This is a genomic window from Kribbella sp. NPDC050459 (assembly GCF_040655315.1).
Taxonomy (GTDB): Bacteria; Actinomycetota; Actinomycetes; order Propionibacteriales; family Kribbellaceae; genus Kribbella.
The window spans coordinates 947536-1003196 of sequence record NZ_JBFAJQ010000002.1 but is presented as its reverse complement, the minus strand read 5'-3'; the positions used below and the strand labels follow the sequence as shown (position 1 = coordinate 1003196).

The following is a 55661-nucleotide window of genomic DNA, read 5'->3' as shown; positions in this document are numbered from 1 at the left end:
CTGTCCGGGTGTCGACTTCGTCCGGCGCCCGGCCGGAGCGACGGATCTGGTGCTGCTCGCCCACGGCGGGTCGGAGCACTCGCACGCCGACCCGCATCTGTGGCGGCCCGCGCTGTTGCGGATGTGGCCGTTCGCGGTGGCCGCGCGCGCGGCGGCGCCGGACGCTGCGATCGGGTTCCTGCGGTACCGCTTCCGCGGCTGGAACGACGCCGGCGACGCGGCCGCCGATCTGCGGACCGTCCTGGACGAGCTGCCGCCGGCGCTCTCGCGGGTGTTCCTGATCGGGCACTCGATGGGCGGTCGGGCGGTTGTCACCGCGGGCGATCATCCACGGGTGGCGGGCGTGCTCGGGCTGGCCCCGTGGTTGCCGCCCGGCGAACCGCTCGCCGCACTACGCCCGCCGGTCACCTTCGTGCACGGCACCGACGACAGGATGACCGACCCTGCGGGTACGACGGCGTACGCGGCGCGGCTGCGGGCGGCCGGAGTGGCGGTGACGACGTACTCGATCCGCGGCGAGGCGCACGCGATGCTGCGGCGTCCGAAGGAGTGGGACCGTCTGGTCGCGGACTTCGTCCGATCGGCCCGCGCCGGGACGGGCGCCGGCGGCGGCAGCGAGGAGCTGGCGGACGGCGAGCGGTCCTCGGTCCCCGCGGCGATCGCGAACATCGCGGTGGCGCGGCTCCGGATGCCGGTGAAACACCGGCTGCGGGTGCCGTGAGACGGCGCGACATCGTAGGGAAACAGACCTTGGTGGCGGGCCTCCGGGGAGAGCGGCAGCGGACGCAGCACCTCGCCCGCCGGCAGGTCCCCGGAGACCCGCTCGCGAGATCGATCATATGTTCGAATACAGGTCGAGCGCAAGTCAGGACTGTTCGGCCCGATGCCGGCCGGGGGTGGTGCCGACGATCGCCGCGAAGGCCGCGATGAAGCCGCTCGGGTTCGCCCAGCCGCACGCGTGCGCGACGTACGTGGTGTCGTGGCCGGCGGCGAGCAGCACGAGGGCATGGTAAATCCGGAGCTGCGTGCGCCATTCGTAGAAGGTCATGCCGAGTTCGTCGCGGAGCAGCCGGCTGAGCGTCCGGGAGCCGGCGCCGGCCGCGCGGCCGAGCTCGGCCAGCGGGGTGTTGTCGGCCGGGTTCTCGTGCAGCAGTTTCGCGATGGTGCGCAGGCGGTCGTCGCGCGGCTCGGGGAGTTGCAGCGGTTGCTCGGCGGCTTCGTGGAGTTCGCCGACGAGGACGTGTTCCAGGCGGCGCCGGGCTCCGGTGTCGAGTTGGCGGCTGGTCAGGGCGAGGAGTACCTCGCGGGCGAGGCCGGAGGCAAGGAAGACGGCCGGGCGGTCGGGGATGCGCCGTGCCAGTCCGGCGGTCAGGAACACGATCCGCATGTCGGTCTCGCCGTGCGCGCGGTGGTGGTGCGTCGAGTGCGCCGGCGTCCAGGCGACGCGGTTGGCGGGCACGATCGAGGTGCCGTGATCCGTGTGGACGGAGATGACGCCGCGGGCGGCGTACACCAGGTGCCCCTGGTCGTGGGTGTGCACCGCGCTGGTGCCCCCGGAAACCCATCGGTGTGCGCCCGCCGACGGCAACAGTTTCGACTCGAGCGGTCGGCCGTCGGGCATGGCGTTATCGGCCATCGGCCACTCTGCGGCACGAGTAAGCGACGGCGTCCCGGTCGATCCGCGTGATGATCAGCGTCGCCGACGCCGCACCCTTCGGAGCAAGCTTCTTGCGCAGCTGCGCCGGATCGAGATCCACCCCGCGCTTCTTGATCTCCAGAGTGCCGATGCCGTTGCTGCGAACCCAGGCGCGCAACGCCTTCTCCTTGTAGGGCAGCTCTTCCAGTACCTCGTACGCCGAGGCGAGCGGCGTCGGCACGTGCTGCGCCGCCGTGACGTAAGCGATGCGCGGATCGAGAAGCCATCCACCCACGGCTGCCGCGACCGCCGTCACCAGACCGGCCCGGACGACGGCGCCGTCCGGCTCGTAGATGTACCGCCCGACCGGCCCGACCTCGGCATCCGGCGCTTCGGCGACACTCGCCTGGCTCGGCAGCAGCGTCGCCCGGCGGGACGTACCGCCGTACAACTTTCCCGACCACAGTGCGGCTTCCTTCACCTCACCGGCGTCACTGATCCACTCGGCCTCCACGCCGTCGGGAATCGCGTCGTGCGGAATGCCGGGCGCCACCTTCACGCACGCGGTCCGCTCCAGGAGCGAGGTGACGAACGACCACGGCGGCGAGTAGGCGTTGTGGTCGAACACGCGCCGCCCGTCGGCCCGCCGCGCAGGATCGGCGAACACCATGTCGTACGGGGTGAGGTCCGTTGTCTGTGCATCGCCTACCAGGACATCGCCGGGCAGGTCGAACGTGGCCAGGTTTGCCCGGGCGACGGCTGCTGTCTCGGGGTCTCGCTCCACGCCGGTGACCCGCAGGCCGGCGCGGGCCATCGTGATCAGGTCGCCGCCGATGCCGCACCCCAGGTCGACCACGGTGTCGATCTGGGTGGCTGCGATCCGTACGGCGCGGTGGGTGCTCACTGTGGTGCGGGTGGACTGCTCCAGGCCGTCCGGGGTGAAGTACATGCGCTCCGCGTCCGGACCGAACTTGGCGGTCGCACGGTGGCGCAGTGCGGCCTGGGTCACCGCAGTCGTGACCAGTGTCGCGTCGTACGAGCGTCTGAGCTTCTCGATGAGCTGGAGCTCTCTGCCGGGGCGGTACTCGGCACAAGCAGCCGCCAGCACCTCAGCGCCTGGTCCGTCGAGCAACGCCGTGACAGTCACCCGGTAAGCCTAGAGCGGGCTGGAACAGCTCCTGCTCCAGCTGCGGGTAGCCATCGAGTACAGGCGCCAGTTCATCGCGGAGCGGGTCTTCGGGCCGTAGATGCCGTCCACCACCAGGTGGTGCTTGCGCTGCACCATCTTGATGACAGTGCGGGTGTTGGTGCCGTAGATGCCGTCGACGGCGAGCTTGGTGCCGTAACAGAAGTTCAGGTTGCGCTGGAGGACCTGGATCGCGGTCTCCGGATCACCTGTCCGGCTGGAGCCGCGGAACGGGTCGTCGCCGTACATGAGGTTGCAGGTCGTGCTCGTGCTGCCCAGGATCGACGGCATCGGGATGCCCCAGCTGCGGTTCACCGGCACGAGCCGGGCAGACCTGCACTGCGGCAGCGCGGCCGCTGCCTTGAGCTCGGCCGCCGTCGCGTCGTTGGACACCGCTTCGTCGACCTTGGGTGCGTCTGCTGCCGGGGCCGCGACGGGCGGGCCGCCGGCCGGTGGCGACTCTTTCGACGCGTTGGCCGCGACGGCGCCGACGCCGACCGCGGCGACGGCGGTCAGGAGCGCGATCGTCCGGCCGGACAGCTTCGGCAACGCGGGCAGCTTGAACGCCATGGGCCCCTCCTGTGATCGCTCTGAGAGAACGGTCGCATGCGGACCCGGGTCCGGCCCAGCGTTCGGCCACATTCCGTACCCGGACGATTACCCGGCCGCCGACAATTCGTCTGGCACTCGAGTTGACCGAGTGCTAATCGCGGCCTAGATTCGGTGTTGGCACTCTCCACACGAGGGTGCCAGCGGTCCGGCCTCTGACCCCCGCGACGGCAGGGGAGCGCGACCACATGCCACAGACAAGCGAATTCGACCGTGGAGGTCAGCAAGTGTCGGTCACGATCAAGCCGCTCGAGGACCGCGTCCTCGTCGCGCCGCTCGAAGCCGAGCAGACCACGAAGTCCGGCCTGGTGATCCCGGACACCGCCAAGGAGAAGCCGCAGGAGGGCGAGATCCTCGCCGTCGGCCCGGGCCGGATCGACGACAACGGCAACCGCGTCCCGCTGGACGTCGCCGTCGGCGACAAGGTCATCTACTCCAAGTACGGCGGCACCGAGGTCAAGTACGACGGCCAGGACTACCTGATCCTGGGCGCCCGCGACATCCTCGCAGTCGTCAGCAAGTGACGATCGCTCGCTGTTCCTGACTGACACCGCCCTGGTGCCCTGACCGGCGCCGGGGCGGAGTCGGTCTGGGACCAGCGAGTCCGTACTGCTTACGAAGAGCGAATTTCAGAGAGGGACTGGATTTTTCATGCCGAAGATCCTCGAGTTCGACGAGAACGCGCGGCGCGCGCTGGAGCGCGGCGTCGACAAGCTCGCGAACACGGTGAAGGTGACGCTCGGCCCGAAGGGCCGTTACGTCGTCCTGGACAAGAAGTGGGGCGCCCCGACCATCACCAACGACGGTGTCACCGTCGCCCGTGAGGTCGAGCTGGACGACCCGTTCGAGAACCTTGGTGCGCAGCTGACCAAGGAGGTCGCCACCAAGACCAACGACATCGCCGGTGACGGCACCACCACCGCGACGGTGCTGGCGCAGGCGCTGGTGCACGAGGGCCTCCGGGCGGTCGCCGCCGGCGCCAACCCGATGGGCCTCAAGCGCGGTATCGAGGCGGCCGTCGAGGCCGTGTCGGCCAAGCTGGTGGACACCGCGAAGCCGGTCGACGACAAGGGCGACATGGCCCACGTCGCGACCATCTCCGCCCGCGACGCCGAGATCGGCGCGCTGATCGCGGACGCGTTCGACAAGGTCGGCAAGGACGGTGTGATCACCGTCGAGGAGTCGAACACCTTCGGGACCGAGCTCGAGTTCACCGAGGGTATGCAGTTCGACAAGGGCTACATCTCGCCGTACTTCATCACCGACGCCGAGGCCGGCGAAGCGGTGCTGGAGGACCCGTACATCCTGATCCACCAGGGCAAGATCTCCGCGATCGCGGACCTGCTGCCGCTGCTGGAGAAGGTCGTGCAGTCCGGCAAGACGCTGCTGATCATCGCCGAGGACGTCGAGGCCGAGGCGCTGTCCACCCTCGTGGTGAACAAGATCCGCGGCAACTTCACCTCGGTCGCCGTCAAGGCGCCGGGCTTCGGCGACCGCCGCAAGGCGATGCTGGAGGACCTGGCCGCGCTCACCGGCGCGCAGGTCGTCGCCCCCGAGGTCGGGCTGAAGCTCGACCAGGTCGGCCTCGAGGTGCTCGGTTCGGCCCGCCGGATCGTGGTCTCGAAGGACAACACGACCGTCGTCGAGGGTTCCGGCAAGGCCGAGGACATCGAGGGCCGGGTCAGCCAGATCAAGTCCGAGATCGAGCGCACCGACTCCGACTGGGACCGCGAGAAGCTGCAGGAGCGGCTGGCCAAGCTGGCCGGCGGCGTCTGCGTGATCAAGGTCGGCGCGGCCACCGAGGTCGAGCTGAAGGAGAAGAAGCACCGGATCGAGGACGCGGTGTCCGCGACCCGGGCCGCGATCGAGGAGGGCATCGTCGCCGGCGGCGGCTCCGCTCTCGTGCACGCGGCGACCGTCCTGGACGGCGGCCTCGACCTCGAAGGTGACGAGGCGACCGGTGTCCGGATCGTCCGCAAGTCGATCGTCGAGCCGCTGCGCTGGATCGCCGAGAACGGCGGCTACGAGGGCTACGTCGTGACGTCGAAGGTGGCCGAGCTCGAGTCCGGCAGCGGCTTCAACGCCGCCACCGGTGAGTACGGCGACCTGCTGGCCCAGGGCGTGCTGGACCCGGTCAAGGTGACCCGGTCCGCGCTCGCCAACGCCGGCTCGATCGCCGCGCTGCTGCTGACGACCGAGACGCTGGTCGTCGACAAGCCCGAGGAAGAGGAGCCCGCCGCGGCCGGTCACGGCCACGGGCACGGTCACTGACCTCAGGCAGTAGTGAAGCCGTAGTCAGGCAGTAGTTCGACAGCACAGCACACAGAGCACCGCCCGGCAGGAAACTGCCGGGCGGTGCTCTGTTCTGATAGGAGCTGTGTCGATTCGCGAGCGTCGTTCCGAGGACCTGCAGGTCTGCGTCGAGTTGTTGCGGGTGGTGCACGAGCAGGCCGGCTATCCGATCAACTGGCCCGCCGACCCGGAGCTGTGGCTGACGCCGGAGGCGGCGCTCGGCTGCTGGGTGGCCGTGACCGGAGCCGGCGCCGGAGCTGGTGAGCGGGTTGTCGGGCATGTGGTGCTGACGGGAGTGGGCGGCGGCGCCGAGGTGGAGCGGTTGTTCGTGGATCCAACGGCGACGCGTCAGGGGATTGGTCGCCAGTTGCTCGACCATTGCGTGCAGACAGCGGCGGAGCTCGGGCGGCCGCTGTCGCTCGAGGTGGTCGGGAACCGCGGCGCGGCAGAGCGCCTGTACCGCCGGGCCGGCTGGCTGGAGACCGGCCGCACGCCGATCGACTGGGGCGGCGGTCACGCCACCGAACTCATCCGGTTCAGCGCGCCGCGGCGAACCGAACCGGCCAGTAGTGACAGATCGTGACCAAAACCCGGGGTTGACCACGAATTGCCACTATGCAAGGAGAGTTGAGCGCCGTACCATCTTTCGAGCTGACCGGTCCGAACACGAGGGGGCGAGGGGTGACAGAGGTCCGAGTACCTGACACCCACGACCGGGTCGAGCTCAGGGATCTTGCCGCGCTGGCCGGCGACGGGGACCGTACAGCTCTCAACGACCTGCTCACCAGGGTGCGCGCTGTGGCGCACCGCTACGTACGGTCCCGTCTGTGGACCTATCCCGGCGGCGCCGACATGGTCGACGACGTCGCGCAAGAAGTTTGTGTCGCGGTCTTCGGCGCGCTCGGCCGCTATCGCGACGAGGGGAGGCCTTTCGAGGCTTTCGTCTACGGCATCGCGGCCCGCAAGGTCGCCGATGCCCAGCGTGCGTTCGCGGTGGCCGACGTCTCGACGCCGGACCTGCCGGACGGCGCGGACGAGTCACCGACGCCGGAGGAGCACGCGGTACGGCACTCAGAGGTCCAGCACATCATGGGGCTGCTGGACAAGCTGCCGGAGAAACTGCGCGAGATCCTGCGCCTTCGCGTCGTTGCGGGGATGTCAGCCGAGGAGACCGGCCGGGCACTGGGGATGACACCGGGGGCGGTGAGGGTCGCACAGCATCGGGCGTTGAACACGCTCAGGGGGTTCGTGGGGCATGAAACACAGCTGGAACGAGGAAGAGCAGGGGAGGGGCATCATGGCTGACCGATTCGACCTGGACGCGATCGAGGCCGATGACGCACTGCTCGATCTGCTTGCCGCCGGTGGGGAGTCCGCCCGCTCGGCGGGCGAGCACGACCCGGCCGTCGCACTGCTGGCCGATCTACGGCTCGCGGTGGAGGTCGAGGACGAGCTCCCGGTGGAGACCATCGACGATCCGGAGAGCTTCCTGGCGCGCTGCGCCGCGCTCAACCCGATGACCGACCCGTTCGCCCGCAAGATGGCGACCCGCGGTCTGGCCTTCGGTGTCGCCGCGGTGGCCGCGCTGTCGGTCTCCGGGGTGGCGGCTGCGGTCACCGGCGATCCGTTGTCGCCGTACGAGAAGGTCATCGAGAAGATGGTCGACGCGGTCCGCCCGCAGACCAGCTTCCCGAAGGAGGACGTCGACGGCTCGCCGGTCGTGGACCGGAGCAAGATCGTCAAGGTCAGCAAGGACTTCAAGGCCAAGGCCGGCGCCGAGCACGCCACCCAGTCCGGCAAGGACGGCGCGGCGGGCGACGACGATCCGCAGGCGCAGGACCTCAAGGGCACGCCGGAGGTCGTCCAGCCGGAGGACAAGCCGGTCGCGAGCCGCGAGTGGCCGTACCCGCTGCTCCCGACCGACGAGCAGAAGACGCAGGAGCCGGTCAAGCCGACGACCGAGGTGACGGCGACGCCGAAGCCGACCGACGACAAGACGGACGAGCCGACCGGCACCAAGACCGACGAGCCGACCGACACCAAGACCGAGAACCCGCCGGACACGCCGCCGTCGACGCCGACCGAAGAGCCGACCGAGCCGGCGACCCCGACCCCGACGCCGACGGACACGGCCACCGCGACTCCGCCGCCGACGAACGGCGAGACCAACACGGGCGACGGCGGGACCGGGACCGGCGACAACACGGTGAGCGACCCGACCGGTACGCCGAGCGCGGGGTCCGGCGACGGTCAGACCGGTGGCGAGGAGACCACGCCGCCGGGTTCGGACAGCACCACGCCCGCCGGCACCGACAGCACCGGTACCAGTGACACCTCCGGCGACGACACGAAGCCGAGCAGCCCGGTCACGCAGGTCCCGGAGCAGACCGAGCAGGTCCAGCAGCAAGTGGAGCAACTGGTCGAGAAGATCCAGGAGGTCCTGCCGACGCCGAGCGGCCTGCCGGTCACCAACGAGAGCGCCGAGCAGTTCTTCGGCGTTCCCGACGCGACCGCGAAGTCGATCGACACCCGCAGCTCGGCCAAGAGCACGAAGTCGACCAAGAGCGGGAAGCACTCGAGCGGGAAGGTCAGCACGGGCTCGGTCCGCAAGACCTACCCGACCGGCAAGCACTCCACCGGTCACTACCCGGAGGGCAAGCACGCCGCCATCGAGCGGACCCACGGATCCACGACCGACACGAGCCTGCTGCAGATCCTCGAGGTCGTCAACAAGCCGATCCGGTAACCGTCCGGCCACGCACCGCCCGTCGCCCAGCGGCGGGCGGTTGCCTGTGGACGGCGGATTCGGGGCCTGGCGGCGGCGCGGATAGGATGGGGTCCCGTTGCCGCCGTACAAAAGGTGCTCGTTTTCCCCATGGACATCACCCCCACTGGAGTTCCCGACAAGTTCGCCGTCCTCGGTCTCACCTTCGACGACGTGCTGCTGCAGCCGAACGAGTCCGACGTCATCCCGTCCGAGGCCGTCACCCGGTCTCGCCTGAGTCGTAACGTCGAGGTCAACATCCCGCTGGTGTCCAGCGCGATGGACACCGTCACCGAGGCCCGGATGGCGATCGCCATGGCGCGCCAGGGCGGCCTCGGCGTCCTGCACCGCAACCTCTCGATCGAGGATCAGGCCCAGCAGGTCGACCTGGTCAAGCGCTCCGAGTCCGGCATGATCGCGCAGCCGATCACCATCGGCCCGGACGCCACCATCGGCGAGGCCGACGCGCTCTGCGGGCAGTACCGGATCTCCGGCGTCCCGGTGGTGGACGACGCCGGCGTCCTGGTCGGCATCGTCACCAACCGCGATATGCGCTTCGAGACCGACCTGTCCCGGCCGGTCCGCGAGGTGATGACCAAGCAGCCGCTGATCACCGGCCGGCAGGGCATCGCCGCCGACGACGCGATGGCGCTGCTCAGCAAGCACAAGGTGGAGAAGCTGCCGCTGGTCGACGAGGCCGGCAAGCTCACCGGCCTGATCACGCTGAAGGACTTCGTCAAGCGCGACAAGTTCCCGCTGTCCACCAAGGACGCCACGGGCCGGCTGATGGTGGGCGCCGCGATCGGCTTCTTCGGCGAGGCCTACAAGCGGGCCATGACGCTGGTCGAGGCCGGCGTCGACGTGCTCGTGGTGGACACCGCGCACGGTCACTCCCAGGCCCAGATCGAGATCATCCGCAAGCTCAAGGCCGACCCGGCGACCCGCGGCGTGGACGTCGTCGGCGGCAACGTCGGCACCCGCGCGGGCGCGCAGGCGCTGGTCGACGCGGGCGCGGACGGCGTGAAGGTCGGCGTCGGCCCGGGCTCGATCTGCACGACGCGGGTCGTGTCCGGTGTCGGTGTGCCGCAGGTGACCGCGATCTACGAGGCGTCGCTGGCCTGCAAGCCGGCCGGTGTCCCGGTCATCGGCGACGGCGGCCTGCAGTATTCCGGTGACATCGCCAAGGCGCTGGTCGCGGGCGCGGACACCGTCATGCTGGGCTCGCTGCTCGCCGGCTGCGAGGAGTCGCCGGGCGACCTGGTGTTCATCAACGGCAAGCAGTTCAAGGCGTACCGCGGGATGGGCTCGCTCGGCGCTATGTCGTCGGCCGGCGGCCTGCGCAAGTCGTACTCCAAGGACCGCTACTTCCAGCACGACGGCAGCGGCGACGAGAAGCTGATCGCCGAGGGCGTCGAGGGCCAGGTGCCGTACCGCGGCCCGCTGTCGGCCGTCGCGCACCAGCTGGTCGGCGGTCTGCGGCAGTCGATGTGGTACACGGGCGCCCGCACGGTGGCCGAGCTGCAGGAGAAGGGCCGGTTCGTCCGGATCACCTCCGCCGGCCTGCAGGAGTCCCACCCGCACGACATCCAGATGACGGTCGAGGCGCCGAACTACTCCGGCCGCTGACCCCGCCTGCACACACCCGTTAGGACACCAGATGACCGAGATCGAGATCGGCCGGGCCAAGCGCGGCCGGCAGGCGTACGCGTTCGACGACATCGCGATCGTGCCGTCGCGCCGGACGCGGGACCCGGAGGAGGTCTCGGTCGCCTGGCAGATCGACGCGTACCGGTTCGAGCTGCCGATCCTGGCCGCGCCGATGGACTCGGTGATGTCGCCGGCCACCGCGATCGCGATCGGCAAGGCCGGCGGTCTCGGCGTCCTGAACCTCGAAGGCCTCTGGACGCGGTACGAGAACCCGGCGAACCTGCTCGAGGAGATCACCACCCTCGACGCGCAGCAGGCGACGCACCGGCTGCAGGAGATCTACGCGGCGCCGATCAAGCCCGAGCTGATCTCCCAGCGGGTGCAGGAGATCCGCGACTCCGGTGTCACGGTGGCCGGCGCGTTGTCGCCGCAGCGCACCAAGCAGTTCGCCAAGCATGTCGTGGACGCCGGGGTCGACCTGTTCGTCATCCGCGGCACGACGGTGTCCGCCGAGCACGTGTCCGGGCAGGCGGAGCCGCTGAACCTGAAGCAGTTCATCTACGACCTCGACGTCCCGGTGATCGTCGGCGGCTGCGCGACGCACCAGGCGGCGCTGCACCTGATGCGGACCGGCGCGGCCGGCGTCCTGGTCGGCTTCGGCGGCGGCGCCGCGCACACCACCCGGAAGGTGCTCGGCGTCGCGGTGCCGATGGCGTCGGCGGTGGCCGACGTCGCGGCGGCCCGGCGGGACTACATGGACGAGTCCGGCGGGCGCTACGTGCACGTCATCGCGGACGGCTCGGTCGGGCGGTCCGGTGACGTGGCGAAGGCGATTGCCTGCGGCGCGGACGCGGTGATGGTCGGTTCGCCGCTGGCCCGCGCGAGCGACGCCCCCGGCGGCGGGTACCACTGGGGCGCCGAGGCCTGGCACCAGGACCTGCCCCGCGGCGAGCGGGTCGAGGTCGGCGTCACCGGCACCATGGAGCAGATCCTGTTCGGCCCGTCCTGGGTCCCGGACGGCACGATGAACCTGGTCGGTGCGCTCAAGCGCGCGATGGCCACCACCGGCTACACGGAGCTCAAGGAGTTCCAGCGGGTCGAGGTCGTCGTCGGTTGAGCATCGGCGTCCTGCTCCTGCACGGCTCGAGCGGTGCGCCGGACTCGGACCGTGCGCGTCTCCTCGAGGCGGAGGGGTACGACGTCCTCGCGCCGCGCTGGACCGTCACGCACGAGGTGGCGCTGGAGTCGTTCCCGCTGGACGAGCTGGCTGACCACGATCGGCTGGTCGTGATGGGCAGCTCGTGGGGCGCCGAGGCGGCGTTGCTGCTGGGTGCGCTGGACGAGCGCGTGGACGCGGTGGTCGCGTTCGCGCCGAGCGCCTACGTGTGGGGCCGGGTCCTGGAGGACGGCAGCCAGCGGTCGGCGTGGACCTGGCGGGGCGAGCCGTTGCCGTTCGTACCGTTCGACCCGGGCTGGGCCGCCGCCGACGACCCGCCGAGCTACGTCGGGCTGTACCGGCAGAGCGTGGCGACGTACGCCGACGCAGAACGCGCCCGGATCCCGGTGGAGCGCATCCGCGACGTGCTGCTCGTGGCGGGCGGGGACGACCAGGTGTGGCCCGCGGTCGAGTTCGCCGAGGAGATCGCGCGACGGCGCGGCGACCGGCCGACGCGGATCGTGACGGTCCCCGAGGCCGGGCATCGCGCGGTGTTGCCCGGTGAGGAGCCGAAGACTTCGGGGCAACGGATGGCCCGCGGCGGTACGGCGGCCGCCGACCGCGAGCTGGGCGGTCTGGCCTGGCCCGAGATCCTCCGGTTGCTCGCCGACGGGCTTCGAGTTCACCGGGCTTGATGGGTTCTGGAAGGATTGCGGCATGGGATTGTTCAGCCGAGGGAGCAGCCAGGAGACGGACAACGTTGCCCTCGCCGCGGCGCGAGGCCGACTGTCCGCGGACGATGTCGATCAGGTGCGGTTCCTGATCACCACGAAGAAGGCGGTGCACGCGGTCAAGCTGATCCGTGACCGCACTGGTCTCGACCTCAAGCACTCCAAGGAGCTGGTCGACGACATCCGCCTCGGGCGGTATGTGCCGCCGACCACGGGGACGCCGTTGGTGCGCCGGCCCGGCACCAACCTGGCCGAGCGCACCCGCGCGCTCAAGGCCGCGGGCGAGCTCCACCAGGCGACCGCGCTGGTGGTGTCCGAGACCGGCATGACCGAGGCCGAAGCCGGCCTGTTCGTCGGCGCCCTCAAGACCGAGCTCCAGGACTGACCGGCCTGCTGCTGTAAATGTGGGGTTGGCCTGTCCCAAGGTGTGCACGCTGGACAGGTAGTGCACTGCCGAGACGCTGTATGCGCAGCGAGGTTCACGCTCAGGTGCACTACCCGGAGGACTGACACGTCCTGTCGAGCTTGCACGCGAGAGCCTAGCCCTTCACATAGGAGAGCTTCTCCGCGATCCTCCCGTCCCGGAGGCGCAGGATGTCGACGCCGCGCACGTGGCCGCGGTCGCCGGAGTCCGTCTTCCACGAGTACTGCCAGCGCACCACGGCCCGGTCGCCGAGCAGCACGGTCTCCTCGGTCTCGAAGTGCGGTTCCGCGGTGTCCGCGAACAGCTTCGCCCACGCTGCCCGGACGGCGTCTGCGCCCTCGAAGCGGCCGCCGTCCGGGGCCGGCGCTGTGGACTCGAACACGATGTCCGCTGTGACCAGCGACATCGCGGTCTCCAGGTCGCCCTGGTCGAAGGCGGTGCCGAACCGCTCGACTACGTCGCCGGACTCCACCGCGGGTTCCTTCCGAAGGCGGCCAGCAGCGCGTCGGCCGGTTCGGTGAAGCCGTCGAGGTGCTCGCCGATCATGCCGGCCGAGCGATACAGCTCCTCGCGCTTCGCGAACCAGGTCGCGACGTCGTCGACCAGGTCGGCGTCCATCCGCGGCGCTGCGCCGGTGGCCACGGCCAGGTCCCACCCGTGCACGAGATGGTCGGCCGCGAGTTGGCGCAGGTACTCGTCCGGATCCTCGTCGCCGTACGACAGGTGCACCTTGTCGATCGACCGGGTCGCGGCGGCCCGGGCCTCCTCGGCCGCGGCCGACGCCGCTCCGGCCGGGTCGTCCCCGAGCAGGTCGCCGTCGAGGGTGTTCCCGACCTCGGCGATCGTCCGGCCCTCCATCAGCGGCCGGGTCCAGCGCTCCTCGCCGACGACGTGGTTCACCAGCGCGCGGACGTCCCAGTCCGAGCACGGGGTCGGCGCCGACCATTGGCCGGCAGTCACCCCGGAGGCCAGTTCCGCGAAGTTCGCGACCGTACGGTTGTGCAGCTCTACGACATCCATGAGCCTCCCCCTTTCAGCGCCAGCGTCCGTCCGGGCGGAAAGCGCGTCAAGCAGCGGGGGTCTTACCGCCTCTCAACGGCCGAGCTGGAGTTGCTCCGCCGCCTCGTGGGCGTGGTACGACGCCGCCAGGTCGCCGGTGGCGGCGAGCAGGTTGCCGTGGTGCCGGTAGCAGGCCCCGGCCAGCTCCTTCATCGCCTCGTTGGCGTCGGCGAACGGGATCAGCGCGGTGGCCACCTCCGCGCACCAGCCGCCGAGGTCGAGCGCGATCTCGGTCCGCCCGGCCTGGAAGTAGCCCTCGGAGATGTCGAGCAGCAGTTGCGCCCAGATCGGCACGTACGTCGCGGTCTGGAAGCGCATCCGGTGCGACTCCCGCTCGGACGAGATCGCGAACAGGTAGTGCGCCTCGAGACCCAGCGTCAGCGCGGTGTCCGCGTCCTCGCGCAGCAGCGGCCGCACCAGCTCGGCGAGCTCGGCCGCGCGTTGCGCCGCCGACTCCGGGTCCGTCCGGCCGGACACGGTCGCCAGCGTCATCCCAGGCGCGGGCTCGCTGAGCGCGACCAGACGGTGGTACTGCTCGAACGGTCCGAGCTTGATCTCCGCGTTCTCCAGTGCGGCGACCAGCGTCAGCGGCAGGCCCCGGTCCAGCTCCTCGACCACGCGGGCCGCCGTCTCGGCGTCGGTGTCGTACGCCGTCCGCAGGCAGGCCTCGCCCTCCAGCCGGCCGACGGTGCCGAGGTGCTTGCCCTTGCGGACCAGCGCAGCGACGAGCGTACGCATGTCGGTCGTCGAGTCGGAGTCGGCGAGCGTGTCGGCCGTGGTGAGCCCGATCTCGTCCGCCTCGAGGGCGAGGTCCAGCCGTCCCTCGGCGGCGTGGACGTCGGCCGACACCGCGGTCGCCGTACACAGGTAGCGCGCGTAGGACAGCGACTGCGGGCTCTCGTTGATCTGGTCGGCGAGCTGCAGGAACAGCTGGGTCGCCGCGTCCGCGGACGCGACGGCGAGCGCGGGGTCGCCGTACCGGCGCAGGATGAGCGCGTTCATCGCGAGCACGCGGGCGAAGTCGGGCTGGTGCTTGAGGCCGTCCTCGCCGCCGACGAGCTGGCCGTACGCGATCACCGCGCCGTCCATCTCCAGGACGGCGGTGGCGCCGTGGCCGCGGTGCGCCTGCGTCATCGCGCGCCGGGCGCGGACGTCGGCGAGGAAGCAGGTGGCGTCCAGTACGCCGGCGTCCTGGAGTTCGGTGTAGCCGAGTTGCGCCTCGTGGAGCGCGGTGAGCGCCTCCTCGTGCCGGCCGGAGGCGTTCAGCGACCCGGCCAGCTCGTACTGGGTCGCGGCCATCAGGTGCTTGGCCTCGTAGTGGTTCGGGTGCCCTTCGGCCCGCTCCCTGGCCAGCTCGATGACCCGCTGCTGGTACGGCCCCGCCTCGTCGGCCCGGCCTTCCTCGATCAGCACCTGGGCTGTCTGCAACGCCTCGCCGAGCTCGTCCTCAGGAGGCGTCCAGAGCCCCCCGCTGTCCACCATCTGTACGTTCCACCCCTTCGCAGGTTCCAGCGGATCAGCTTAACCATTCTCTGATACTGACAGCCGCTATTACCGGCAGGTAGCCTTCACGTATGAGCGACCAGACGTCGATTCCCGCGGATCCGGAGCTCGACCCCACCGCCTCGTACGCGACCGACCAGTCGGTGATCCGCCGGTTGTCGGGTCTGCTGCGGGCCACGGCCGGGACCCGGACGTCGTACGCGCCGGCCACCGGGCAGCCGATCGCGGATCTGCCGGTGTCGAGCGCGGACGACGTGGTCGCGGCGGTCCGGACCGCCCGGAGGACCCAGCAGACCTGGCGGCGGGTGCCGCTCGCCGAGCGCGCCGCGATCCTGCTGCGATACCACGACCTGGTCCTCGACCACCGGCACGAGCTGGTCGACCTGATCATCCGCGAGTCCGGCAAGGCGCGGAAGCAGGCGTTCGAGGAGCTCGCCCACGTCGCGCTCACCGCGCGGTACTACGGCCGCAAGGCGTTCGAGCTGCTCGAGCCGCAGCGCAAGCTCGGGATCTTCCCGCTGCTGACCCGCGCCGAGACGCGGTTCGTCCCGAAGGGTGTCGTCGGCATCATCTCGCCGTGGAACTATCCGCTGACGATGGCGATCTCCGACGGGCTGCCGGCGATCCTGGCCGGCAACACCGTCGTCCACAAACCCGACAGCCAGACCCCGCTGACCGCGCTGCGCGGTATCGAGCTGCTGTACGAGGCCGGCCTGCCGCGGGAGGCGTGGATCCCGGTCAACGGTGACGGCCCGACGGTCGGCGGCGCGCTGATCCAGAACGCCGACTACATCTGCTTCACCGGCTCGACGAAGACCGGCCGCCTGGTCGCGAAGCAGGCGGGTGAGCGGTTGATCGGCTGCAGTCTCGAGCTCGGCGGCAAGAACCCGATGCTCGTCCTGCGCGACGCCGACATCCACCGTGCCGCCGAGGGCGCCGTCCGCGCGTGCTTCGCGAACGCGGGCCAGCTGTGCGTCTCGATGGAGCGGCTGTACGTCGCGGACCAGGTGTACGACGCGTTCGTCACGGCCTTCGTCGACCGGGTGAAGAAGCTCCGCCTCAGCGCCGGCACCGGCTGGGACGTCGACATGGGCTCGCTGATCTCGAAGGCACAGCTGGAATCCACGACGCGGCATGTCGAGGACGCCCGGTCGAAGGGCGCGACGGTCCTGGTCGGCGGCAAGCCGCGACCGGACATCGGGCCGCTCTTCTACGAGCCGACCGTGCTGTCCGGCGTCACTCCGGCGATGGAGTGCTTCGACAACGAGACCTTCGGCCCGGTCGTGTCGATCTACCGGTTCTCCGACGAGTCCGAGGCGATCCAGCGCGCGAACGAGGGCGAGTACGGCCTGAACGCGAGCGTCTGGACCCGGGACGGCCGCCGCGGCCGCGCGGTCGCGGCGCAGCTGATGGCCGGCACGGTCAACGTCAACGAGGGGTACGGCGCGACGTTCGGCTCAATCGACACCCCGATGGGCGGCATGCGCCAGTCCGGTCTCGGCCGGCGGCAGGGCGTCGAGGGCATCCGGCGGTACGTCGAGCCGCAGGCGATCGCCACCCAGCGGCTGCTCCCGATCGCCGCCTCGCACGGTCTGTCCGACGAGAAGTTCGCCGAGCTGATGACGGGCGCCCTGCGGATCCTCAAGAAGATCGGCCGCCCATGACGTACGACTACGACGTCGTGATCATCGGGTCCGGCTTCGGTGGCTCGGTGTCGGCGCTCCGGCTGACCGAGAAGGGCTACCGGGTTGCCGTCCTGGAGGCCGGGGCGCGGTTCGAGGACGCCGCCTTCGCGAAGAACTCGTGGGACGGCAAGCGGTTCCTGTTCGCTCCGAAGCTCGGCATGTACGGCATCCAGCGGATCAGCGCGCTGCGCGACGTGATCATCCTGTCCGGCGCCGGGGTCGGCGGCGGCAGTCTGGTCTACGCGAACACGCTCTACGAGCCGCTGCCGGCGTTCTACACCGACCGGCAGTGGGCACACATCACCGACTGGCGGTCCGAGCTGTCGCCGTACTACGACCAGGCGAAGCGGATGCTGGGCGTCACGACGTACCCGGGGTTCACGCCGGCCGACAAGGTGATGAAGCAGGTCGCCGAGGAGATGGGCGTCGGCGAGACGTTCCGCCCGACACCGGTCGGTGTCTTCTTCGGTGAGCCCGGCGTGGAGGTCGACGACCCGTACTTCGGCGGCGCGGGCCCCCGCCGTACCGGCTGCATCAACTGCGGCGAGTGCATGACGGGCTGCCGGCACAACGCGAAGAACACGCTGACCAAGAACTACCTGTACCTGGCGGAGAAGGCCGGCGCGGAGGTGTACTCGCTGACCACGGTCACGTCGGTCGAGCCGCTCCCTGAAGAAACCGGCGGCGGGTACGCGATCGACACCCGGCGGACGTCGAACAAGAAGGCCACCCGCCGGTTCACCGCGCAGCAGGTCGTGTTCGCGGCCTCGGCCCTCGGGACCGCGAAGCTGCTGCACCGGCTCCGCGACGAGGGCAAGCTGCCCCGGCTGTCGGATCGGCTCGGCGTCCTCACCCGGACGAACTCGGAGTCGCTGCTCGGCGCGATCTCCCGGGACCGCGACGTCGACTACAGCTACGGCGTCGCGATCACGTCGTCGTTCCACCCCGACGAGATCACCCACATCGAGCCCGTGCGGTACGGGAAGGGCAGCAACGCGATGTCGCTGCTGCAGACCGTGCTGACCGACGGCGACGGGGACAAGCCGCGCTGGCGGACCTGGCTGCGCGAGCTCGGTGTGCAACGGAAGAACATCCGCTGGCTGTACGACCTGAAGCACTGGTCCGAGCGGACCGTGATCGCGCTGGTGATGCAGACCGCGGACAACTCGATCACGACGTTCGGCAAGCGGGACCGGCTGGGCCGCTGGCGGCTGACGTCGAAGCAGGGCCACGGCGCGCCGAACCCGTCCTGGATCCCGGTCGCGAACCAGGTGGTCCGGCGGATGGCGCGGCTGATGAACGGTACGCCGGGCGGCACGATCGGCGAGCCGTTCAACGTGCCGATGACGGCGCACTTCATCGGCGGCTGCGCGATCGGCGACTCGCCGGCGTCGGGCGTCGTGGATCCGTACCACCGCGTCTACGGGTACGACGGCCTGCACATCGTCGACGGCTCGACGATCTCCGCGAACCTCGGCGTCAACCCGTCCCTGACGATCACCGCCCAGGCCGAGCGGGCCCTGTCGTTCTGGCCGAACAAGGGCGAGGCGGATCCGCGTCCGGCGGCCGGATCGGCGTACGAACGCGTGCAACCGGTGAAGCCGGCGCACCCCGTCGTACCGGCCGAGGCGCCCGGCGCCCTGCGGCTCCCGATCGTCCCGAAGCAGGCTGTGACGGAGCCGTAACAAATCGGTGCGAAAAGACAGCAAATGAAAAAGCCTCAGCAGTAGGTCGCTGAGGCTTTGTGAAAAGGTCCGGAAAAGGGAGCAGGTCCCTCGGGAACGTTTCCGCCCAAATCGTTTCCCGAGGGACCCACTCAAGCCGGGGTGAGGCGCCCGGCGCTTTGGGATCGGGTCACCAACCACAGCTGGCGACCCGAGCTCTTGGTCACTACCTTACATCCGATTTCCGCGAGCTTCAGGCCTTGTGACCACTCTGCGTGCTGATCGTAATGATCGGCCTTGTCGCTCTTGGTAATCAGGTGGCGGTCTTCCTTGCGGTAACCGCCTTCGTACACATCAACGAGCCCTTCTACAGGGGGTTACGAGGTTTCCCAGAAAAATCCAGAAACTTTTCCGGGAGAGTGCGGAGAGTGGCGATGAGGCACTCCGGCGGCATCTGTTCCACGTGACGCCCGCCGCAGCCCCGGCGTACCCCTCTGACCTACTGTGAGCCCGGACCGTTGAGTTGAGGCAGGAGACACATGAGCGAGATCCTGGGCGTGGCACGTGGGCAGGTTCTGGAGCAGGGCATCGGGCTGAGCCAGGAGCAACTGGTCGAGGTTCTCCGGACCCCCGACGACCGGCTGCCCGAGCTGCTCGCGCTCGCCCACGACGTCCGGGTGAAGTGGTGCGGCGAGGAGGTCGAGGTCGAGGGGATCATCTCGCTGAAGACCGGCGGCTGCCCCGAGGACTGCCACTTCTGCTCGCAGTCCGGCCAGTTCACCTCGCCGGTGCGGGCGGTCTGGCTGAACATCCCCGAGCTCGTCGAGGCCGCCAAGGAGACCGCGAAGACCGGCGCCACCGAGTTCTGCATCGTGGCCGCGGTCCGGGGGCCGGACGAGCGGCTGATGTCGCAGGTGAAGGCCGGTATCGAGGCGATCAACGCCGAGGTCGACATCAACATCGCCTGCTCGCTCGGGATGCTGACCCAGGCGCAGGTCGACGAGCTGAAGTCGTGGGGCGTGCACCGCTACAACCACAACCTCGAGTCGGCCCGCTCGTACTTCGGCGACGTCGTCACCACGCACTCGTTCGAGGAGCGCTGGGAGACCTGCCTGATGGTGCGCGACTCCGGCATGGAGCTGTGCTGCGGCGGCCTGGTCGGCATGGGCGAGTCGCTGGAGCAGCGCGCCGAGCTCGCGGCCCAGCTCGCCGAGCTCGACCCGCACGAGGTGCCGCTGAACTTCCTCAACCCGCGGCCGGGGACGCCGTTCGGCGACCTGGACGTGATGGACGGCAAGGACGCGCTGCGCACCATCGCCGCGTTCCGGCTGGCGATGCCGCGGACGGTCCTGCGGTACGCCGGCGGCCGGGAGCTGACCCTCGGCGACCTCGGCACCCGCGAGGGCCTGCTCGGCGGCATCAACGCGGTCATCGTCGGGAACTACCTGACCACCCTCGGGCGCCCGGCCACCGCCGACCTGGACCTGCTCGCCGAGCTGAAGATGCCGGTGAAGGAACTCCAGAAGACGCTGTGACCGAGACGTACTGCGGCCGCTGCGGCCGCGAGCTCGCCGACGGCAGTCACGAGGACTGCCGCCAGGCGCTGGCCCTGGAACCTCCCAGGTACTGCGGGACCTGCCGCCGCCGGATGGTCGTCCAGGTCCACCCGATGGGCTGGTCGGCGCGCTGCTCCGTCCACGGCGTGCTGACCGCGGGCTGATTCGAACGCCCGTTTGCTCCTGCACGCTCGTAGAGTCGCCGCATTCCATCGATCCTGGGGATGTGATCGCAATGGGCAAGTGGGGACAGAAGCGGGCCGAGACGCGGCGAGTGGTGGCGAACGGCGGCACCGTGTCGGGCGGTCAGGCGAGGCGGGCCACGCAGGTCGGCGGTCTCGGTGACGACGGACTGGTCCGGGACCCGCAGGGCCGGGTCACCGGCGATTTCCGGAACCGCACGAAGAAGGCGGAGAACCAGAACGGCGTCTGAGTCCCGGCGGCCGCCGTCGGGCTGACCCGAGGCGTCGGATATCGTTTATCTGTGGGTAATCTCGCCGACCTGACTGTGCTTCCGGCGCTGGGTAAGGCGAGGTGGACGACCGCGCAGATCTTCGGCTACGAGATCGCTCTCGAAGCGGTCCGGCAGGCGATCGGGGCCTGCGCCCGGCGGATCGCCGAGGCCGAGGCCGCCGACGAACCCGACCAGGACCTGATCGCGGCGTTGCGCGCCGAGCAGGCCGCCTGGGCGGCCCGCGGCGAGCAGCTCGACCCGCTCGACACCCGCGCCGTCAGCCGGGTTCGCGTCGACGCCGACAACCTGCTCAGCGTCGACGACGAGGACGAAGACGACGATGAGGGCGCCGACGAGCAGGACGACGACGCCGAGGAGGAGCCGGGCGGGCAGGATGGCCGAGGTGACTGAGCAGGACCGGTTCGTACCGAGCGGCTTCTCGCCGAGCGGCTTCCGGCCGCGCGAGTTCGTGCTGAGCGAGGCGGACAGCGAGCGCGTCTTCCGCGAGCGGATCGTCCCCGACCGGCTCACCGGCATCCCGCAGGACGATCCGCTGGTGGTCTTCGTCGCCGGTCAGCCCGGCGACGGCAAGGCCTCGATCACCGCGCTCGTGAAGGCCGTGCTGGCGCGTCGCGGCCGGCCGGTCGTGCTGAGCAGCTTCGCCCTCGAGGCGTACCACCCGCGGCTGTCCGAACCCATCAGCGACGAGCCCTCCACCGCCGACCGGTACGTCGAGACCGACGGCCTCCGCTGGCTGGCCCGCGCCGAGGAACTGGTCGCCGAGCAGCGGTACGACGTCGTCGTCGAGACCGAACTGGCCGACCCGGAGGCGTTCGCGGCATCGGCCCGCGCGTTCAAGGCGGCCGGCTACCAGGTCGAGGTCGCCCTCGTCGCCGTGCACGAGGCCGTCAGCCGCCTCGGCGTCCTGCAGCGCCACATCCGCGCCCTGGAGGACTTCGGCTTCGGCCGCCTCGTCACGCAGGCCCGCCACGACGCCGGGTACGCCGGGGTGCTGCGCGCGGCCGAGCTGATCGACGAGGGTGACTGGGTGGACCGCGTCGGCGTACTGCGACCCGACGGCCAGCTGATCTACGGCAACGAGCGCGACCCCGACTGGCAGCAACCACCCCGCGCCGCCGACGCGATCACCTGGGAGCGCGAACGCATCTGGTCGGTCACCGAATCCCGCGACTTCCTCGACGCCACCAGCTCCGTCGAACGCTTCGGCCTGTCCGCCCCGGTCCAATGGATCCGCGACGAGTCCGTCGACGGCGCCAGGGCCTTGATGACGCTGGCCAAGCCCCGCCTCGACCCCGTGGCCGTCACCTTGCACATCGCCAAGGCGGGGACGGCTTTCTAGCGGCCGAGCGAGGTACTGATCACATCGGACCCACCTGCGGGTCGCGGGCGTAGGAGAAGCGATTACCGTTGGGAATCCTCAGGACGGAGGAGGACGGTGTCACAGTCGGTCAATGCGTGGCGACAGCGGGACGCGGAGGTGCTCTGGCATCCGTATTCCTCGCTGACCGAGCCGTCGCCGGTGCGGATGGTGCGGGGCGCGTCCGGCGTGCGGTTGCAGTTGGACGACGGCGTGGGCGGGACTGTCGAGGCGATCGACGCGATGGCGTCGTGGTGGTGCATGATCCACGGCTACCGGAACCCGGTGCTGGACGCGGCGCTGAAGCGCCAGGTCGACGAGTTCAGCCATGTCATGTTCGGTGGGCTGACCCACGAACCGGCGATCCGGCTGGCGGACCGGCTGATCGAGATCACGCCGGAGCCGCTGCGGCACGTGTTCTTCTGCGACTCGGGATCGGTCTCGGTCGAGGTGGCGATCAAGCTCGCCCTGCAGTACCAGGTTGCGCGCGGCAACCACGGCCGGACCCGGATGCTGACGGTGCGCGGCGGGTACCACGGCGACACGTTCGCGCCGATGAGCGTCTGCGACCCGGTCAACGGCATGCACTCGCTGTTCACCGGCGCCCTCAAGGAGCAGGTCTTCGGCCCGCAACCACCCGCCGGCTTCGACCGCCCGGACGACGACCCGGAGCTGCGGTCCTGGGCCGACGCGCTGGCGGCGCTGGCCGAGCAGCATTCCGGTGAGGTCGCGGGCATCGTCGTCGAGCCGGTTCTGCAGGGCGCCGGCGGCATGTACCCGTACAGCCCGGCCTGCCTGCGCGTTCTCCGCGAGATCGCCGACCGCCACGGTTTCCTGCTGATCTTCGACGAGATCGCCACCGGGTTCGGCCGCACCGGCACGATGTTCGCGTCCGAGCACGCGGGCGTCGACCCCGACATCCTGTGCGTCGGCAAGGCACTGACCGGCGGGTATCTGACGCTGGCGGCGATGCTGTGTACGACGGACGTCGCGCACACGGTGTCGAACGGGCCAGGTGGTGCGTTGATGCACGGTCCGACGTTCATGGCCAACCCGCTCGCCTGCGCGGTCGCCCTGGCCTCGATCGATTTGCTGCTCTCCCAGGACTGGGCCGCACGAGTGGACCGGATCTCGGCCGGTTTGTCTGCGGGGCTGGCCCCGGCGCGAGAGCTGCCTGCGGTGAAGGACGTGCGGGTGCTCGGGGCTGTCGGCGTGGTGCAGCTCGGCGGGCCGGTGGATCTGCCGCGGATGACCGAGGCGGCGTTGCGGCGGGGCGTGTGGGTGCGCCCGTTCCGCGATCTCGTCTACACGATGCCGCCGTACGTCTGCACCGACGACAACATCGCCGCCATCGGCGCGGCGATCACGGGTGCGGTCGAGGAGGCCGGCTGATGCTGGAGGACTGGCTCGCCCCGAAGGCGGCTGCGCTGGAGGCTCGCGGCCTGACCCGGCGGCTGCACGCTCGCGCCGCGGACGCCGACCTGATCGACCTCGCAGGCAACGACTACCTCGGCCTGGCTCGCGATCCGCGGGTGGTGGCGGCCGCCGCGGACGCCGTACGGACGTGGGGCACGGGCGCGACGGCGTCCCGCCTCGTCACCGGTACGACGGAACTCCACGAGCAGCTCGAGTCCGCGCTGGCGGCGTACGCCGGGCAGGAGTCGGCGCTCGTCTTCTCGTCCGGGTATCTGGCCAACCTCGGCGTGGTCACCGCGCTCGGCGGCCCGGGCACACTCCTGGTCTCCGACGAACACGTCCACGCGTCCCTCGTCGACGCCTGCCGCCTGGCCCGCTCCCGCGTCGAGATCGTCCCGCACAACGACGTGGACGCCGTCGAGAAAGTACTTGCCGAGCGCAACGAACCGCACGCGGTGGTGATGACCGAGTCGGTCTTCAGCGTCCTCAGCGACGAGGCGCCGCTGCCCGAACTGGCCGCGATCACCAAGTCCCACAACGCCGTACTGCTGGTCGACGAGGCCCACGGTTTGGGTGTCACCGGCAACGGACACGGATCCGTCCACGCGGCCGGCCTCGCCGGTCTCGAGCATGTCGTCGTCACGATGACGCTGTCCAAGTCCCTTGCCTCGCAGGGCGGAGTGGTTCTCGGGCCGTCCCTCCTCCGCGAGCACCTCGTCAACCGGGCCCGCCCGTTCATCTACGACACCGGCCTCAACCCGGCCGCCTGCGCCGCCGCCCTGGCAGCCCTCCAGATCCTGCAAGCCGAGCCGGACCGCCCCGCCGCAATCCACGCAGCCGCAGCCCAACTGGCCACCGCCTGCGCAGTCCCGCAGCCCCGAGGCGCGGTCGTCTCCGCCCCCATGCCAGGCCCACGCGAAGCCGTCCATGCGGCGGAGGCCTGCCTGGCCGCCGGGGTACGAGTCGGCAGCTTCCGCCCCCCATCCGTCCCCGACGGCATCTCCCGCCTACGCCTCACCGCCCACGCCGGCCTGACCACCGCCGACCTGGACAGAGCCTGCACGGTGATCACCGCCGCAATCGCCGAAGCGTCCTGAATCCGGCGTCCGCTGAGGTATGCGAGGCGGGCACCACCAGCGCGGCGATGACTCCTGCCTCGCCATGGTCTTGATCGACAGCCCCATCGTGCCTCCGCAGGACGTAGCGATCCCGCCACCATGCGTGACAGGCGGCCGCGGTGCTCCAGGGTCTCCCGAGGGACCTAGGGCATGTCGCCGGGCGCCGCGCCTAGACTCGGGCGGGTGACCCGGATCCTGCTTGTCACCGGCACCGATACCGGCGTCGGGAAGACCATCACCACCGCGGCCCTCGCTGTCCGGGCGACCGGTTCGGTTGCCGTCGTCAAGCCCGCCCAGACCGGCGTCGGGCCGGACGAGCCCGGGGACCTGGACGACGTACACCGGCTGAGCGGGCTGACCAAGCTGCACGAGGGCGTCCGGTTGCGGGATCCGTTGGCGCCGACGACCGCGGCCCGGCGGGAGGGCGTCAGGCTGCCACCGGTGGTGGCGCACGCGCGGGCGATCGACGAGCTGGCCCGGACGAACGACACGGTGCTGGTGGAGGGCGCGGGCGGCATCCTCGTCGGCTTGGATGCCGAAGGCAACAACCTTGCGGATCTCGCCGGGCACCTGACGTCGCCGTTCGGATTCGTGGTGGTGGCGAGGGCGGGTCTGGGCACGCTGAACCATGCCGGCCTGACCGTCGAGGCGTTGCGGTCCCGGGGTCTGCCGATCGACGGGCTGGTGATCGGGTCGTTGCCGGAGCAGCCGGATCTGGCCGAGGAGTGCAACCTGGAAGACCTGCCGGCGACGACCGGGGTCCCGGTGCTCGGGCGGATCCCCGCCGGGGCGGGATCACTCAGCCAGGAGGAGTTCGTCGCCGCCGCGCCGGGATGGTTCGAGTGACCGGATGCCCGGCCCGGTACGACGAGCAGCTCGGGTACTGGGTCGTCGACGATCCGGCGCTGGCGCGCGACGTGCTGCTCGATCCGCGGACGTTCCGCCCGGACAACGCCGTCCTCGCGCACACTCCGCTGGCGGTGAAGGCATTGCGGGTGCTGTCCGCGGTGGGGTTCGCACTGCCGCCGACTCTGGCGAACAACGCGGGGGAGTCGCATCGGCCGATCCGCGCCGCCGTCGCCCGGTTCTTCAGCCCGGCGCGGGTGGTGGCAGCCGAGCCGTTCACCCGGGAGCTCAACGCCGTGCGGGTCGCGGCGGCAGCTGCGGAGCTCGCGAGCGGGCGGGAGGTGGATCTGGTCCAGGCGATCGCCGCCGAGCCACCCGCCCTCGTCGTACTGCGGTTGCTCGGCCTGACGGATGTCGACGTACCAGCGTTGAAGGCGTGGAGCCTGGACTCGCTGGAACTGTTCTGGGGATGGCCCGACGAGGATCGGCAGCTGGAGCTGGCACACAGCGCGGCCGAGTTCTATGCCTGGCTGCGCTCGCGGACGACAGCCGCGCGGCAGGCGCCGGCTGACGATCTGTTCGGTGCGCTGGTCGGGCTGGGGCTGACCGACGAGGAGGTTTGTGCGGTCGGCTACTTCCTGCTGATCGCCGGTCAGGAGACCACCACCCAACTCATCTCCGCGGCTTTCCACCGCGTGCTGGGAGCGGCAGATCGCGCTGCCGAGCCGGCGGAGCTGGTCGAGCGTGTACTGCGGGATGCGTCCTCGGTCCCGACCTGGCGGCGGATCACCGCTGAGCCGACGACCCTCGGCGACGTGGAGCTGCCGGCGGGAGCGCCGGTGCTGCTCGGGCTGAGCGGCCACGGCGGCCCGGCGGATCTCGCGTTCGGAATCGGGATCCACCGCTGCCTGGGCGCGGGCCTGGCGCGGATGGAGACGCGGGTCGCACTGGAGAGCGCCGGCGATGTGCTGGCCGGCGTCCGGCCGGTGGAGGAGCCGCCGATGATCGACCTGCTCTCGTTCCGGGCGCCGAAGCGTCTCCGGGTTGTAACGCGCGGTAACACCGAGGACAACTCGCGGGCCTAGCGTCACCTCTCGTGAGCTTCCCATCGCGCCGCCGGGTGCGGCTCTGGTTCGGACCGCACCAAATCGCCGACTACATCGGCGAACCGGCCGCGGCCGCCCGTCACGAGGCCGCGATGCGGCGCCGGTTCCCGGGCCTGGACGTCACCAACGACCCGCTGCCGGTGCCCCGGCGTTCGGCGGATTACAGCCCTGCTGACCTGCACCGATAGGCTTTGCGCGTGGCCCACGAAATCCCGCAGCACGAGTTGGTCCTGGTCGTCGACTTCGGCGCGCAGTATGCGCAGCTGATCGCCCGCCGGGTGCGCGAGGCGAAGGTGTACTCCGAGATCGTGCCGCACTCGATGCCGGTCGAGGAGATGCTGGCCAGGCAGCCGAAGGCGATCATCTTGTCCGGCGGCCCGCAGTCGGTGTACGCCGAGGGCGCGCCGCGGGTCGATTCCGGGCTGTTCGAGGCCGGCGTCCCGGCGTTCGGGATCTGCTACGGGTTCCAGGCGATGGCGCAGACGCTCGGCGGCGACGTCCGGCGGACCGGGCTGCGCGAGTTCGGCCGGACGCCGGTCACGGTGAGCGCGGCCGGCACGCTGCTGGCCGGCATCCCCGAAGACCTGAACGTGTGGATGTCGCACGGTGACGCGGTGCACGCGCCGCCCGCCGGCTTCGCGGTGCTCGCCGCCTCCGAGGGTGCGCCGGTGGCCGCGTTCGAGGACCTGGACCGGCGGCTCGCCGGTGTCCAGTGGCACCCGGAGGTCCTGCACTCACAGGCCGGGCAGGCCGTGCTCGAGCACTTCCTGTACGAGATCGCCGGCTGCAAGGGCGACTGGACGACGACCAACGTCGTCGAGGAGCAGGTCGAGCTGATCCGGCAGCAGGTCGGCGACAAGCAGGTGCTGTGCGCGCTGTCCGGCGGTGTCGACTCCGCGGTCGCGGCGGCCCTGGTGCACCGGGCGATCGGCGACCAGTTGACGTGTGTGTACGTCGACCACGGCCTGCAGCGGGCCGGGGAGTCGGAGCAGATCGAGAAGGACTTCGTCGCCGCGACCGGGATCCGGCTGGAGGCAGTCGACGCCGAGGAGCAGTTCCTGACCGCGCTGGCCGGGGTGACGGACCCGGAGCAGAAGCGGAAGATCGTCGGCCGGGAGTTCATCCGGACCTTCGAGGCGACCGCGCGCAAGGTGGACGCCGAGCGGCACATCGAGTTCCTCGTCCAGGGCACGCTGTACCCGGACGTGGTCGAGTCCGGCGGCGGCGCGGGCGCGGCGAACATCAAGTCCCACCACAACGTCGGCGGCCTGCCGGACGACCTGCAGTTCAGCCTGATCGAGCCGCTGCGGACGCTGTTCAAGGACGAGGTCCGCGAGCTCGGCCTGGCGCTCGGCCTGCCGGAGACGATGGTCTACCGGCACCCGTTCCCGGGGCCCGGCCTGAGCATCCGGATCATCGGCGAGGTGACCCGCGAGCGCCTGGACATCCTCCGCGCCGCGGACCTGATCGCCCGTACCGAGCTCACCGCGGCCGGGCTGGACCGCGACATCTGGCAGTTCCCGGTGGTCCTGCTGGCCGACGTCCGGTCGGTCGGCGTCCAGGGCGACGGCCGGACGTACGGTCACCCGGTCGTCCTGCGCCCGGTCACCAGCGAGGACGCGATGACCGCCGACTGGGCCCGCCTGCCGTACGACGTGATCGAGCGGATCTCGACCCGGATCACCAACGAGGTCGACGAGGTCAACCGCGTCACCCTCGACGTCACCAGCAAGCCCCCGGGCACCATCGAGTGGGAGTGAGCGCGACCGCAGTCACAGCGGGTGACCCCCACGACTGTTAGTGTCGTAGTGTCGCCCGTTGACCACGGCGGGTGATATTCCTCGGGGGAGGAGACCGTGGTGTTCCGCGTTCATTTCGAGTGTGCGGATCTGGCGAGGACGACGATCGCGCAGCAGCCCGATCCGTTGTGGGAGGTCCTGCTGGGTCTCCACGTCCTGCAGACCGATGACGAGCCGGAGACGTTCGGCAGCTGGCGGGAGCGGGCGAGACCCCGGCTGAGCGCCCTGGAGCAGGAGTTGCTCGCGGTGACCCCGCCAGTGGGGTACTCGCCGGACTTCCTGACACCGCGGGCTGCGGGCGAGGGACTCGAGGCGGGACTGGCGGCCGTCGCCGCCACGCCGCCCGGTCAGTTGCGGTCCGAGCTGGGCCGGTTGTCGGACACCGTCCGGCTGCCCGCCTGGACCCGGCGGCTCGCGGCCGGCGAGACCGCCGTGATGCACCGGCTCGTACAGGGCCTGAAGTCGTTCCACCGGACCAAGATCGCGCCGCAGATGCCGATGATCACGACCGCGATCGAGCCGGCCGTTGCCAAGCACAACGACACGGTCGCGAACGGCGGGCTCGAGTCGCTGATCCCGCAACTGCACCCGACGCTGCACTGGGACGCGCCGGTGCTGTCGGTCGGCCTGCCGCACATCGACCGCGACCTGCACCTGAACGGCCGCGGACTGCGGCTGGTGCCGTCGTTCTTCTGCTGGAAGTACCCGATGATGCTGCTCGATCCCGCGCTGCCGCCGGTCCTGGTGTACCCGGTCCGGCACGAGGCCTTCCCGGTGGTGACGCGCCGGGCGGATCGTGACGGCGCCGTCGCCGATCTGCTCGGGAAGACCAGGGCGCGCGTGCTGCGGAGCATCTCGAGTGGCGCCTGCTCGACCAGCGAACTCGCGGCCCGTGCCGGCATCTCGCTGGCCTCGGCCAGTGAGCACGCGCGCGTCCTGCACGACACCGGCCTGGTGACGACGCGCCGCATCGGCAGCTCCGTGCGGCACATGCTGAACCCGGTCGGCGCGGACGTCCTCACCGGTGTCCGCGGCTGAGCCGGAGCCCTTGATCTATTGGGGTTTCATGGACTGGATGCCGTCGAGGAGGCGGTCCAGGCCGTACCGGTACGAGTCGGCGGCGGCCTCCCGGGTGGACGACTGGTAGCCGTCCGCGTGCCAGATCGCGGTCATCGCGGGATGCCGGTCGACGTCGAAGTACGTCTCCCACAGGTCGTTCCGCTCGTACCACCAGGCGTCGTTGGTCTGGCCGGTCGCGCGCTCGACGAGCCGGCTCTCCGCCTCGAGACTCGCCGCGGAGTCGACGTACGTCGTGACGGCGAGCGCGGCCGTGTTGGTCTCGAGCGCGCCGAGCCCGAGGCCGAGCAACGCGGACAGCAGGTACTCGCGGCCGGCCAGCATGCCCGGGCCGACCGGTGGGCGGATCGTCGACACCTGTGACAGCCACAGGTGCCGCTGGAACATCGCACGGGTCTGCTCGGAGTAGATCTCGACCTGCTCCCGCCAGTCCTCCGGTCGCGCCGCTCCCGGGCCCGGGAGCTCGCGTTCGCCGAGCACCTGGTCGACCATCAGGTCGAGCAGCTCGTCCTTCGACGGCACGTACGTGTAGAGCGTCATCGTGCCGACGCCGAGCTCCTTCGCCAGCCCGCCCATCGACGCGGCCGCCAGGCCCTGGTCGTCCGCGAGCTGGATGCCTGCGCGCACGACGTCGTCCACGTTCAGCGACGGCCGTCGGCCTGCGCCTCGCTTGCGCGCCGCTCCGACGGCGAATTCACCGGCGGCCGGCTGGCGGTGGTTGCGCCACAGCAACGCCAGCGTCTTGTCCGGCCGCCCCTCGCCACTCCGCCGCTCGCTCACGGCCCAACGATAGGCGCTCCGATCAATTCTCGTATACCCTACGAGAATTCGAGTGAGGGGAGATCCGGATGACCATCCTGGTGACGGGTGCGACCGCGAGTGTGGGGCGCCTGCTGGTCGACGAACTGGTCGCGGCCGGTGCGCCGGTGCGGGCGCTGACCAACCAGCCGGCCCGGGCCGCGTTGCCGCCGGAGGTGGAGGTCACGCGCGGGTATCTCGGCAAGCCCGAGACGCTGCCCGCGGCGCTCGCAGGCATCGACACCGTGTACCTGGCGCCGCTTCCGGCGTACGTCGACGACTTCGTCCGCTGCGCGCGCGACGCCGGCGTGCGGCGGGTCGTCGTACTGTCGGGGGAGCCCGCGGACTACGAGGCGCAGGGGGATCCGTCGACGTGGCACTACTACCGGATCGAGCGGGCGATCGAGGCAGCCGGCTTCGACTGGACGTTCCTGCGGCCCGGGCAGTTCATGAACAACACGCTCGACTGGGCTCCGTCGATCAAGGCCGAGTCCATCGTGCGCGCGCCGTACGCCGGCGCCGTGCAGACGCCGATCGACCTCGCCGACATCGCGGCGGTGGCGCGGGTGGTGCTGCTGTCCTCGGCGTACGACGGGCAGAAGATCACGATGAGCGGGCCTGAGGGGCTCACGCCGCCGGAGCAGGTCGCCGCGGTCGCGGAGGCGATCGGACGGGAGGTGCGGTTCGAGGAGCTCACGCCGCAGGAGTACCTGGACGGCCTGGCGCCGGTGATCGGGCTCGAGACGGCGCAGTGGCTGCTGGACGGATTCCGGATGATGGCCGAGCACCCGATGAAGCCGGAGCCGGCCGTGGTCGAGCTGACCGGGCGGCCGGGGACGACGTACCGGGAGTGGGCGTTCTCGAACGTCGGCGCCTTCCGGCATGATCGCGGGCGTGAAGGAAACTCTGCATGACTACCTCCGTAATGCCCGCGAGGCGATCGTCTGGAAGCTCGACGGTCTCGGCGAGTACGACATCCGCCGGCCGCTGACGCCGACCGGCACGAACCTCCTCGGCCTGGTCAAGCACCTGACGATCGTCGAGGCCTGGTACTTCGGCAAGAGCTTCGACCGGCCGTTCCCCGAAGAGCTGGCCTGGTGGGACGACGACGCCGAGCCGAACGTCGAGATGTGGGCCACGGCCGACGAGACGCGCGCCGGGATCGTCGACCGCTACCGGCGCGCGTGCGCGCACGCCGACGCGACGATCGAAGCGCTCGACCTGTCGGCGGTCGGGCAGGTCCCGTGGTGGCGCAAGTCCTCGGTCACGCTGCACGGGATGCTCGTCCACGTCCTCGCCGAAACCTGCCGGCACGCGGGCCACGCCGACATCATCCGCGAACAGGTGGACGGCGCCGCCGGCCTGCGCTCGGACAACTCGAACCTCCCCGAGCAGGACGCCGCGTGGTGGGAGGCCTACCGGGCGAAGGTCGAGGAGGCCGCACGGGCTGCCGTTTGACGTCCATGGGAACATGTGTTCGACTATGAGGCATGAGGTGGGCGGGACAGCAGATCGACGCCGAGACCCCGGGGACGTTGCCCGGGCTCGGGTCGATCGCCGGGCTGGTCCGGTCGGTGACGACGCCCGAGTTCCAGGGCGTCACGTTCCATGAGGTGCTCGCCCGCTCGGCGTTGAACTCGGTGCCCGGATCGGCGCTGCCGTTCAACTGGACCGTGAATCCGTACCGCGGGTGCACCCACGCCTGCCGGTACTGCTTCGCCCGGCCGACGCACACGTACCTCGAGCTCGACACCGGCCGCGACTTCGACCAGCAGATCGTCGTGAAGACGAACGTGGCCGACGTCCTGCGCCGCGAGCTCGCTCGCCCGTCCTGGCGGCACGAGCGGGTTGCCCTGGGCACCAACACGGACCCGTACCAGCGCGCCGAGGGCCGCTACCGCCTGATGCCCGGCATCATCGACGCGCTCGCGTCCTCCGGCACGCCGTTCTCGATCCTCACGAAGGGCACGCTGCTCCGCCGCGATCTCGGTCTCCTGTCGGCGGCTTCGGCCGACGTCTCCGTCGGTATCGGCATCTCGCTCGCGCTCGGCGACGAGGAACTGCGCCGGCGTCTGGAGCCCGGCGTGCCGTCGGTCCGCGGCCGCCTCGACCTCATCCGCGCCCTGCGCGCCGCCGGCCTCCCGTGCGGCGTGATGGTCGCGCCCGTCCTTCCCTGGCTGACCGACTCGACCGACCAGTTGGACCATCTCCTGGAGGAGCTGTCCGCCGCCGGCGCCACCGGCGTCACCCCGCTCGTCCTGCACCTACGCCCCGGCGTCAAGGACTGGTTCATGCAATGGCTGGCGCACGACCACCCCAACCTGGTCAGCCGCTACGAATCCCTGTACGGCCACGGCTCCTACGCCTCACCGAGCTACCGCAAAGCCTTCGAGGAGAAGGTCCGCCCCCTGCTCGCCAAACACGGCTTCGCCGGCCCCTCGTCCCACCGTTCCGAACCGATCCGAGGCATGCACGCAACCCGGGCCGCCGGCGCGCCCTCGCAGCAACGCCTGTTCTGACCGCGGAGCCGGCTACGGGAGGGTGAGGATCTGAGGGCCTTCGGGCGTGATGGCCACGGTGTGCTCGGCGTGCGCGCCCCGGGTGCCGTCGCTGGAGCGGAGGGTCCAGCCGTCGTCGTCGATGGTGTAGGCGGACCCGGGGCCCGCCCAGAACCAGGGCTCGATCGCGAAGACGTGGCCGGCGTGGAGTTTGAGGCCGCGGCCGGGGCGCCCGCCGTTGGGGATGTGCGGGTCCTCGTGCATGCGCCGGCCGACGCCGTGGCCGCCGAAGTCCAGGTTGGTGCCGACGCCGGCGTCCTTCCCGACCCGCCCGATGGCGGCGCCGATGTCGCCGATCCGGTGGCCCGCGACGGCGGCGGCGATTCCGGCCGCCAGCGCCTCCTCGGTCGTCGCGATCAGCTCCAGGTCCTCGGGGCGCGGGGTGCCGACGCAGAAGCTGATCGCCGAGTCCGCGCACCACCCGTCGACCGAGGCGCCGCAGTCCACGTTCAGCAGGTCGCCGTCGGCGAGCCGCAGGTCGGACGGCAGCCCGTGCAGGACGGCGTCGTTCACCGACGTACAGATCACGCCGCTGAACGGCGACGCCGCGAAACCGGGCTGGTACCCGTCGAACAGCGACACCGCGCCGGCGGCCCGCAGTACGTCGCGCGCCACCTCGTCGAGCTCGCGCAAGGACACCCCGACCGCGGCCTCCTTCTTCACCGTCGCGAGCGCGGTGCCGACGACCCGCCCGGCGACGCGCATCTGCTCGATCTGCGCCGGTGTCTTCAACTCGACCATGGTTCCTCCGGGATAGTTATACCGGCAGTCCTACCACAACGCGCTCTCAACCAATCCGCCCCGCACAGCGTCTTAGACAACAACAGCAGAGTTCGGGGGCGGGGGATGGCGGTACGACGACGCGCGGTGCTCGGTGGAGTACTCGCCGGCGCCGCGGCGGTGGCGACGAGCGGTTGTATCGCGGACACGTTCGCGAGCACGCCCGCCGGTGGCCCCACGCCGGCACCGAAGCCGAAGCCGAAGCCGGGCAAGCAGCCGGAGCGGCTGACCGTGGTCGCGACCGGCGACGTCCTGCTGCACGAGCGGCTGTGGACCACCGCGAAACGTGACGGCAAGGACGGCCGCTGGGACTTCGCACCGTTGATGAGCAGCGTGAAACCCCTGGTACAGAAGGCGGATCTCGCCATCGCGCACCTGGAGACACCGCTCGCCCGCGCGGGCGGTCCGTACCACGGGTACCCGCTCTTCCAGGGCCCGCCGCAGATCGCCGCGGCGCTCAAGCAGACCGGGTACGACCTGTGTACGACCGCGAGCAACCACAGCTTCGACGGCGGCGCGGATGGTGTCGACCGGACGCTCGACACGTTGGACAAGGTCGGCCTCAAGCACGCCGGCACGGCACGCTCGCGGGCAGAGGCCGAGCAGATCACGATCGTCGACGTCCACGGCGTGAAGGTCGCTTCACTGAGTTTCACCTTCGGTTTCAACGGTCTGCCGTACCCGAACGGCCAGACCTGGCGGGCCGGCACGATCAGCGCGAAGACGATCAAGCTGAAGGCGCAAGAAGCCCGGAACCGCGGCGCCGACCTCGTGCTGGTCAGCTGCCACTGGGGTACGGAGTACTCGAGCAAGCTCAACGACCAGCAGCGCGAGATCGCCCCGCAGCTGCTTGCCGACAGCAACATCGATCTGGTGATCGGCCACCACGCGCACGTCGTGCAGCCGATGGAGGAGATCGACGGCAAGTGGGTCGCGTACGGGCTCGGCAATCTGGTCGCCGCGCATCGCGAACCCAGCAGCACCAAGGCCGAAGGGCTGCTGGCCCGCTTCACGTTCACCCGCAACGGCGACCGCTGGGCGACCGAGGCCGAGTATGCGCCGCTGCTGATGACGGACGACCTGCCGGTCCGCGTCCTCGACGTACGCCGGGAGCTCGCGAAGGACACCGGCCGGCGCAGCCGTCTCGAGCTGGCGCAGCGGCGGACGACGGACACTGTCACGGCACTGGGCGCGACGCCGAAAATGCTTTGAGTCATGGCGTTGCGGCGGTCTAGGGTCGGTCGCATGATTACGTACTTCGTGATGGTCCGTCGTGCCCGCCTCCGGGCAGGCGCGGGGTGCCTGGGGATGGCATCCGCTCGATAGTCGTTGGGCCCAACGGGTCGTGGACGCGGCCGGGATCGTTCCCGGCGAGCTCGTCCTCGACGTCGGGGCCGGCCTCGGTGCGCTGACCGCGCCGTTGGTCCGGGCCGGCGCCCGGGTGGTCGCCGTCGAACTCCATCCCGGCCGGGCCGATCGGTTGCGCCGGCGGTTCGCCGACGCGCCGGTGACGGTCGTCCGGGCCGATGCCGGTGACCTGCGGTTGCCGTCGCGGCCGTTCCGGGTGGTGTCGAGTCCGCCGTACAACATCTCCACGCTGTTGCTGAAGCGCTTGCTGTCGCCGGGCTCCCGCCTGGTGTCGGCCGATCTGGTGCTGCAGCGGCAGGTGGCGAATCGGTGGGTTGGCGGTGACGCGCCCGGGGCGAACCGCTGGTTCCGCCACTACGACCCGTCGATCGGGCTTCGCCTTCCCCGCAAGGCTTTCACCCCACCGCCGCATGTCGATTCAGCAGTGTTGATACTGCGCAAACGCTAGAACCTGAGACCAGCAATTGTGGGCTGGGACCTGCTATTTCAGGTCCCAGCCCACCCGTTCAGGTCTCAGCCGTGCCAGGAGTTCCAGAGGGCGGCGTACGAGCCTTGGCGGGCGACCAGCTCGTCGTGGCTGCCCAGCTCCGAGATGCGGCCGTCCTCCACCACGGCGACGCGGTCGGCGTCGTGCGCGGTGTAGAGCCGGTGGGCGATCGCGATGACCGTCCGGCCTTCCAGTACGGCGGCCAGCGAGCGCTCCATGTGCCGCGCGGCCCGCGGGTCGATCAGCGAGGTCGCCTCGTCGAGGACCAGGGTGTGCGGGTCCGCCAGCACCAGCCGCGCCAGCGCCAACTGCTGCGCCTGCGCCGGGGTCAACGCCAGCTGACCCGATCCGACCCGGGTGTCGAGACCGTCCGGCAGCGCCTCGGCCCACTCCCGCGCGTCCACTGCACCGAGCGCGTCGAGCAGCTCTACGTCGGTCGCCGAGGGACGCGCCATCGACAGGTTGTCCCGCAGCGTGCCGACGAAGACGTGATGCTCCTGCGTGACCAGTGCGACCTGCTTGCGCAGCGCGTCCAGCGGCAGCTCGGTCATCCCCACGCCGCCGACCGTCACCGAACCCGTCCGGGGCGGATGGATGCCCGCGACCAGCCGGCCCAGCGTCGACTTGCCCGCGCCGGAGGGTCCGACCATGGCGATCCGCTCACCCGGCTGGATCGTCAGGTCGACGCCGTGCAGCACGTCGCGACCGTCGACGTACGAGAACCGCACGTCGCGGGCCTCGACCAGCTCACCGGCCGGTGCCTGCCCCGACGGCGTCCGGTCGTCCGGCACGTCGCTGATGCCGAGCAGCCGGGCGAACGCCGCGCCGCCGGACTGGAGCTCGTCCAGCCAGGACAGCAGCCGGTCGACCGGGTCGATCAGCTGGTTCACGTACAGCACGGCGGCCGTCACGGCGCCGAGTGACGCGTGGCCGTTGAGGTGCATCCAGCCGCCGAACAGCAGCGTGCCGACGACCGGCACGAGGTACCCGAGCTCGGCGGCCGGGAAGTACACGGTGCGGAGGAACAGCGTGTAGCGCTCCGCCAGATAGCTGCCGCGGATGTCCGCGTCGCCACGCCGCACGCGGTCGTCGTACCGCCGGAGGGCCTCGACGGTGCGCGCGCCTTCGACCGTCTCGGCGAGCGAGCTGGTCATCTGCGCGTACGCCGCGTTCTCCCGCAGGTAGCCGTCCTTGGCGCGCCGCAGGTACCATTTCGTGCTCAGCCAGAGCAGCGGGACCATCGCGACCAGCGGCACCAGCACCCACACGCCGACCAGCGCCGTCGCGACCACGGTGAACACCACGGTCACGAACGCGATGATCGTCTCCGGTACGGCGAACCGCACGGTGCGCGACAGTGTGTCGACGTCCCGCGAGGTCCGCGACAACAGGTCGCCGGTGCCGGCCCGCTCGACGGTGCCGATCGGGAGCGCCAGCGCGTTGTCGACGAACTCCTCCCGCAGCTCGGCCAGCACCTGCTCGCCCAGCGCGAACGACCGGTACCGCGCCCAGCGGGTCAGCAGCGACTGCGCGACGATGAAACCGGCGATCACGACGATCACCAGATTGACCTTCGCGGCGGTGGTGCCGTTCTGAACGTCCTCCACCAGGTCGCCGATCAGCCGCGGCGCGGCCAGACCCGTGACCGCTGCCACCCCGTGCAACCCGAGCGCGATCAGCAGGCCGCGCGGGTGCCGGCGGGCCAGCCGCCGGGCATGCCGCCGGATCTCGGCCGACCCGGCCACGGGCAGGATCTGTCTCATCGCAGGGCCTCCTCTGCTTCGGCCTCGGTCTCACGGGTGACGGTCCGGCGGTACTGCGGGGTGGTCTCGAGCAGCTCACGGTGCTTGCCGGTAGCAACCACTCGGCCGGTGGCGACGAAGATCACCTCGTCGACGCGGTCCAGCAGCAGCGGGCTCGCGGTCAGCACCACGGTGCTGCGACCGGACCGGTGCTCGTGCAGCCGGTCCGCGATCCGTGCCTCGGTGTGCGCGTCCACGGCCGAGGTCGGCTCGACCAGCACCAGCACGGACGGGTCGGCGAGCAGGGCGCGCACCAGCACCAGCCGCTGACGCTGTCCACCCGAGAACGAGCGGCCCTTCTCCTCCACCTCGGAGTCGAAGCCGTCCGGCAGCGCGACCAGCACGTCCTCCGCAGACGCCGTACGCATCGCGGCCATCAGCTCGTCGTCAGTGCACCGGCCGGACGGGTCCAGCTCCGTGCGCAGCTGTCCGGTGAACAGTTGGGAGCCTGTGTCGCTGACCAGGATCCGCTCGCGGATGTCGGCACGTGTGGCGCTCGCCAGCGTCACCCCGCCGTACCTGACCTCGCTGGCGTCGTCATACCGACCTAGGCGGTCGGCGAGCTCGCCGTAGCTGTCGGGCTCCGCGCTGACGACCGCGGTCAGCAGACCGTCGCGCGCGCGGATACCCGAGACCGGATCGACCAGGTCGCCGTGCTCCGGCAGCCGCACCGACGTCTCCGGCTCAGTGATCTCGGTCTCCAGCTTCAGCACGCGGATCACCCGGCCCGCGGCGACCAGCCCGCGCATCAGCTGGTTGGCGAACTCGGTCGCCGTCCGCAACGGCAGCACCAGGAACGTCGCATAGCCGTAGAACGCGACCAGTGAGCCCGCGCTGAGCTCTCCGCGCAGCGCGAAGTGTGCACCCAGGCCGACCACCAGAACGACGAAGACGCCCGGCAGCAGCACCTGCGCCGCGTCCAGCACGGACTGGATGCCGGCCACGCGCACGCCTGCCTGCCGGACCTGCTGCGACTCGCTGCGGTACCGCCGGGAGAAGGACTCCTCACCGCCGATGCCGCGCAGCACCCGCAGCCCCGCCACGATGTCGGAGCCGAGCGAGTTCAGCTCGCCGACCGCCTCCCGCTGCGCGGACTGCCGCTTGTGCAGCGGCCGCAGCATCGGGCCGAGGCAGAACAGCATGATCGGCACGCCGATCAGCACCACCAGGCCGAGCACGGTCGACGACGACAGCAGGATCGCCGCGACCACGACGAACGCGACGATCGCGCCCGCGAACCGGGCCGAGATCTCCATCAGGTTGCCGATGTAGGACAGGTCGCCCGCGCCGATGCTGACCACCTCGCCGGTGGCCAGCTGCTTGGGCAGCGTGGCGCCGAGGTCCGCCGACTTCCGCGTCACCACCTGGACCGTCCGGTACGCCGCGGTCAGCCAGTTGGTGACCGCGAACCGGTGCCGCATGATGCCCGCCGTCGCCTGCACCACGCCGACCGCGAACAGCAGCGCGGTCCAGCGCAGCAGCCGCTCGCCGTCCTGGGCCGCGATGCCCTCGTCGATCGCCCGCCCGAGGATCGCCGGGATGAACGCCTGCGCCGCCATCCACAGGATGCCGAACGCCATCCCGCCGGCGAGCGTGCGCGCCTGACCGCCCGCCACCCACCACAGATAGCGGGCCGGCGAGCGATGGTTCGGGACGCCGGGATCGGCGAGTGGAAGTTGTCTCATGGCCCACTCAGGCTAGGTGTCGCCACGGACACTCCGCATGCGAATTACTCGCACCTGTGGACCCCGCCCGCGGCCGGCCGGTGTGCTGCGTGGTGACGGTCGGTAGACCTTCACCTTGCGTTGGGCAACGGGTTCCCGTCGGGCCATGTCGGGCCCCTGTCCTGGATCCATGTTGGTGATCGCGCATCGGGGAGCCAGTGGCTACCGCCCGGAACACACGTCGGGGGCCTATCGGCTGGCGGCGGTCCAGGGAGCCGACTACCTGGAGCCGGATCTGGTCGCCACGCTCGACGGCGTCCTGGTCTGCCGGCACGAGAACGAGATCTCCGGTACGACGGACGTCGCGGAGCACCCGGTGTTCGCGGACCGGAAGATCACCAAGATCGTCGACGGGACCGCGGTCACCGGCTGGTTCGTCGAGGACTTCACGTACGCCGAGCTGCGGACGCTGCGGGCCCGGGAGCGGATGCCCGCGCTCCGGGCGAACAACACGGCCTACGACGGGCTCGAGGAGATCCCCACCTTCGACGACGTGGTCGCGCTGGCGCGCCGGGAGTCGGCACGGCTCAGCCGGCCGATCGGGGTGATCCCGGAGATCAAGCACCCGGCGTACTTCCGGCGGCTCGGCCTCCCCCTGGAGGAGCTGCTCACCGAGCGGATCCTGGCGCTCGGGCTGCGCCCCGACGAGGTCATGATCCAGTCGTTCGAGCCGACGAGCCTGCGGCGGCTGTCGGTGATGACACGCGTCCCGCTGGTGCAGCTGATCGACTCCGAGAGCGCACCGAACGACTTCCTGCGGATCGGCGACGGCCGCACGTACGCCGACCTGATCGAGCCCCGCGGACTCCGGGAGATCGCGACGTACGCCCAGGTGCTCGCGCCGTACAAGGACCTCGTCCTGCCCCGCACAGCCGACGGCTGCCTCGGCGAACCCACCCGCCTGGTCGACCACGCCCACCGCGCCGGCCTGGCTATCCAGGTCTGGACCTTCCGCGCCGAACGCCGCTTCCTCCCCACCGCCACCGACTTCCCCACCGAACTGACCCGCTTCGCGGCTCTCGGCCTGCAGGGCGTCTTCACCGACCACCCCGACCAGGCAGTCGCGGCCCTCAGCCGGCCCGCGCTGAACGTCTAGAGACTGGCCCGCAGGTCGGCCAGGGCCTTCGTCGCAGCGGGCTGGAGCTCGTGGTCGATGGCGCGGCTGCGGTCGATGCCCAGCACGACGCGGGCCGTGGTCGCGGGCCGGGTGCGAATGAGCTTGGTGCGGAGGTACGTCGGCGGATGCGTCGCGTCGGTCCGTACCTCGCGGAGGCGACTGATCCGCAGGTGGCGTTGGATCTCCCGTGCCGGGGTCTCGGTCACCTCGCGGCGGACAGCCTCCAACGGATCGATTCCGGCCGGGAAGCGGAGCGCGCGCTCCATCGCGCGGTACGACACATCGGCGAGGAGCAGCCGTTCCAGTGCGTGGGCAGCGGCCTCCGAACCGGCGATCTCGCCGGATTTGCGATCCGCCAGGTACTCCGCTCGCTGGCCGCTTCGCAGGGCCAGCCGCTCCAGCAGCCAGGCGACCCCGCGCACAAGCGGGCCAAGGGTCGCGTTGACCATCCGGGTGAAGAACGTGGCACCCGTCGGGTCGTCGTAGCCGAGCTCTCGCCGGACCCAGTCGCCATGGTGCTCGGAGAAGGTCGCCTCCAGTTCCTGCAGAACGGACCAAGCAGCGTTGACCAGCCAGCTGCTCCTGCCGTCGCCGTGCCCGCCATGGCCGAGCTCATGCGCCAGGACCGCGATCCGCTCCTGGGGTCGTAGATCCGCCCACAGCGGCAGCCCGATGCCGACGACCGGCCGGAAGCGCCAGCCGATCTGCTGGTACCAGACGTTCGCCTGTGTGCTGACGACGACGGTCGCGACCCTTCTGGTGCCGATGGCGTCGGCCAGCTCGTCGAGTACGGCGTACAAGGTGGGGGCCTGGTCACGTGGCACCAGTTGCACGTCCTCAGGCAGTCGCCCGGCGCGTGGCCGGAAGAGAAACGCGGCCGCGAAGGCAACCAGCGCCAGCATCCCGCTGAGCCAGAGCGGCCGATAGAAGACGAGCAGGGCGATGCCGGCCAGCAGGGCGATCAGCGGGAGCAGGAGGATCACCGCGGACAGTACGTGTGCACTGATCCGGGCCGCGTCCCAGCCGGGGCGGTGGATGCTCCCGGTCTCCAGTTCGCGGTACAGCGACTCGGCGAGGCGGTGCTCCAGCCGGAGTCGCCAGGCCGGCGTGTAGTCCTCTTCAGAGGTCGGGTCGACGTTCCAGTCGCACCTGTCACACCAGGTGACGTAGCGACGGTCGACTCGGATCTGGTGCCCACACTCGGGGCAGTTGGAGACCTCTTCGGTGCGCTGCACGACCGAAGTGTGACAGCGCGGCGGCGGGGTGGCGAGTTGTCGTCACCCCGCCGCTCGGGCCGGGGGTGCTGCGCCGTGGTGAGGCGCAGTGGCGATCACGCCGCCGGGGGCTTGTTGTTGGTGTCGTCGTAGATGCGGGAGGCGATGTCCTGCTCGGTGGTGTCCTGGTTCTGGTTGACCGAGTGCTGGACGTTCTGCCAGACCGCCTTGCCGTCGGACTCGGGCATCACGATCCAGGCGACCGCGTAGCCGATCATCGCGGCGCCGCCGGTGATCAGGGTGAGGCCGACCCAGCCGAGGCGGACCAGGGTCACGTCGACGTTCAGGTACTCGGCGATGCCGCCGGACACGCCGGAGAGCATCCGCTGGTTCGCGGAACGACGGAGGACCTTGCCGGAGAGGTTCTGGAACGGTGCGTTGGAGTTCGTCATGGCTCCACTGTCCCGTTTCGGCGCCCCGCTCCACATCCGGATCGGTACCGACCGGTCCCTGATCCGACCCCGACGACTTTCGTGGAACCCTCGTGACACCCCAGCCTGTCTCTAAGGGTGAGGAGGGACATGGACGAGTTCACCGAGTACGTCACTGCCCGCTGGCCCAGCCTGGTGCGGTCCGCGGTTCTGCTCGGCTGTACGCCGCCTGAGGCCGAGGACCTGGTCCAGGCCGCGCTGGAGCGCTGTCTGCTCAAGTGGAACCGGGTGCGGGTCGCGGAGGACCGGGACGCGTACGTGCACCGCGTACTGGTCAACTGCTTCCGCTCGTCCCGCCGGCGCCGCTGGCACGGGGAGCTGCCCTCGGCGTCCCTCCCGGAGTCGCCGGGGAGCGATCAGACGGCCGGTGTCGACGACACGGACGCCGTGATGCGCGCACTCGGCCGCCTTCCCGGCGACCAGCGCACAGCCGTCGTACTGCGGTACTACGCGCACCTCAGCGAGCAACAGATGGCGTCTGTGCTGGGCGTCGCCGCCGGCACCGTCAAGAGCCGACTGTCCCGCGCGGTGAAGGCCCTGGCGCAGGACCCACATCTGGCAGAACTGCGAGAACCCCGATGACCGACCTGACCGACCTCCTGGAACGCACCGCCGCGCAGACACCGGTAGGCGAACCCCCACTGGATGCGCTGTACGCCGGAGCAACCCGCCGTCGACGCCGCCGCACGGTGGGACTCGCGGCGCTCACCGCGGTAGCTGTCGGCGCTGTGATCGCCGGCTCGAACCTGCTGACCTCAGCCACACCGAACGCGCCTGTGACCTCGCCAACCCCCGCTCCGACGACGGCAGCTCCGGTGCCGCCTGCGATGCGGCTGGTTGCGTTCGGTCATGCGGCCATCGCCGTACCGGCCGCCTGGCCGACCAACAAGAGCAGGTGCGGCACCCCGCAACAGGACACCGTCCAGATCGACGACCCCACCGCAGCACAGTTCTGCCAGAGCCACCGCCCGAAGGGTGTGGAGAGCGTGCAGCTGACCGGCGCGCCGCCGTCCCTCGACTACCACGCCGACGAGGCGATCGTCATCGACGGCGTACAGGCCCAGCGTCAGCGCACGAGCTGCCGCGACGGCTGGCAAGGCACCAGGGTGTGCACCGGCGCGGTGGGTATCCCGTCGCTCAAGGTCTGGTTCTACGCCGAGTCGTCCACGAGCGCCGCGGAGGTCGACCGGATCCTGGACCGGATCCAGATCCTGCGGGACCGGTCCGGTGTCCCGAGCTACTCGTCACTCGGTGGCCCGCCTTTCAACCCCATCGCGAAGAACTACGGGCCGCTGTTGCTGGCCGCGGAACTCAAGGCCCTGTACAAGTGGGTGACGGCGCCTGGCTACCCGTCCGGCACGATCCTCGGCGTCTCGCCGGCGGTCGGGACGCTGCTGCCGGTCGGAACTACGGTGACGGTGACGATCGCAAGATGAGCAGAACTGTCGGTGCCGGCGCCTAGCGTCAGGGGTATGGACGCGCAGGCGGTGGTGAAGGTGATGGCGGGGCTGCCGGGTGCCGAGGAGCAGGAGGGGTGGGCCGGGCAGCCGGTCTTCAAGGTGCGCAACAAGAGCTTCGCGTACCTGTCCGAGGACCAGACCCGGATGCACCTGAAGGCGCTCCGCGAGGAGCAGGAGGCGCTCGTCGCCGAGAACCCGGAGGTCTACGAGGCTTCCTGGGAGGGCGGCCGGTTCGCCTGGATCCTGATCCAGCTGGACCTCGCCGACGAGGAAGAGCTGGCCGAGCTCATCACGGAGGCCTACCGCCTCACGGCCCCGAAGTACCTGGTCACCCAGCTGGACGCCTGACCAGGACCCACTGCGGGCTGGTGCGGCTGACCTCGGTGAAGCCGGCGTCGAGGTAGACGGACAGCGGGCCGCGGTACAGGTCCGCGGACGGGATGCGGCCGGCAGTCGTGGTGTCGACGGCACACGCCTCGACGCTCGGGGCGCCGTACGAGCGGGCCAGGTCGAGGGCGCCGCGGGCCAGTTCGCCCGCTACGCCCTTGCGGCGGTGGCCGACCGGTACGACGAAGCACGTGATCACCCAGGCGTCCAGGTGGTCCGTGCGCCAGTTGGGCGAGGCGACCACCCGCGGGTACGACGTACGCGGCCCGACGGCGCACCAGCCGACCGGAGCGTCCCCGTCGTACGCCACGACACCCGGTGGTAACTCGCCGTCACGGATCTGCGTGTGGAGGCCCTCCCGGTTGTCCGCGGGGCTGCTGCCGGACCACGCCTTGCCGCGGAGGCGGAAGTACTGGCAGAAGCAGCGGGAGGGGTCGCCGCGCTCGCCCATCACCGTCGCGACGTCGGGCCAGGAGTCCGGGCCGGCCGGGCGTACGTTCACCATGGGCTCACCGTAGCCGGGAGCTGGCTTGCACTCGCTTGGGGCGAGTGCTAATACTTGGTTAGCACTCCATGGGTGAGAGTGATAAGAGCTCGCGCCCGGCGGAGTGTGCAAGAAGACGGCCTCGATGAGGTGCCGGAGTTGCGGCGGGACATGAGCGTCGCGGTGCCGGTGCCGTCCGTCGCGGGCATCGAGCCGGCTGGACCACAAAGACTCGACGCGGGAGGACTCGCGGAGAATGCCCAAGCTGATTTCGTTCGATGAAGAGGCGCGCCGCGGCCTCGAGCGGGGAATGAACACCCTCGCCGACGCGGTCAAGGTGACGCTCGGCCCGAAGGGCCGCAACGTCGTGCTGGAGAAGAAGTGGGGCGCACCCACGATCACCAACGACGGCGTCTCCATCGCCAAGGAGATCGAGCTCGAGGACCCGTACGAGAAGATCGGGGCCGAGCTCGTCAAGGAAGTTGCCAAGAAGACCGACGACGTCGCGGGTGACGGTACGACGACCGCCACCGTGCTGGCCCAGGCTCTCGTCCGCGAGGGGCTGCGCAACGTCGCCGCCGGCGCCAACCCGATGGGCCTGAAGAAGGGCATCGAGAAGGCGACCGAGGCCGTCAGCGAGCAGCTGCTGTCGCTGGCCAAGGACGTCGAGACCCGGGAGCAGATCGCCTCGACCGCGTCGATCTCCGCCGCGGACACCCAGGTCGGCCAGATCATCGCCGAGGCGATGGACAAGGTCGGCAAGGAAGGCGTCATCACCGTCGAGGAGAGCAACACCTTCGGCCTCGAGCTCGAGCTCACCGAGGGTATGCGCTTCGACAAGGGCTACATCTCGCCGTACTTCGTGACCGACACCGACCGGATGGAGGCCGTCCTCGACGACCCGTACATCCTGGTCGTGAACAGCAAGATCGGCAGCATCAAGGACCTGGTCCCGGTGCTGGAGAAGGTCATGCAGACCGGCAAGCCGCTGGCGATCATCGCCGAGGACGTCGAGGGCGAGGCCCTGGCCACCCTGGTCGTCAACAAGATCAAGGGCACCTTCAAGGCCGTCGCCGTCAAGGCGCCGGGCTTCGGTGACCGCCGCAAGGCCATGCTCGTCGACATCGCCGTCCTCACCGGCGGCGAGGTGATCTCCGAGGAGGTCGGCCTCAAGCTCGACACCGTCGACCTGGAGCTGCTCGGCCAGGCCCGCAAGATCGTCGTCACCAAGGACGAGACGACCATCGTCGAGGGCTCGGGCGACGCCGACCAGATCACCGGCCGGGTCAACCAGATCCGCGCCGAGATCGAGAAGTCGGACTCCGACTACGACCGCGAGAAGCTGCAGGAGCGGCTGGCCAAGCTGGCCGGCGGCGTTGCGGTGATCAAGGTCGGCGCGGCCACCGAGGTCGAGCTGAAGGAGCGCAAGCACCGCATCGAGGACGCCGTTCGCAACGCGAAGGCGGCCGTCGAGGAGGGCATCGTCGCCGGTGGCGGCGTGGCGCTGCTGCAGGCGTCCGTGGTCGCGTTCGAGAAGCTGGAGCTCGAGGGTGACGAGGCGACCGGCGCGGAGATCGTGCGCAAGGCCGTCGAGGCGCCGCTGAAGCAGATCGCCGTGAACGCCGGCCTCGAGGGCGGCGTCGTGGTGGAGAAGGTCCGCAACCTCGAGCCGGGTCACGGTCTGAACGCCGCGACCGGTGAGTACGTCGACCTGATCGCCACCGGCATCATCGACCCGGCCAAGGTGACCCGGTCCGCGCTGCAGAACGCGGCGTCGATCGCGGCCCTGTTCCTCACCACCGAGGCCGTCATCGCCGACAAGCCGGAGAAGGCCGCGGCCGCTCCGGGCGGCGCGCCCGACATGGGCGGCATGGACTTCTGATCCAGTAGTCCAGCACCACCAGCACCACCAAAGGGTCCCGGGCCAACGCCCGGGACCCTTTGCGTTGTGCCGAGTCGTGGCGTTCGGCTCCTCCCCGGAACGCCGAGTCGTGGACTTCGGCTGGCCTCGTCAGCCGATTTCCACGACTCGGCGATCGGCTCGAGGACCATTCGCCACGACTCGGTGGATCAGGTGCCCGTGAGGAGCTGGTGGGCCAGGACGGGGGAGAAGGTTCTGGTGGGGAGGTCCGGGGTGAGGCCGCAGGGGCCGTCGGATTCGCCGGGGGTGCGGAGCCAGAGGTGGAGGTCCGCGGGGGCGGCGGTGCGGGCCGGGGGTGTGCCGAGTTTGCGGGACGGCGGGTTGCAGGAGCTGCCGTCGGAGCCGTTGCCGTTGCGGCTGGTGTCGACGACGTAGTGCGTGCCGCCGCCGAGCGCCTGCAGGATCTCGTTGCCACGGGCTACCGACTGGTCGGTGGTGAAGTAGTTCGCGGTGTTCAGGGCGTACCCGCGGATCTTGCCGACATCCGCGAGCCGCAGCCGGCGGGCCATCTCCTTCGCCTCGCCGGACGTCACGTTCCCGGCGTCGAGGTACGTCCAGGTGTTCGGGTTCTTCGCCGCGAAGACCCCGACGGCGTACTTCAGCAGGGCGATCCGCCCGTCCCACTCCGCCGGCGGGTAGCAGTCGAGTCGCGCCAGCGCGTCCGGTTCGAGCACCACCACCGCGGGCCGTGCCCCGACTCCGGCCGACACGGCCGCGATCCACGTCCGGTACGCCGCCTCCGACGCGGCCCCGCCGCCGATCCCGCACTGGCGCCCCGGCAGGTTGTCCGTCACCAGCACCGGCAGTTTCCCGGCCTGGTCCGCGGCCGTCGTGTACGCCGTGACGCCCGCCTTCACGTCGCCGCTCCACGCGCCGACCCATCGCGCCGATGCCTGCGCGGCGATCTTCGACGCGAGCTCGGTGTCCTCCGGGTGCCGCCGTACGTAGGCCGCCGCCGACGAGGCCGGGTCGACGTAGAACCCGGTGGTCAGCTTCAACGGATCACCGGTCGCTTCGGCCCGCCCGGACTCGGGCGGACCGAAGGCGAGCAGGGCGGCGGTCAGCAACAGCGCGGTCGTGAAACGCAGAGTCGGCATCGGTGAAGGACCCTCCTGATCACTCAACGTGCCGACGACATTACTCGCAGACAGCTCAACTGTTCTCGTCGACCTCGCAGAACGAGGAGTAGTGGTCGGCGGTGTAGTAGACGTGCTCAGGCGTGGTCTTGGTGCCGCCGCCGACCAGCCGGCGGGCGCCGCGGTCGGGGGAGCCGGGAGTGATCACGGTGTACTCGTGGTAGTAGCCGCTCGACTCCGACGGCAGGATGCCCTCCCGGTTCGAGAAGACGGTGCCGTCCTGGTCGTACGGGAACGGTCCGCCGGAGTGGATCAGGTCGAGGGTGTCCGAGGCCTCGGGCGGCAACGAACTCAAAGCACAGGTGTCGATCGCGGCCGGCGAGCTCACGACGGACACGGCAGCAGTGGTGGGGGTTGGGGCGGCGTAGGCCGTGGAGCCTAAGGCAACGGTGGTTGCCAGGGTCACGGCGGCGATGAGGGTTCTCATGCCCGGAGGCTTCCCGTGCGCAGCGGCGTCGGTACATCCCAGCTGTGAATAACAGGTGGACTATGACCCCGTCGTACCTCTAGAGTCTGGCGCGGCGAGAGAGATCCCGGAGTGGAAGGAGCGACCGATGAACACACTGACTTGTTTCCCGGCGCGCCCGATCCACTCGCACAGCTCGCACTGAGCGGAGCAGCGCGCCTCCTGCTGGAGGATCTGTGACCATCCGCACCACTGTCGAGGCCGACCTCGACACCATCCTTGCTCTGATCGAGCAGCAGTCCGTCAACACCGTCACCCTCGACCGCTACCGCGAATACGTTGCCGCGGGCTACTACAAGCACGACTGGAACTGGGTCGTCGAGGAGAACGGCACGATCCAGGCCCTGGCGATCTGGTGGGGCCTCCCGGGCGAGACTCACCCGTACAGCATCGACGGCCTCTACTACGCCGGCGACAGCGACCCGGTCCCGGTGTGGACCGAGCTGCTGAAGAACGCCGTCGCGTCCCGCCCGGCCGATGCCGAGCCGCCCGAGTACCACTTCTTCCTGGACGGCGACTGGCAGGACCAGCCGGACGTCGTCGCGGCGCTGGAGACGCGGGCCCGCGCGGCCGCGGCGGTCGGCATGAGCACCGTCACCGACCGGCTGCGGTACGAGTGGAAGCCGGCGTACGGCCTGCCGGAGCGCTCCACCCGGCTCACGTTCGGGCCGGCCGACGACGAGGCGTTCGTCGACGTGTTCGTGCGCGTCAGCCAGGGCAGCCTGGACGCCGCGACCGCGCGGGAGATCGCGCGGCTGGGTGCCGAGGGCGCGGCCCGGGAAGAGGTCGCGATGTACAAGTCGATGCCGGGCGACCGGGACCTGTGGCGGCTGGCGTTCGACGGCGACGGTGACCTGGTCGGCTTCGCGCTGCCGACGGCGAACGCGGGCGGGCCGGTCGTCGGGTACCTCGGCGTCGTGCCCGAGCATCGCGGCAAGGGGCTGAGCGACGACCTGCTGGCCGAGATCACGCACCTGCTCGCGGAGACCGGCGCCGAGCAGATCCGGGCCGACACGGACTTCGGCAACATCCCGATGGCGAAGAGCTTCGAACGCCAGGGATACCGGAACTTCGCGGTCCGCCGCGTGCTGTCGTTCCCGGAGAACTAGGCTCTGTCTGTCACGAGGTACTGACGCGCCACGCCCGGATCCCTATGCTCCTGACATGTCAGAGAGCTCCGGGGGAGCCGATGCGTGACATCGCGTTGATCCTGCATGTCATGGCGGGGGTTGTTGCCGTCCTGTTCGGCCCGTTGGCGATCGTGTTCACACTGCGCCGCCGCGGGCTGAACTGGGCCGGCGAGGTCTATCACTGGGCGATCGCGCTGGTCTGCCTGACCGCGCTGGTGATGGTGCCGTACGACTGGGCGCGGCTCTGGTACTTCTGGCCGATCACGATCGCGTCGTACCTGTTCGTGTACGTCGGCCAGCGCGCGGCCGAGGCGCCCGGCGGACTCTGGTACCGCGGCGTGCTGCGCGGGTACGGCGGCGGCTGGGTCGCACTGTGGACGGCGATCGCGGTGGTCTCGCTGCCGCACCAGTGGTGGGCGTGGCTGATCCCGATCGTGATCGGCTCGCCCGTGATCGAGTGGCTGTGCTTCAACCCGGCGCCGGGCTGGACCCAGCAGGCCCAGCCCCGCGCCACCAGGTAGGGCCTAGGCCTGGCCGGCCAACTCCTCCGGCGTCGCCTTGCGGACCACGAGGCGGGTCCAGGCGCCGACGTAGATGCGGTCGTCCGGGTTCAGCTCCTGGCGCTGGCCCGGGATGATCGGGGTCTCCGGGAGCGGCCCGGCCGCGGAAGCGACGTACGTGCCGTTGGAGGACTGCAGGTCCTCGACCCACCAGCGCTGGCCGTCCGTGGTCAGCTGCGCCTGCCGGCGGCTGACGCCGGTGTCGTCGCCGCAGTCGATCTCCGGTGAGATGCCGCGGCTCTTGGACGGCCGGCCGATCAGCAGGCTCTTGTCGGTCAGCGGGATCACGGCCGGCAGACCAGGTGACGGACACGGGTCGTCGCTCTGCTGTACGGCGTACCAGTCGGGGTCGACCCAGCGCTCGACGACCCACTCGGCCACCGCGGCGGGCGCCGGCGGGGGCGGCGGACTCGCCGGGTCGGGGCCCAGGTCGAGCGAGGAAGCCGGCCGCGGCATCGTCCCGGTGGTGAAGTCGTAACCGCAGCTCTCACAGAACAGCGCGTCGGCTGCCGCCGGCTCGGAGCAGTTCGGGCAGGTCTGGCCTGCCGGTGCCGGAGCCGGCGTAGCAGCCGGGCCGGACGCCGCGACGGCTGGAGCCGGGGTGCCGGCCGCTGCCGGAGTCGCGGCGGCGCCGATCGGCAGGCCGCAGACATCGCAGTAGTCGGTCGACGTGGAGGGGTGTCCGCTCGGACAGTTCACGGTCATTTCCGCACCCGGGTGGTCTTGGTGGAGGCTGTGTCGAGCGCCATCTCGTCGGCCTTCTCGACCGTGCGCTTGAGCCGCACCGTACCCGTTTCCTGGTCGTCGATGTCCACGACCTTGCGCAACCGCGTGGTCGCTTCCTCGTTGCCGGTCGTCGCGGCGAGCTGCACGGCCCGGCCGAGCTTGGTGGTCGCGGTCGCGGTGTCGCCCGCGGCCTTGGCGGCCAGGCCTTCCTGGATCGCCTGCGCCAGCTCGGTCTGTCCGGTGTAGTGCGCGACCTCCGGGCTGATCCGGGTGGTGAGCGCCTCGTCCGCGGACCACAGCGCCTTCACCAGACCCTGGGCGACCGTGTCGTCGCCGAGCACCAGCTGCACGCGCGCGGCGAGCTGCTCCTGCCCGACCGCCTTCGCGGCCAGCCGGATCGCCACGTGGTAGTCGCGGGACTCGTCGCCCCACGAGCCGGTCGGGTACGACCCGGTCAGCGGGTTCACCGTCGTACGGCGCGATGTCAGGTCCTCGACCGTCGGCGCGACCTGCCGGACGAACAGCACCTCGGCGCCCTGCGGGGCCCAGACACGCAGATCGGCCTGCGCGACACCGCGGCTCATCGCGTTCTGGATGATCTTGGCGAACTCGGCGGCCAGCTGGTCCGGCGCCGGGATGATGTCGACGGTGCCGAGCAGCGCCTGCGCGATCCGCCGTACCTCGTCGACCTGCCAGGCCACGCCGACGCCGCGGGCGTCGCACTGGAACTGCCCGGTGACGGAGGTGATCGCCTGGGTCAGCGCTTCCGGGGTCTCGTGCTGGTTCTCGCCGTCGGTCAGCAGGAGCGCGTGCTTCTGCGACAGCGACGGCACGGTGGCGAACACCCGCGAGGCCAGCCGCAGCCAGGTGCCCATCGCGGTCCCGCCGTCGGCGTAGAACCGGGACACGGCGTCCTTGGCGGCCTGCCGGGTGTACGGGTCCATCTTGACCATCACCGGCTCCGCGGACGGCGGGAACGCCAGCTGCGCGCGGTCGTTGCCGGAGATCACCGCGAACCAGACGCCGTCGAGGATCTGGTCGAGCGCGGTCTGCGCGGCGTACGCGGCGGCCTGGACACCGTCGCGGCCCATCGAGCCGGAGGTGTCGACGATGATGATCTCACCCGCGTCGCCGCTGCCGGACTGTCCCGCGGCGCCGGCACCGGTGCAGTTCACCGTGACGATGGCGTGCACGTCGGTCCCGCCGTCGGGCAGGAACTCGTTCTGGTAAACGGTGGCGGTGAAGTCGGCCATCTCGGTCCTCTCCTTAGGTCCGCGCCGGTCAGAGACGCGCGAGCGCGACGGTGATGTTGTCCTGGCCGCCCTGGGCGTTGGCCCAGTCAACCAGGGCGGACGCGGTGGCCTTCGGCTCGCCTCCGTGGTCCGCAGCTGTCTGACGTACGAGGTCGGCCAGCGGTGCCGCCTCGGAACAGTAGTTCCACAGGCCGTCCGAGCACACCAGCAGCCAGCCCGGCCCGGTCACGTGCAGCGTCGTGGTCCGCGGTGTGTGGTCCGGCGCGTCCTTGCCGAGCCAGCGGGTGATCGCGTGCGCGTGCGGGCCGGACTCGGCCTCCGCGCGCGACACCCCGGTGGCGATCAGCTCGGCCGCCCACGAGTCGTCAACGGTCAGCGCGATCGGCTCGGCCGTGTCCGGGAACCAGTACGCCCGGCTGTCGCCGACGTTGCCCGCCACGAGCAGCCCGTTCTCCAGGACGGCGGCCACGAACGTGCAGGACGCCGGGTTCGGGCTGTCCGGACTGGTGTTGTCGAGTACGGCGTCACTCGCCGCGTCGGCCGCCGCCTTCAGTCGGGCCGCGACCGCGCCGGCCCGGGAGGTCTCGGTGCCGAGGCCCTGCGCGTGGCCGGCCTCCAGTACGTCACGCGCCGCCCGAGCGGCCGCGAGCGAGGCGACATCGGAGTCGAGCGACGAGCTGACGCCGTCGCAGACCACCAGCAGCGCTCGGCTGCCCGGCTCCGCGTCCGCCGCGATGGCCATCGCGTCCTCGTTGCGGCTGTGCCGGATACCGCGGTCGCACACCCCGGCCACCCACGGAGCTGGCTGCTCCTCGAAGTGGTCGCGCGGCTTGGCGGCCTTGGTGCCACACGTCTCGCAGTAGCCGTCCGCGCCGATGGTGCCGCCGCACGACCTGCAAGGACCCACCGCGTCCACGACGGCTGCGGTGATCTCCACCGTCGGCTCGGTGTCGGTGTCCAGCGCCGGGGAGGTCGGAGCAGCGGCCCCCGGCTTCAGCTCGGTGCCGCAGGCTTCGCAGAACAGGTCGGCCTCGGCCACCGGCCCGCCGCAGTTGGGGCAGACCGTGTCGGTCGAACTCGTCATCGCAACGTCCATCCTCGAACCTCGTTCGCCCAGTCGACCAGGACGATCCGTTCCGTCCGGGTCGGGGCCTGGTCGGCCAGAAACCTGTACGTCGCCTCGAGGCCGTCCCGCAGGGAGGACTCGGTCGCCGCGCGGCCGTCGATCCGGAGCGCTTCCTGTGGACCGGACTGCTGGACCTCGGTCAGCGCCGTTCGGAACACGTCCGCGGCCAGGTTGGCCCGGTCGACCGGGTCGATGGTCAGCGTCGCGATGCTGTCCATCGCCTGGGCGAGCGCGGGAAGGCCACGCCCCGATCCTGCCAGCAGACCGGCTCGCTGGCGACGAGCCCGCACGTACGCGCCGCTGGTGCGGGGCACCAGGTCGAGCGCGGCGAGCGCACCGTCCACGTCACCGCGCGAGGTCCGGATGTCGGTCAGACCGAACGCGGACGGGGCGATGTAGTTGGCGTCGGTGCGTGCACAAGTCAAGTAGAGGCCCTCGGCAACGTCGAACTCGCCGCTGTGCTCACAGGCGATTGCCAGGGCCAGCTTCGGCGCCAGCTCACCCGGCACCTGGCCGTAGACGGCGTTGAACGCGGACTGAGCGCCGGCGGAGTCACCACGGGCCAGTGCGACCAGTCCGGCCATCCAGACCGCTCGCCACTCCCACGGGTCGGCGTTGAGCAGGTCGGCCACCGCGGTGTCGACCATGTCGTAGCGGTCCGGCCCGACCTCCAGCGCCGCCTCTGCGATCTCCAGCAGCGTCTGCGGCGACTGCTCCGGCGCGTCGATGAGTAGCTCGAGCCGCTTGGCCGAGTCCGGCACACTGACCGTCTTCAGCCAGCCGGCCATCTTGTCGCTGTCGTCCGGCGCCAGCGACGGCAGCTGCTGCCAGGGCAGTGCCGCGTCGCCCAGTCCGAGCGACTTGTCGCCCGGCGTACCGAACAGCAGCGACGAGGCCGAGTGCTGCGCGGCCTTGACGCCCTGCTTGTCGGCCACCACCTCACGCAGTACGCCGAGCAGCTGCACGCGGAACTCGTCTGCGGACTGGAAGCGGTCCGCCGGGTCCTTCGCGCACGCCTTGGCCAGCAGGCGGTACACGGAGTCGTACTTCTGGAACAGCGGTACGTCGCTGACCGGCGGCAGCGTGTCGACGTACCGGCTCTGGTAGCCGCGGAACTCCATCGCCAGCACGCACAGCGTCCGGCCGAGCGTGTAGATGTCGGACGCGATCGACGGGCCGACCTCGGCCACCTCGGGCGCCTGGAAGCCGACCGTGCCGTAGATCGCCGAGTCCAGGTCGTCGATCCGCCGGACACCGCCGAGGTCGATCAGCTTGACCGCGTCACCGACCTGGATGATGTTGTCCGGCTTGAAGTCGCAGTACACCAGGCCGAGGTCGTGCAGGTACGAGAACGCCGGCAGGATCTCCAGCAGGTACGCGATCGCCTGGTCGATCGGCAGGGCGTCGTACTGGCCGTTGTTCGCGGCCATCCGCTGTTTGAGCAGGGTCTTCAGCGACGTGCCGCCGACGTACTCCATGACGATGTAGCCGGCGCCGTCGTGGGTGACGAAGTTGTAGATCTCGACGATCAGCGGGTGCTCGACCCGGGCCAGGAACGTCTGCTCGGCGATCGCCGCCGCCACCGCGTCCGGGTCCTCGGAGTTCAGCAGGCCCTTGAGCACGACCCAGCGGTCCGAGACGTTCTTGTCCCGGGCGAGGTAGATCCAGCCGAAACCGCCGTGCGCCAGACAGCCGGCCACCTCGTACTGGTCGTTGACCAGCTCGCCCGGCTGCAGCTTCGGCGAGAACGAGAACCGGTTGCGGCACTTCGGGCAGAAGCCCTCGGTGCGGCCCGGCTGCCCGTTGCGGGAGCGGCCGACCGGGTTGCCGCAGTTCGGGCAGTTGCGGCGGTCCTCCGGGACCATCGGGTTGGCCAGGATCGCCTTGCTCGCGTCGATCGCGGGGATCGACGGGACGTGCGTCAGTCCGGCGCCGAGCCGCGCCCCGCGCAGCCGGGTGGACGACGTACCGAGCTTGCGGGTCAGCTTGGAGCCGGCCTGCGCCGCCCGCGCCGAACCGAGCGGCGTCGAGGCCAGGCGGTTGGAAGCGCGCGAGACGGTCGACACCGTGCTGATCGGATCCGGGTCGGCCGCCGTACCGCCGTCCGGCGCGGGCGAGCCGCACACGTCGCAGTAGCCGTCGACGTAGGTGCCGGTGCAGCCGGGCTCGGTGCACTTGCCGGTCGCGGGGGCCGCGGCGGGTGCACTCGCTGCCTTGCTCGGCGCGGCGGGGGAGCCGCAGACGTCGCAGTACCCGTCCACGATGGAGCCGGTGCAGCCCGGCTGGGTGCAGGTCGTCATTTCGTTCCTTCCAGGTAGGCCTGGTAGGCCGCTACCAGTGCAGCGAGGCGAGGCAGGTCGACCGGCTCGTTCTCGATCGCCGCTCGGCCGCGCCGGTACAGCTCGCCGAGATCTTCGTTGCCCGGAGCAACACTTGCCGCCTTCACCTGATACGCGTCCAGCAGTTGGGCCAGCTCGTCGCGGCGTTGCAGCGCGCCGCCGTACGCCGCCTGCGCCTGGCCGAGCGCCCGCCGGACGGCGTCCAGCCGGGTCAGGTACTTCTCCAGCTCGGCCGGGGTGTTCGGCACCGGTCCGAGCGCGGTCACATCGGGTACGGCGAGGCGCGGGGCGGGACTGACCGTCGCGACCGCCTTGTCCGCGAGCGCGCGGACCGCCGTGCCCTGCGCCTCGAGCTCACCGCGGAGCGTGCGGGCCCGCGCGACGTCGGCGGCGCGCTCCTTGCGGGTCGCGGCGCCGACGATCAGGTCGCGTTCGACCTTCGCGGCGTCCATCTCGAACGGGCCGATCAGCCCGCCGATGTCCGCGCCGCGCTTGTTGCGGTCGGCAAGATCCGTGAGCCGCCGGTCCAGGTCGTGATGCTTCGCGAGCGCGTCGTTACGGGCGTTCGCCGGCTCCTGCTTGACCAGGTCGCTGATCCGCTCGACCTGCGCGCGCAGCTGCCGCAGCCGGGCCGCCAGGTCGGCGTCGCCCGGCTCGAGCGCGAGCTTGGCACGCAGCGTCGCCGCCAGCGCGTCCGACAACTTGCAGGCCTCAGGCAACGAAACCGCGAGCGACCCGCCCGCACCGCCGGCATCCAGCCCGCCCCAGATCAGCGCCGAGATCTGCTCGGTCTCCTTGGCCCCGACCCGCCCCGAATCCCAGGTCACCAGAATCAACTCGTACCGATCCGAGACCGCCTTCCAGACCGTCATGCTGAGCACGACATCCGCGCTCAGCGCATCGGCCTCCGCCGAGTGCAGGGCAGCCTGATCCAGCTCGTCCAGCTCAGCCTTCCGCCGATCCCGCCACTCCCCGAGCGCCCCCAAGAAGCCAAGCAACTCCGCCGCCGGAACCCCGCTCCCCATCTTCCCCGGCGGCACAGGCGCCGACACGATCGGCGTACGAACGGTCATTGCGTCCGGCCGTAGACGGCAGGTGGCGGGGTGGTGAGCTTTCCCAGGTCCGGCATCAGCCATGCGTTGTATGACTCCATCCAGGCCCCGCTGGACTTCATCTGCGCGAGCACGCCGTTCACGAACTTGACGAAGTCCACGTTCCCTTTCTTGAT

57 protein-coding genes (2 of these 57 only partly in view) are annotated in these 55661 nt (G+C 70.6%); 36 read left to right on the top strand and 21 right to left on the bottom strand.

The window, feature by feature from the left end; genetic code table 11:
• Positions 1–721 carry the 3' portion of an alpha/beta hydrolase gene (locus tag AB0I12_RS10880; RefSeq protein ID WP_359927610.1) on the top strand. 5 nt of this gene lie to the left of the window's left edge, so only the last 721 of its 726 coding nucleotides appear in the window; its start codon lies beyond the left edge, outside the window; it ends in the stop codon at positions 719–721.
• 144 nt (positions 722–865) lie between these two features.
• Here the strand turns inward: AB0I12_RS10880 and AB0I12_RS10875 are convergent, their stop codons facing one another.
• The 3 genes from AB0I12_RS10875 to AB0I12_RS10865 are packed head-to-tail and all read right to left on the bottom strand — an operon-like array spanning position 866 to position 3392.
• Positions 866–1636: a helix-turn-helix transcriptional regulator gene (locus AB0I12_RS10875; RefSeq protein WP_359927607.1), complete on the bottom strand. Its 771-nt coding sequence runs from the start codon at positions 1634–1636 to the stop codon at positions 866–868.
• Positions 1626–2783: a class I SAM-dependent methyltransferase gene (locus tag AB0I12_RS10870; RefSeq protein ID WP_359927604.1), complete on the bottom strand. Its 1158-nt coding sequence runs from the start codon at positions 2781–2783 to the stop codon at positions 1626–1628. Before AB0I12_RS10870 ends, AB0I12_RS10875 begins: the two co-directional genes overlap by 11 nt.
• 9 nt (positions 2784–2792) lie before the next feature.
• The gene (locus AB0I12_RS10865) at positions 2793–3392 is read right to left on the bottom strand and encodes a peptidoglycan-binding domain-containing protein (protein ID WP_359927601.1); all 600 of its coding nucleotides are present in this window, start codon (positions 3390–3392) and stop codon (positions 2793–2795) included.
• 266 nt (positions 3393–3658) lie between these two features.
• Between AB0I12_RS10865 and groES the strand changes: the two genes are divergently transcribed.
• From groES to AB0I12_RS10820, 9 genes are all read left to right on the top strand, one after another.
• The gene (groES, locus tag AB0I12_RS10860; protein WP_130384566.1) at positions 3659–3955 is read left to right on the top strand and encodes a co-chaperone GroES; all 297 of its coding nucleotides are present in this window, start codon (positions 3659–3661) and stop codon (positions 3953–3955) included.
• Between the two features lie 127 nt (positions 3956–4082).
• On the top strand, positions 4083–5702 hold the full coding sequence (gene groL, locus AB0I12_RS10855) for a chaperonin GroEL (RefSeq protein ID WP_359927597.1): 1620 nt from the start codon (positions 4083–4085) through the stop codon (positions 5700–5702).
• A gap of 106 nt (positions 5703–5808) precedes the next feature.
• Positions 5809–6306, top strand: coding sequence for a GNAT family N-acetyltransferase (locus AB0I12_RS10850; protein WP_359927595.1), 498 nt, complete (start codon positions 5809–5811; stop codon positions 6304–6306).
• A 98-nt stretch (positions 6307–6404) separates the two neighbouring features.
• Entirely contained in the window at positions 6405–7028 is a 624-nt protein-coding gene (gene shbA / locus AB0I12_RS10845) for an RNA polymerase sigma factor ShbA (RefSeq protein ID WP_355699537.1), read from the top strand.
• On the top strand, positions 7021–8469 hold the full coding sequence (locus tag AB0I12_RS10840) for a hypothetical protein (RefSeq protein ID WP_359927593.1): 1449 nt from the start codon (positions 7021–7023) through the stop codon (positions 8467–8469). The genes shbA and AB0I12_RS10840 overlap by 8 nt, the downstream gene beginning before the upstream one ends.
• A gap of 129 nt (positions 8470–8598) precedes the next feature.
• A complete protein-coding gene (gene guaB, locus AB0I12_RS10835) occupies positions 8599–10113 on the top strand; it encodes an IMP dehydrogenase (protein ID WP_359927591.1) in 1515 nt (504 codons plus the stop codon).
• Positions 10114–10144: 31 nt separating this feature from the next.
• On the top strand, positions 10145–11251 hold the full coding sequence (locus AB0I12_RS10830; protein WP_359927588.1) for a GuaB3 family IMP dehydrogenase-related protein: 1107 nt from the start codon (positions 10145–10147) through the stop codon (positions 11249–11251).
• Complete coding sequence (locus AB0I12_RS10825; protein ID WP_359927586.1) at positions 11248–11985, top strand: acyl-CoA thioester hydrolase/BAAT C-terminal domain-containing protein; 738 nt, start codon at positions 11248–11250, stop codon at positions 11983–11985. The genes AB0I12_RS10830 and AB0I12_RS10825 overlap by 4 nt, the downstream gene beginning before the upstream one ends.
• Positions 11986–12007: 22 nt before the next feature.
• Positions 12008–12406 (top strand): hypothetical protein, encoded by a 399-nt coding sequence (locus tag AB0I12_RS10820; protein WP_359927583.1) that lies wholly within the window; start codon positions 12008–12010, stop codon positions 12404–12406.
• Between the two features lie 154 nt (positions 12407–12560).
• Here AB0I12_RS10820 and AB0I12_RS10815 read toward each other — a convergent pair whose 3' ends face one another.
• The 3 genes from AB0I12_RS10815 to AB0I12_RS10805 form a co-directional block, all read right to left on the bottom strand.
• Positions 12561–12917, bottom strand: coding sequence for a nuclear transport factor 2 family protein (locus AB0I12_RS10815; RefSeq protein ID WP_359927580.1), 357 nt, complete (start codon positions 12915–12917; stop codon positions 12561–12563).
• Positions 12899–13465 carry a TIGR03086 family metal-binding protein gene (locus AB0I12_RS10810; RefSeq protein WP_359927578.1) on the bottom strand — a complete coding sequence of 189 codons (567 nt, stop codon included), beginning with the start codon at positions 13463–13465 and terminating at the stop codon, positions 12899–12901. The genes AB0I12_RS10815 and AB0I12_RS10810 overlap by 19 nt, the downstream gene beginning before the upstream one ends.
• 72 nt (positions 13466–13537) lie before the next feature.
• Complete coding sequence (locus tag AB0I12_RS10805) at positions 13538–14986, bottom strand: hypothetical protein (RefSeq protein WP_359927576.1); 1449 nt, start codon at positions 14984–14986, stop codon at positions 13538–13540.
• Positions 14987–15078: 92 nt separating this feature from the next.
• On the opposite strand from AB0I12_RS10805, the gene AB0I12_RS10800 reads away from it, so the two are divergent.
• The 14 genes from AB0I12_RS10800 to AB0I12_RS10735 all read left to right on the top strand — a co-directional run bounded on the left by AB0I12_RS10800 (position 15079) and on the right by AB0I12_RS10735 (position 29067).
• Positions 15079–16671, top strand: a complete 1593-nt coding sequence (locus tag AB0I12_RS10800) for a succinic semialdehyde dehydrogenase (RefSeq protein ID WP_359927573.1) — start codon at positions 15079–15081, stop codon at positions 16669–16671.
• Positions 16668–18377: a GMC family oxidoreductase gene (locus AB0I12_RS10795; RefSeq protein ID WP_359927570.1), complete on the top strand. Its 1710-nt coding sequence runs from the start codon at positions 16668–16670 to the stop codon at positions 18375–18377. The genes AB0I12_RS10800 and AB0I12_RS10795 overlap by 4 nt, the downstream gene beginning before the upstream one ends.
• Positions 18378–18895: 518 nt before the next feature.
• Positions 18896–19891 (top strand): biotin synthase BioB, encoded by a 996-nt coding sequence (bioB, locus tag AB0I12_RS10790; protein WP_359927567.1) that lies wholly within the window; start codon positions 18896–18898, stop codon positions 19889–19891.
• Positions 19888–20076, top strand: a complete 189-nt coding sequence (locus AB0I12_RS10785) for a hypothetical protein (protein ID WP_359927565.1) — start codon at positions 19888–19890, stop codon at positions 20074–20076. The genes bioB and AB0I12_RS10785 overlap by 4 nt, the downstream gene beginning before the upstream one ends.
• Before the next feature lie 71 nt (positions 20077–20147).
• The gene (locus AB0I12_RS10780) at positions 20148–20345 is read left to right on the top strand and encodes a hypothetical protein (RefSeq protein ID WP_359927563.1); all 198 of its coding nucleotides are present in this window, start codon (positions 20148–20150) and stop codon (positions 20343–20345) included.
• A gap of 51 nt (positions 20346–20396) precedes the next feature.
• Positions 20397–20777, top strand: coding sequence for a hypothetical protein (locus tag AB0I12_RS10775; RefSeq protein ID WP_359927560.1), 381 nt, complete (start codon positions 20397–20399; stop codon positions 20775–20777).
• On the top strand, positions 20770–21726 hold the full coding sequence (locus AB0I12_RS10770) for a zeta toxin family protein (protein WP_359927557.1): 957 nt from the start codon (positions 20770–20772) through the stop codon (positions 21724–21726). Before AB0I12_RS10775 ends, AB0I12_RS10770 begins: the two co-directional genes overlap by 8 nt.
• Before the next feature lie 96 nt (positions 21727–21822).
• Positions 21823–23136 carry an adenosylmethionine--8-amino-7-oxononanoate transaminase gene (locus tag AB0I12_RS10765; protein WP_359927555.1) on the top strand — a complete coding sequence of 438 codons (1314 nt, stop codon included), beginning with the start codon at positions 21823–21825 and terminating at the stop codon, positions 23134–23136.
• A complete protein-coding gene (locus AB0I12_RS10760; protein ID WP_359927552.1) occupies positions 23136–24257 on the top strand; it encodes an 8-amino-7-oxononanoate synthase in 1122 nt (373 codons plus the stop codon). The genes AB0I12_RS10765 and AB0I12_RS10760 overlap by 1 nt, the downstream gene beginning before the upstream one ends.
• Before the next feature lie 171 nt (positions 24258–24428).
• On the top strand, positions 24429–25124 hold the full coding sequence (gene bioD / locus AB0I12_RS10755; protein ID WP_359927551.1) for a dethiobiotin synthase: 696 nt from the start codon (positions 24429–24431) through the stop codon (positions 25122–25124).
• Positions 25121–26209 (top strand): hypothetical protein, encoded by a 1089-nt coding sequence (locus AB0I12_RS10750; RefSeq protein WP_359927548.1) that lies wholly within the window; start codon positions 25121–25123, stop codon positions 26207–26209. Before bioD ends, AB0I12_RS10750 begins: the two co-directional genes overlap by 4 nt.
• An 11-nt stretch (positions 26210–26220) precedes the next feature.
• The gene (locus AB0I12_RS10745; RefSeq protein WP_359927546.1) at positions 26221–26418 is read left to right on the top strand and encodes a hypothetical protein; all 198 of its coding nucleotides are present in this window, start codon (positions 26221–26223) and stop codon (positions 26416–26418) included.
• A gap of 21 nt (positions 26419–26439) precedes the next feature.
• Positions 26440–27990 carry a glutamine-hydrolyzing GMP synthase gene (gene guaA, locus AB0I12_RS10740; RefSeq protein WP_359927758.1) on the top strand — a complete coding sequence of 517 codons (1551 nt, stop codon included), beginning with the start codon at positions 26440–26442 and terminating at the stop codon, positions 27988–27990.
• A gap of 99 nt (positions 27991–28089) precedes the next feature.
• Positions 28090–29067, top strand: a complete 978-nt coding sequence (locus AB0I12_RS10735; protein WP_359927545.1) for a winged helix-turn-helix domain-containing protein — start codon at positions 28090–28092, stop codon at positions 29065–29067.
• A gap of 15 nt (positions 29068–29082) precedes the next feature.
• Here the strand turns inward: AB0I12_RS10735 and AB0I12_RS10730 are convergent, their stop codons facing one another.
• A complete protein-coding gene (locus tag AB0I12_RS10730; RefSeq protein WP_359927542.1) occupies positions 29083–29886 on the bottom strand; it encodes a TetR/AcrR family transcriptional regulator in 804 nt (267 codons plus the stop codon).
• 68 nt (positions 29887–29954) lie between these two features.
• Between AB0I12_RS10730 and AB0I12_RS10725 the strand changes: the two genes are divergently transcribed.
• Genes AB0I12_RS10725 through AB0I12_RS10715 form a run of 3 tightly spaced genes read left to right on the top strand, consistent with a single transcriptional unit; the run spans position 29955 to position 32423 of the window.
• A complete protein-coding gene (locus AB0I12_RS10725; RefSeq protein WP_359927540.1) occupies positions 29955–30818 on the top strand; it encodes an NAD(P)H-binding protein in 864 nt (287 codons plus the stop codon).
• Positions 30799–31362, top strand: a complete 564-nt coding sequence (locus AB0I12_RS10720) for a DinB family protein (RefSeq protein WP_359927537.1) — start codon at positions 30799–30801, stop codon at positions 31360–31362. The genes AB0I12_RS10725 and AB0I12_RS10720 overlap by 20 nt, the downstream gene beginning before the upstream one ends.
• A gap of 32 nt (positions 31363–31394) precedes the next feature.
• The gene (locus AB0I12_RS10715; protein ID WP_359927536.1) at positions 31395–32423 is read left to right on the top strand and encodes an Rv2578c family radical SAM protein; all 1029 of its coding nucleotides are present in this window, start codon (positions 31395–31397) and stop codon (positions 32421–32423) included.
• Between the two features lie 12 nt (positions 32424–32435).
• On the opposite strand, the gene map is transcribed toward AB0I12_RS10715, so the two are convergent.
• Positions 32436–33203: a type I methionyl aminopeptidase gene (map, locus tag AB0I12_RS10710; protein ID WP_359927534.1), complete on the bottom strand. Its 768-nt coding sequence runs from the start codon at positions 33201–33203 to the stop codon at positions 32436–32438.
• 105 nt (positions 33204–33308) lie between these two features.
• On the opposite strand from map, the gene AB0I12_RS10705 reads away from it, so the two are divergent.
• Both AB0I12_RS10705 and AB0I12_RS10700 read left to right on the top strand, forming a co-directional pair.
• Positions 33309–34454, top strand: coding sequence for a CapA family protein (locus AB0I12_RS10705; protein WP_359927531.1), 1146 nt, complete (start codon positions 33309–33311; stop codon positions 34452–34454).
• A 61-nt stretch (positions 34455–34515) separates the two neighbouring features.
• Positions 34516–35058, top strand: a complete 543-nt coding sequence (locus tag AB0I12_RS10700; RefSeq protein WP_359927528.1) for an rRNA adenine N(6)-methyltransferase family protein — start codon at positions 34516–34518, stop codon at positions 35056–35058.
• Positions 35059–35123: 65 nt separating this feature from the next.
• On the opposite strand, the gene AB0I12_RS10695 is transcribed toward AB0I12_RS10700, so the two are convergent.
• Both AB0I12_RS10695 and AB0I12_RS10690 read right to left on the bottom strand, forming a co-directional pair.
• Positions 35124–36860, bottom strand: coding sequence for an ABC transporter ATP-binding protein (locus tag AB0I12_RS10695; protein WP_359927525.1), 1737 nt, complete (start codon positions 36858–36860; stop codon positions 35124–35126).
• Complete coding sequence (locus AB0I12_RS10690) at positions 36857–38584, bottom strand: ABC transporter ATP-binding protein (RefSeq protein ID WP_359927522.1); 1728 nt, start codon at positions 38582–38584, stop codon at positions 36857–36859. The genes AB0I12_RS10695 and AB0I12_RS10690 overlap by 4 nt, the downstream gene beginning before the upstream one ends.
• 169 nt (positions 38585–38753) lie before the next feature.
• Here AB0I12_RS10690 and AB0I12_RS10685 point away from each other — a divergent pair, with 169 nt between their 5' ends.
• Entirely contained in the window at positions 38754–39719 is a 966-nt protein-coding gene (locus tag AB0I12_RS10685; protein ID WP_359927519.1) for a glycerophosphodiester phosphodiesterase, read from the top strand.
• Here AB0I12_RS10685 and AB0I12_RS10680 read toward each other — a convergent pair.
• Both AB0I12_RS10680 and AB0I12_RS10675 read right to left on the bottom strand, forming a co-directional pair.
• Complete coding sequence (locus AB0I12_RS10680) at positions 39716–40975, bottom strand: M48 family metallopeptidase (RefSeq protein ID WP_359927516.1); 1260 nt, start codon at positions 40973–40975, stop codon at positions 39716–39718. The two genes, AB0I12_RS10685 and AB0I12_RS10680, sit on opposite strands and share 4 nt — an antisense overlap.
• A gap of 95 nt (positions 40976–41070) precedes the next feature.
• On the bottom strand, positions 41071–41406 hold the full coding sequence (locus AB0I12_RS10675; RefSeq protein ID WP_355699568.1) for a PspC domain-containing protein: 336 nt from the start codon (positions 41404–41406) through the stop codon (positions 41071–41073).
• 129 nt (positions 41407–41535) lie between these two features.
• Here AB0I12_RS10675 and AB0I12_RS10670 point away from each other — a divergent pair, with 129 nt between their 5' ends.
• The 3 genes from AB0I12_RS10670 to AB0I12_RS10660 are packed head-to-tail and all read left to right on the top strand — an operon-like array spanning position 41536 to position 43253.
• The gene (locus AB0I12_RS10670) at positions 41536–42027 is read left to right on the top strand and encodes a SigE family RNA polymerase sigma factor (RefSeq protein WP_359927513.1); all 492 of its coding nucleotides are present in this window, start codon (positions 41536–41538) and stop codon (positions 42025–42027) included.
• Positions 42024–42881 carry a PASTA domain-containing protein gene (locus AB0I12_RS10665; RefSeq protein ID WP_359927511.1) on the top strand — a complete coding sequence of 286 codons (858 nt, stop codon included), beginning with the start codon at positions 42024–42026 and terminating at the stop codon, positions 42879–42881. The genes AB0I12_RS10670 and AB0I12_RS10665 overlap by 4 nt, the downstream gene beginning before the upstream one ends.
• A gap of 36 nt (positions 42882–42917) precedes the next feature.
• Positions 42918–43253: an MmcQ/YjbR family DNA-binding protein gene (locus AB0I12_RS10660; RefSeq protein WP_359927508.1), complete on the top strand. Its 336-nt coding sequence runs from the start codon at positions 42918–42920 to the stop codon at positions 43251–43253.
• Here AB0I12_RS10660 and AB0I12_RS10655 read toward each other — a convergent pair.
• Positions 43234–43797 (bottom strand): GNAT family N-acetyltransferase, encoded by a 564-nt coding sequence (locus AB0I12_RS10655; RefSeq protein WP_359927506.1) that lies wholly within the window; start codon positions 43795–43797, stop codon positions 43234–43236. The two genes, AB0I12_RS10660 and AB0I12_RS10655, sit on opposite strands and share 20 nt — an antisense overlap.
• Positions 43798–44032: 235 nt before the next feature.
• Here AB0I12_RS10655 and groL (AB0I12_RS10650) point away from each other — a divergent pair, with 235 nt between their 5' ends.
• Complete coding sequence (groL, locus tag AB0I12_RS10650) at positions 44033–45658, top strand: chaperonin GroEL (RefSeq protein ID WP_355699573.1); 1626 nt, start codon at positions 44033–44035, stop codon at positions 45656–45658.
• A 188-nt stretch (positions 45659–45846) separates the two neighbouring features.
• Here the strand turns inward: groL (AB0I12_RS10650) and AB0I12_RS10645 are convergent, their stop codons facing one another.
• A complete protein-coding gene (locus AB0I12_RS10645) occupies positions 45847–46794 on the bottom strand; it encodes a glycoside hydrolase family 6 protein (protein ID WP_359927503.1) in 948 nt (315 codons plus the stop codon).
• Positions 46795–46849: 55 nt separating this feature from the next.
• Positions 46850–47260 carry a ribonuclease gene (locus AB0I12_RS10640; RefSeq protein WP_359927501.1) on the bottom strand — a complete coding sequence of 137 codons (411 nt, stop codon included), beginning with the start codon at positions 47258–47260 and terminating at the stop codon, positions 46850–46852.
• 215 nt (positions 47261–47475) lie between these two features.
• On the opposite strand from AB0I12_RS10640, the gene AB0I12_RS10635 reads away from it, so the two are divergent.
• Positions 47476–48408, top strand: a complete 933-nt coding sequence (locus AB0I12_RS10635; protein WP_359927500.1) for a GNAT family N-acetyltransferase — start codon at positions 47476–47478, stop codon at positions 48406–48408.
• Positions 48409–48518: 110 nt separating this feature from the next.
• A complete protein-coding gene (locus AB0I12_RS10630) occupies positions 48519–48950 on the top strand; it encodes a hypothetical protein (RefSeq protein WP_359927497.1) in 432 nt (143 codons plus the stop codon).
• 3 nt (positions 48951–48953) lie between these two features.
• On the opposite strand, the gene AB0I12_RS10625 is transcribed toward AB0I12_RS10630, so the two are convergent.
• The 6 genes in view from AB0I12_RS10625 to AB0I12_RS10600 are tightly spaced (at most 28 nt apart) and all read right to left on the bottom strand, a layout consistent with a single transcriptional unit that may run on beyond the window.
• Positions 48954–49694 (bottom strand): FHA domain-containing protein, encoded by a 741-nt coding sequence (locus tag AB0I12_RS10625; protein ID WP_359927494.1) that lies wholly within the window; start codon positions 49692–49694, stop codon positions 48954–48956.
• Complete coding sequence (locus AB0I12_RS10620; protein WP_359927491.1) at positions 49691–50968, bottom strand: VWA domain-containing protein; 1278 nt, start codon at positions 50966–50968, stop codon at positions 49691–49693. The genes AB0I12_RS10625 and AB0I12_RS10620 overlap by 4 nt, the downstream gene beginning before the upstream one ends.
• Positions 50969–50996: 28 nt before the next feature.
• Positions 50997–52052 carry a PP2C family serine/threonine-protein phosphatase gene (locus AB0I12_RS10615; RefSeq protein ID WP_359927489.1) on the bottom strand — a complete coding sequence of 352 codons (1056 nt, stop codon included), beginning with the start codon at positions 52050–52052 and terminating at the stop codon, positions 50997–50999.
• The gene (locus tag AB0I12_RS10610; protein ID WP_359927486.1) at positions 52049–54394 is read right to left on the bottom strand and encodes a tetratricopeptide repeat protein; all 2346 of its coding nucleotides are present in this window, start codon (positions 54392–54394) and stop codon (positions 52049–52051) included. Before AB0I12_RS10610 ends, AB0I12_RS10615 begins: the two co-directional genes overlap by 4 nt.
• Complete coding sequence (locus AB0I12_RS10605) at positions 54391–55506, bottom strand: hypothetical protein (RefSeq protein WP_359927483.1); 1116 nt, start codon at positions 55504–55506, stop codon at positions 54391–54393. Before AB0I12_RS10605 ends, AB0I12_RS10610 begins: the two co-directional genes overlap by 4 nt.
• Positions 55503–55661, bottom strand: partial view of a glutamate ABC transporter substrate-binding protein gene (locus tag AB0I12_RS10600; protein WP_359927481.1) — the final stretch only. The gene runs 813 nt beyond the window's last position; only the last 159 of its 972 coding nucleotides appear in the window; the start codon falls outside the window, past its right edge — the gene reads right to left on this strand; its stop codon occupies positions 55503–55505. The genes AB0I12_RS10605 and AB0I12_RS10600 overlap by 4 nt, the downstream gene beginning before the upstream one ends.

Bases quoted from the DNA above. Each gene is read 5' to 3' on its own strand.
- AB0I12_RS10875 (WP_359927607.1), bottom strand. From the start codon at position 1,636: ATGGCCGATAACGCCATGCCCGACGGCCGACCGCTCGAGTCGAAACTG.
- AB0I12_RS10865 (WP_359927601.1), bottom strand. From the start codon at position 3,392: ATGGCGTTCAAGCTGCCCGCGTTGCCGAAGCTGTCCGGCCGGACGATC.
- groL (WP_359927597.1), top strand. From the start codon at position 4,083: ATGCCGAAGATCCTCGAGTTCGACGAGAACGCGCGGCGCGCGCTGGAG.
- AB0I12_RS10840 (WP_359927593.1), top strand. From the start codon at position 7,021: ATGGCTGACCGATTCGACCTGGACGCGATCGAGGCCGATGACGCACTG.
- guaB (WP_359927591.1), top strand. From the start codon at position 8,599: ATGGACATCACCCCCACTGGAGTTCCCGACAAGTTCGCCGTCCTCGGT.
- AB0I12_RS10830 (WP_359927588.1), top strand. From the start codon at position 10,145: ATGACCGAGATCGAGATCGGCCGGGCCAAGCGCGGCCGGCAGGCGTAC.
- AB0I12_RS10820 (WP_359927583.1), top strand. From the start codon at position 12,008: ATGGGATTGTTCAGCCGAGGGAGCAGCCAGGAGACGGACAACGTTGCC.
- AB0I12_RS10810 (WP_359927578.1), bottom strand. From the start codon at position 13,465: ATGGATGTCGTAGAGCTGCACAACCGTACGGTCGCGAACTTCGCGGAA.
- AB0I12_RS10805 (WP_359927576.1), bottom strand. From the start codon at position 14,986: ATGGTGGACAGCGGGGGGCTCTGGACGCCTCCTGAGGACGAGCTCGGC.
- AB0I12_RS10800 (WP_359927573.1), top strand. From the start codon at position 15,079: ATGAGCGACCAGACGTCGATTCCCGCGGATCCGGAGCTCGACCCCACC.
- AB0I12_RS10795 (WP_359927570.1), top strand. From the start codon at position 16,668: ATGACGTACGACTACGACGTCGTGATCATCGGGTCCGGCTTCGGTGGC.
- bioB (WP_359927567.1), top strand. From the start codon at position 18,896: ATGAGCGAGATCCTGGGCGTGGCACGTGGGCAGGTTCTGGAGCAGGGC.
- AB0I12_RS10780 (WP_359927563.1), top strand. From the start codon at position 20,148: ATGGGCAAGTGGGGACAGAAGCGGGCCGAGACGCGGCGAGTGGTGGCG.
- AB0I12_RS10760 (WP_359927552.1), top strand. From the start codon at position 23,136: ATGCTGGAGGACTGGCTCGCCCCGAAGGCGGCTGCGCTGGAGGCTCGC.
- bioD (WP_359927551.1), top strand. From the start codon at position 24,429: ATGTCGCCGGGCGCCGCGCCTAGACTCGGGCGGGTGACCCGGATCCTG.
- AB0I12_RS10725 (WP_359927540.1), top strand. From the start codon at position 29,955: ATGACCATCCTGGTGACGGGTGCGACCGCGAGTGTGGGGCGCCTGCTG.
- AB0I12_RS10715 (WP_359927536.1), top strand. From the start codon at position 31,395: ATGAGGTGGGCGGGACAGCAGATCGACGCCGAGACCCCGGGGACGTTG.
- map (WP_359927534.1), bottom strand. From the start codon at position 33,203: ATGGTCGAGTTGAAGACACCGGCGCAGATCGAGCAGATGCGCGTCGCC.
- AB0I12_RS10705 (WP_359927531.1), top strand. From the start codon at position 33,309: ATGGCGGTACGACGACGCGCGGTGCTCGGTGGAGTACTCGCCGGCGCC.
- AB0I12_RS10695 (WP_359927525.1), bottom strand. From the start codon at position 36,860: ATGAGACAGATCCTGCCCGTGGCCGGGTCGGCCGAGATCCGGCGGCAT.
- AB0I12_RS10690 (WP_359927522.1), bottom strand. From the start codon at position 38,584: ATGAGACAACTTCCACTCGCCGATCCCGGCGTCCCGAACCATCGCTCG.
- AB0I12_RS10685 (WP_359927519.1), top strand. From the start codon at position 38,754: ATGTTGGTGATCGCGCATCGGGGAGCCAGTGGCTACCGCCCGGAACAC.
- AB0I12_RS10675 (WP_355699568.1), bottom strand. From the start codon at position 41,406: ATGACGAACTCCAACGCACCGTTCCAGAACCTCTCCGGCAAGGTCCTC.
- AB0I12_RS10670 (WP_359927513.1), top strand. From the start codon at position 41,536: ATGGACGAGTTCACCGAGTACGTCACTGCCCGCTGGCCCAGCCTGGTG.
- AB0I12_RS10665 (WP_359927511.1), top strand. From the start codon at position 42,024: ATGACCGACCTGACCGACCTCCTGGAACGCACCGCCGCGCAGACACCG.
- AB0I12_RS10660 (WP_359927508.1), top strand. From the start codon at position 42,918: ATGGACGCGCAGGCGGTGGTGAAGGTGATGGCGGGGCTGCCGGGTGCC.
- AB0I12_RS10655 (WP_359927506.1), bottom strand. From the start codon at position 43,797: ATGGTGAACGTACGCCCGGCCGGCCCGGACTCCTGGCCCGACGTCGCG.
- groL (WP_355699573.1), top strand. From the start codon at position 44,033: ATGCCCAAGCTGATTTCGTTCGATGAAGAGGCGCGCCGCGGCCTCGAG.
- AB0I12_RS10645 (WP_359927503.1), bottom strand. From the start codon at position 46,794: ATGCCGACTCTGCGTTTCACGACCGCGCTGTTGCTGACCGCCGCCCTG.
- AB0I12_RS10640 (WP_359927501.1), bottom strand. From the start codon at position 47,260: ATGAGAACCCTCATCGCCGCCGTGACCCTGGCAACCACCGTTGCCTTA.
- AB0I12_RS10630 (WP_359927497.1), top strand. From the start codon at position 48,519: ATGGCGGGGGTTGTTGCCGTCCTGTTCGGCCCGTTGGCGATCGTGTTC.
- AB0I12_RS10625 (WP_359927494.1), bottom strand. From the start codon at position 49,694: ATGACCGTGAACTGTCCGAGCGGACACCCCTCCACGTCGACCGACTAC.
- AB0I12_RS10620 (WP_359927491.1), bottom strand. From the start codon at position 50,968: ATGGCCGACTTCACCGCCACCGTTTACCAGAACGAGTTCCTGCCCGAC.
- AB0I12_RS10615 (WP_359927489.1), bottom strand. From the start codon at position 52,052: ATGACGAGTTCGACCGACACGGTCTGCCCCAACTGCGGCGGGCCGGTG.
- AB0I12_RS10610 (WP_359927486.1), bottom strand. From the start codon at position 54,394: ATGACGACCTGCACCCAGCCGGGCTGCACCGGCTCCATCGTGGACGGG.
- AB0I12_RS10605 (WP_359927483.1), bottom strand. From the start codon at position 55,506: ATGACCGTTCGTACGCCGATCGTGTCGGCGCCTGTGCCGCCGGGGAAG.